Raw genomic sequence first — 56,034 nt, 5'->3', positions numbered from 1 at the left:
CGTTGCCCTCGATGAAGGCGACGGCCCGGCGGAGGGTGTCGGAGGCCGTGTCCCGGCGGCCGGCCGGCGGGGGCCCTGCGGGGGCGGGGCGAGGGCGGTGTTGGGGAAGACGCAGAGCGCGGTCGCCGCCAGCAGCCGGGCCGCTTCGGCCGCCACCCGGGGGGACACGGGCAGGTCCTGGGCCAGCAGGGTGCGGTGCGCGAACTCCGCCGTACGCCGCCAGAGCGTCGCGTGCGCCGCGTCGCACGGGAGCAGGCCGGTGAAGCGGACCGGCCGGTCGTCCCCCGGGTGCGCGCGGCGGGCCGCCGTGCGGACGGTGTCCCAGGGGATGGCGACCGTCCGCAGTTCGAGGTCCTCGGTACGGGCGGTGCGCGGACGGCCGTAGCGGCCGTCCAGGAAGGTCTGGCCGGCGGTGAGCGGGTACTCTTCGCGGCCGACCCTCAGGGTCAGGCGGCCCGACCGCACGGTGGCGACGACCAGCAGGGCCGGTGGCCCCGACACGAGGCGGAGCCGGCCCGGGAGCACCAGCTCCCCGCCGGCGAGGCCGTGCGCTTCGGTGTGGGTGAGCCGGTAGGGCCGGCCGGCCGGGTCGAGGACGGTCAGGGTGGTCCGGGAGCCGTAGGCCTGCTCCAGGAAGGCGCGGGCCGCCTCGGGGTCGGCCGACACGTGGCGGCGGCGTCCCGGAGCGGGGGCGGCGGGCATCCGGTCTCCCTCCCCTCGGTGTTTTCCCGTCGCCCACCCCACCAGACGCGGCCGCCGCGGTCGCCGACCGACACCCCTCCCCGTGGGGGTGCCGGCCGGCGGGTTCAGGTCGTGAGCCGGCTGTTCACGCCGTCGCGGCCGTCGGCTTCGTCCTCGTCGAACCAGTAGTCCCCGGCCGCGAGGTAGCGGAACTGGTGCACCCGCCGGGCCTTCAGCTCCACGGTGACGGCGCGGCTGCCGTCGGGGCGGGGGGTGCGCGGCCGTGCGCGGCGCGCCCTCCGGCCCGGGTGGGCTCCACCAGGTCTACCGCGTGCCGGGGCGAGGGGTGCGGACCCGGAGACACGCCGGGGCCGCGGGGGTTTCGCTCAGCGGATGTTCGGCGCCCGGGAGCCGGGCCCCGCCGGGGAACAGCCGCGGAGCGAAGTACGTCTCCCGCTCACCCGGATGGCCTCCGGCGGGGCCCGAGGTCCGCCTTCAGGGGCGTTCGACGGCTTCCGTGACGGTGAAGGGGGTTCCCGACCAGTCGTTCAGCGTCACCCGGCGGTCCGCCAGACAGGTCCCCACCGGGCCGGCGACTGCGCCGCCCGCCCGGACCGCCCGGTCCGCCGCCGCGTCGAGGTCGGGGACGGCGAAGTGGACCTCCCAGCGCGGGCGTGCCCGGGGGTCGGGGGCGGATTCGACGGCTCCGGCGTCGATCCTGGCCACGGTGCGGTGGTGGTGTCTGACCACGACGTGGTCCTGTTCGTAGGCGACGTCCAGGGCGCCGGGCCGTTCCTCGGCCCAGTCGAGGACCTCGCCGTAGAAGACGGCCGCGGCGAAGGCGTCGCGGGCCTTGAGCTCGACCCGGACGGGGCCGTCGCGGTCCGGCCACCGCTCGGGGCCGACCTCGCCCTCCCAGAAGCCGAAGACCGCGCCGTCGCGGTCCGCCGCGAGGGCGGCCCGGCCGGTCGCGAACGCCAGCGGGCCCACGGCCGTGGTCGCTCCGCGCTCGCGGATGCGGGCGGCCGTCACGTCGGCGTCCGCGACGGCGAAGTACGGGGTCCAGGCCATGGGGACGCCCAGGCGCGGCACCACGGCGGCGATGCCTGCCACCGGCACCTCGTCGGCGCACGCCACCCGGAACTCCTCCCCGAGCCGGCTGCGGCGGAACCGCCAGCCCAGGACCTCGCCGTAGAAGTCCTCGGCCGCGTCGAGGTCGTGGGTGGCCAGGCTCACGCAGACCGGCGCCCCGGACACCTCACCACTGGACCTGGCCATCGCGCCACCTCTCATCGGGTCCGTCGTCCTGCGCCCCCGAACTCCAGCCTTCACCGTCGGCGGGGAATCGGCGCGTCGCGCGCCGGCGGGCCCGGCCCGGGTAGGGCCCCCGGCCCGGGCCGGGGGTCAGGCAGGCCCGCCGTCCCGGAGGGATTCCAGCGCGCGGCCGAGCGTGGGGTGGGCGGGGAGGAGGCCGGCGACCCCGCTGATCTCCAGGAGCCGGAGCAGTTGCCCGGTGGGGGCCGCCAGGACCAGGCGCAGGCCGGACGCGGCGGCCTCCCTGCGCAGTCCGAGCAGGGCGTTGAGGAGGGTGGAGTCGCAGAAGGCGAGTCCCTCGCAGTCGACGACCACGGCCGTGGTGGCGAGGGCGGTGGCCCGGGCGAACGCCTCGGCCACCGCGCGGTGGTCGTCGAGGTCGATCTCACCGGTCAGCCGGCACACCGCGATCCCGCCGGGCGGGTCGGGGCGGTCGAGCGTGACGGGTGCGGGTGCCGGGTCGGGCATGCGGGGCCTTCCGGTGGGGTCCGGGGCGGCGGACGGAGACGGCCGCTGCTGCCAGGGTCCGGCAAGGGGAGCGGGCTGCGCCGCCCCGTGGACGAAGTCCCCGGTCCGCGAAACGAAGCCGCGCGGCCGCGCCCGTCCGTCCCCGGCGGCCCGCGAGGGGGGCAGGCATGGACGGGCGGACCGGGGGCAGGCGCGCATCCGAACGCGACGACCCCACGAGCGGAAGGAAGCGGAGCCATGGGACACGGCGGCGATGTGGTGGCGGAACTGACCGCGGACCACGACGAGGTCAAGGAGTACTTCCGGAGGCTGGGCCGGACCACCGCGGCGGAGGAACGGCGGAACATCGCCGACCTCCTGACGATCGAACTGGTACGCCATTCGGTCGCCGAGGAGCAGTACCTCTACCCGGCGGTGCGCGAGCACCTCCAGGACGGCGACGTCATCGCCGACAAGGAGATCGCCGACCACGGCCGGGCGGAGCGCCTGATGAAGCAGCTCCAGGAGGAGGACGCGGCCGGGACCCGGTTCACGTCCGTGCTGCGCGAGCTGGAGGCGGACGTCCTGGCCCACATCCACGACGAGGAGCAGAACCTCTTCCCCGCCCTGCGCCACGCCTGCGGCAAGGAGGTGCTCGACGAGCTGGGCGACAAGACGCGCCGGGCCAAGAAGACGGCCCCGACCCGCCCGCACCCGGGCAGTCCGTCCACCCCGCCGGCCAACAAGCTGCTGGCGCCGGGACTCGGTCTGGTCGACCGGGCCCGCGACCTGCTGACGGGGCGCGGCAAGGACGACGCGGCCGCCTGAGGGAAGGCCGCGCCACGGAAGGCCGCGCCGGCTGAGGGGTGTCCGGCCGGGCACCCCCTCAGCCGGCGGGCACCCTCAGCCGGCGGGCTCCTCCCGCGACAGCAGACGCAGGACCGCGGCCTCCGCCCTGCCGTGCGTGGCCGGGTGGCCGTACGCGACGTCCTTCCCCAGCCCCTCGAGGGCGGGTCCGATGGTGATGCCCTCCTCGTAGAGCTCGAAGAGGCGGGGGTTGATGTACGAGGCGCGGCAGACGGCGGGCGTGTTCCCCAGGTAGTCGCTGACCTCGCGCACCGCCCGGGACATGGCCCGGGCGCGGCGGGCCCTGGAGTCGCCTGCGGTCCCGGCGGAGACGGCGAGGGCGACGGCGGCGAGGACGGTGGCGTGCCAGGTGCGGAAGTCCTTGGCCGTGACGTCGGTCCCGGAGCGGCTGCGGAGGTAGTCGTTGAGGTCCTCGGCGTGCACGTCGTGCCAGCGCCGCCCCTCCCAGTACACGAACAGCTGGTGCCCGTCCTCCCTGCGGCGCAGGAGGGCGCGGACGACCTGGTAGGCGGCCGGGTCGACGAGGGCGCGCGTCTGGTCCTGGCCGGACTTGCCCGGGTAGCTGAAGCAGACCTCGCCCCGGCGGCACCGGGCGTGTTCGCGCAGCAGGGTGGTCAGTCCGTAGGCTCCGTGGTCCTTGCGGTATCCGGCGCCGCCGACGCGGAAGAAGCCCAGGTCGAGGAGGCGGGCGGTGCAGGCCAGGACCCGGTCGCGGGCCAGTCCGCGGCGGGCGAGGTCGTGGGTGATGCCCTCGCGCAGCCTGGGGAGCCGGGCGGCGACGTCCAGGACGTGCGCGTGTTTGGCGGCTTCCTGCTCTTCCCGGAACCGCGGATGGTAGAGGTACTGGCGGCGGCCCGCGTCGTCCGTCCCCATGGCCTGGATGTGGCCGGCGGGCGAGGGGCAGATCCATACGTCGCGCCAGGCCGGCGGGATCACCAGGGCCCGGATGCGCGCCCGCTCGGCGCCGTCGGTGAGGGGCCGTCCGGCGGGGTCCAGGTAGCGGAATCCCCGGCCGTGGCGGATCCGGGTGCAGCCGGGGCGGTCGGGCCGGCTGGTGCGCAGCCGCATGACCCTCCTCGGTGCTCGGTGCGGGCGGGGTCAGCCGTCGGTGTCGTCGGGGTGGGCGTCGGTGTCGAGGGTCCACGAGGTGCCGGGGCAGCCGGGTGGCAGCGGCGGGAAGCGGTGCGTCTTCACGTCGGTGCTCCAGTGGTGCCCGCCGCCGCAGTCGCAGGTGTAGATCCCGCTGGCGGGCACGATCCGGCCCGGGTGGAACCATTCCTTGGTGCTGGTCATGCGGGGCGCCTACCCGGGCGGACCGTTCTCATCCCCGGGCCGGGGTGATCGGCCGGGTCAGGGGGCTGGAGTCGAGGGCCCGCAGGAGTTCGGGCGGGCCCCGGTAGATCGTGACGGGTCCGGCCGCGGTGAGTTCGGCTTCCGAGATGCCGCCGGTGAGGAGGCCGATGCAGGGGACTCCCGCGCGGGCGGCGGCCTCGACGTCCCAGACGGTGTCGCCGACGAAGACGGCTTCCTCCGGTGCCGCGTCGCCGAGGGCGAGCGCCTGGTGGACCAGGTCGGGGGCGGGCTTGGAGCGGTCGACGTCGTCGGCGGAGGTGGCGGCGGAGATGACGTCGTCCGCGCCGAGCGCCGAGCGGATGGCCTCGACCTCGTCGGAGGAGGCGGAACTCGCCAGGACGATGCGCAGTCCCCGGGCGGCGATGGCGCGCAGCAGGTCGGCGGCCCGGTCCAGGACGGGGAGGGAGTCGAACCAGGCGGCGTAGAGGGCGTGGTGGGCGTCGCGCAGCCGCTGGTCGTCGCGGTGTCCGCGGGAGGCGCCCAGCAGATGGTCGAGGATCCGGTCGCCGCCCATGCCGATGGCCCGGTGGATGCGGGCCATCGGGACGTCGTGGCCGTTCTGGTGCAGGGCCTGCCACCAGGTCAGGGCGTGCAGGTAGTTGGTGTCGACGAGGGTGCCGTCGAGGTCGAAGAGGGCCGCCCGGGGGCGGTGGCCGTTGCGGGTGGTCATGGTGCGGGCCGGTCCTTCCCGTCGTGCGCGCGTGACCGCACCGCCGCCGGGGCGGGGGTCCGCGGCGCGCGTCCCTGGGCCCGCGCGCCTGCCCCGGACCCCGCCGGGCAAACGGCGGGGCGGTGGCGGACGGCCGCGTTTCGGGGGTACGGGCCGGGGCAGGCGCAGCCGGAGACCGGCGGGCCGGCGCGTTCCGGGCGCCCCGCAGGGGCCTCGGGCCCGGACCGCGGCGGCAGCGAGCAGGAGGGAACGAGACGATGAAGGTGGCCGACTACGTGTTGCAGCGCCTGCGGGAGTGGGACGTCGAGCACGTCTTCGCCTATCCCGGCGACGGGATCAACGGGCTCCTCGCCGCCTGGGGGCGGGCGAAGGAGGCTCCCCGGTTCATCCAGGCCCGGCACGAGGAGATGGCCGCCTTCGAAGCCGTCGGCTACGCGAAGTTCTCCGGCCGGACCGGGGTCTGCGCGGCGACGTCCGGGCCCGGGGCGATCCATCTGCTCAACGGGCTGTACGACGCGAAGCTCGACCACGTCCCGGTGGTCGCGATCGTCGGGCAGACCGACCGCAGCGCGATGGGCGGCTCCTACCAGCAGGAGGTGGACCTGCTGTCCCTCTACAAGGACGTGGCCTCCGAGTTCTGCCAGATGGTCACGGTCCCCGAGCAGCTGCCCAACGTACTGGACCGGGCGCTGCGCATCGCCGCGACCCGGCGCACCGTGACCGCCGTGATCATCCCCGCCGACGTGCAGGACCTGGAGCACGAGCCGCCCGCTCACGCGTTCAAGCAGGTCCCCTCCAGCCTGGGCGTGGGGCACTACGCCCCCGTTCCCGCCGACGAGGAACTGCACCGGGCGGCGCGGATCCTCAACTCCGGTGAGCGGCCGGCGATCCTCGTCGGGCAGGGCGCCCGCCAGGCCCGCGCCGAGGTCGAGCAGGTCGCCGAGGTCCTCGGCGCGGGGGTCGCCAAGGCCCTGCTGGGCAAGGACGCGCTGCCCGACACCCTGCCGTACGTGACCGGGTCGATCGGGCTGCTGGGCACGCGGCCCTCGTACGAGATGATGCGGGACTGCGACACCCTGCTGGTGGTCGGGTCCAGCTTCCCCTACACGCAGTTCCTGCCGGAGTTCGGGCAGGCCCGCGCCGTGCAGATCGACATCGAGCCGACCATGGTCGGGCTGCGCTACCCGTTCGAGCTGAACCTCGTGGGTGACGCCGCCGAGACGCTGCGCCGGCTGATCCCGCTGCTGGAGCGGCACCGCGACGGTGCCTGGCGCGACGGCATCGAGGCCGGTGCGGAGCGCTGGTGGGAGGTCATGGAGCGGCGGGCCGGCGTGGCGGCCGATCCCGTCAACCCCGAGTACGTGGCCCACACGCTGGACGGGCTGCTGCCGGACAACGCGATCATCACCGCGGACTCCGGTTCGGCGGCCAACTGGTACGCCCGGCACCTGCGGATGCGCGACGGCATGCGCGGTTCGCTCTCCGGCACCCTCGCGACGATGGGCCCCGGGGTGCCCTACCTGATCGGTGCCAAGTTCGCCCACCCCGACCGGCCCGGCATCGCCCTCGTCGGCGACGGCGCCATGCAGATGAACGGGATGGCGGAGCTGATCACCGCCGCGAAGTACTACCCCGAGTGGCCGGATCCGCGGCTGGTGGTGGCGGTGCTGAACAACCGGGACCTCAACCAGGTCACCTGGGAGATGCGCGCCATGCAGGGCGCCCCGCAGTTCGAGGCCTCGCAGGCCGTGCCCGACATCCGCTACGCCGATGTGGCCGCCCTCTTCGGCCTCGGCGGGGTGCGGGTGGAGCGGCCCGAGGACGTGGTACCCGCCTGGCGCCAGGCGCTGGCCGCGGACCGGCCGTTCGTCATCGACTTCCGCACGGACCCGGCGGTGCCGCCGATCCCGCCGCACGCCACCTGGGACCAGATCAAGTCCTCCGCCTCGGCGGTGCTGCACGGGGACAGCGACCGCGGCAACGTGGTGCGCCAGGGGCTGAAGGCGAAGGTGCAGGACTTCCTGCCCGGCGGGGCGGGCTGATGCCGGCCTCCACCTCCCCGGTGGACCTGGCCGGTCTGGAACGCGCGCTGCGGGCCGAGGTGGACGCGGAGGTCCGCTTCGACGCGGGCAGCCGCGGCGCGTACTCCACCGACGGGTCGAACTACCGGCAGATCCCCCTGGGGGTGGTCGTCCCCCGTTCGGTGGAGGCGGGCGCGCGGGCGGTGGGGGTCTGCGCGCGGTTCTCCGCTCCCGTCCTGTCCCGGGGCGGCGGGACCAGCCTGGGCGGCCAGTGCACGAACGCGGCGGTGGTCCTCGACTGGACCAAGTACTGCGACCGCCTGGTCTCCGTGGATCCGGCGGCCCGCGTCTGTGTGGTCGAGCCGGGTATCGCCCTGGACGAGCTCAACCGGCGGCTGGAGCCGTACGGCCTGAAGTTCGGGCCGAAACCGGCCACCCACAGCCACTGCACGCTCGGCGGGATGATCGGCAACAACAGCTGCGGGGCCTCCGCCCAGGCGTACGGCAAGACCGTCGACAACGTGCGCCGCCTGGAGGTCCTCACCTACGCCGGGGACCGTTTCTGGGCCGGTCCCACGGGCCCGGAGGAGTACGAGCGGATCCTCGCGCAGGGCGGCGCCCGCGCCCGGATCCACCGGGGGCTGAAGGACATCGCCACACGCCACCTCGCCGAGATCCGGCGCGGCTACCCGAAGATCCCCCGGCGGGTCTCGGGGTACAACCTGGACTCCCTGCTCCCGGAGAACGGCTTCGACGTGGCCCGGGCGCTGGTGGGCAGCGAGGGCACGCTGGTGACCGTCCTGCGGGCCGAACTCACCCTGGTCGAGGTCCCGGCGGCGGAGGCGCTGCTCGTCCTCGGCTTCGAGGACGTGTACGCCGCCGCGGACGCCGTCCCGGCCGTGCTGGAGCACAGCCGGCCGGCGCAACTGGAGGCCCTCGACGGCCGGATGGCGCAGCTGATGCGTGAGGAGCGGGTGCACCTGCACTCCCTGGAGCTGCTGCCCGAGGGAGACGCATGGCTCCTCGTGCAGTTCACCGGCGCCGGAAAGGAGGAGGCGGACGGGCAGGCGTACGCACTGCTGCGCGCCCTCGGCCTCGGCGAGGACGACGCTTCGGTGGCGTTCTCCGACGACCCGCCCCGCGAGCAGGAGTTCCTCAAGGCGCGGGAGGCGGGGCTCGGGGTGACGGCGCGGCCGCCCGACGGCTCGGAGACCTGGGAGGGCTGGGAGGACTCCGCCGTCGCCCCGGACCGGCTGGGTGACTACCTGCGCGACCTGGAGCGGCTGTACGAGCGGTACGGCTACCAGCAGGCCTCCCTGTACGGGCACTTCGGGCAGGGCTGCGTGCACACCCGGATCCCCTTCGGGCTGCGCGACGCCAAGGGGGTGAAGGCGTTCCGGGCGTTCCTGGAGGAGGCGGCCGACCTGGTGTCCTCGTACGGCGGGTCGCTGTCGGGCGAGCACGGTGACGGGCAGGCCCGGGGCGAACTGCTGCCCCGGATGTTCGGTACGGCCCTCATGGAGGCGATGGGCGAGGTCAAGGCCCTCTTCGACCCGGGGAACCGGATGAACCCCGGCAAGGTGGTCGACCCGGACCCGGTCGACTCCCACCTGCGCCTGGGGCCCGCCTGGCGGCCGCGCCCGCAGCGGGGGACCTTCTTCGCGTACTCCGGGGACGGGCACGATTTCACGCGGGCCGTGCAGCGCTGCGTGGGCGTCGGCAACTGCCGTACGCACGAGGGCGGGGTGATGTGCCCCTCGTACCGGGCCACCCTGGAGGAGGAGCACTCCACCCGGGGCCGGGCGCGGCTGCTGTTCGAGATGCTGGACGGGCACGGTGACTCGCCCGTACGCGACGGATGGCGCTCCCCCGAGGTGCGCGACGCCCTCGACCTGTGCCTGTCCTGCAAGGGGTGTGCGTCCGACTGCCCGGTGGGGGTGGACATGGCCACGTACAAGGCCGAGTTCCTCGCCCACCACTACCGGTGGCGGCCGCGGCCGCCCGCGCACTACTCGCTGGGCTGGCTGCCGCTGTGGGCGCGTCTGGCGCGCACGGGCCCGGGCCTGGCCAACGCCGCGCTGCGGGCGCCGGTGCTGGGGCGGCTGGGGAAGCTGGCGGCGGGCGTGGATCCGCGGCGGGCCGCGCCGCCGTTCGCCGCCGTGTCCTTCCAGGAGGCCTGGCGGCGCTCGCCCCGGCCCGCGCCCCGGCCGGACGACCCGCGCACGGTGCTGCTGTGGCCGGACACCTTCACCAACCACTTCCATCCGCACATCGCCCGCGCCGCCGTGCGGGTCCTGCAGGACGCCGGTTTCCGTGTGGCGGTGCCGACGGCTCCGGTGTGCTGCGGCCTGACCTGGATCTCCACCGGGCAGCTCGGCACGGCCCGCCGGGTGCTGGAGCGCACGACGCGCAGGCTGCGCCCCTGGCTGGAGGCGGGCACGCCGGTCGTCGCCCTGGAGCCGTCCTGCGCGGCCGCGTTGCGCTCCGACGCGCCCGAGCTCCTCGCCGGGGACGAGGAGGTCCGGCGGCTGGCCGCGCAGACGCGGACGTTCGCCGAGCACCTCGTCCACCACGCCCCCGGGGCCTGGCGGGCGCCCCGGGCGCCCCGGGCGGCGACCGTGCAGCCGCACTGTCACCAGTACGCCGTGCTGGGCACCGGCCCGGACCGGGAGCTGATGCGCCGCGCCGGGCTGGACGCGGACGTCCTGGACGCGGGCTGCTGCGGCCTGGCCGGGAACTTCGGCTTCGAGCGCGGGCATTACGAGCTGTCGATGGCCATCGCCGAACAGGGCGTCCTGCCCGCCGTCCGCGCCACCCCCGCCGACTCCTTCGTACTGGCGGACGGCTTCAGCTGCCGGACCCAGATCGAGCAGGCCGGGACCGGGCGCCGGGCCCTGCACCTGGCGGAGGCCCTGGCCCTCGCCCTGGACGGCCCGCCGCCCGGCGGCCCTCCGGAACGGGCGGCGCCCAGGGCCGTGCCCGGGGGCGCGCGGGGGCGCCGTACGGCGGGTGCCGGACGGGCGCACCGCCGCGCACCCCGCGCGACCACGCGCACGCCGTTGTGACCGCCGCCATGGCGGCCTAGCGTGCGGAACGCGGGCCGGGCGGGGAAATCGCCGACTTCCCCGCCCGGCCCGCGTCATGTCGTGTTGCTCAGGGGTGCACGGCGCCGTGCCGCTCAGCGGGGCGGCCCGGCGCTCCTGCGGCGGCGCAGGGCCGTCAGGGCCGCGCCGGCCGCCACTCCCGCGCCGGCCCACAGCAGGCGCGGGCGGCGGGCCGCCCAGGCCTCGGGGGAACGCGGGTGGGAGCGGTCGTCGAAGGTGCCGTGCGTGCCGAAGTCCCGGCCGTCTTCGCCGTCGAGGGGGCGCCACAGGTTGTGCGGGCGCGCCCCGGGGTCCGGCTCGGCGGTCTGCTGGGCGGAGAACCCGGTGCGGGCGAGGTAGCGGTCCAGCAGTCCCGGCACGATCCGGTTGGCGATCACGGTGGCCAGGGCCCGGCCGCCCACGCAGTAGACGCGGCGCCCGGGGTGGCCGGCCGCGTGGACGATGGCGCGTGCGGCCACTTCGGGCTGGTAGATCGGCGGTACCGGCTGGGGGCGGTGCGGCAGCCGCGACAGGCCCCAGGCGAACTGCGGGGTGTTGACGGCGGGCAGCTGGACCACCGTCACCTTCACCCGGCTGCCCCGGTGCATCAGCTCGGTCCGCACGGCGGAGGTGAAGCCCTGGACCGCGTGCTTGGCGCCGCAGTACGCCGACTGGAGCGGGATGGCGCGTTCGGCGAGGACCGATCCGACCTGGACGATCGTGCCCGAGTCCCGGGGCAGCATCCGGTCCAGCGCGGCCCTGGTGCCGTGGACGTAGCCGAGGTAGGTGACCTCGGTGACGCGCCGGAACTCCTCGGGGCGGATCTCCTCGAACGGCGCGAAGACGGTGGTGAAGGCCACGTTCACCCAGACGTCGACGGGCCCGAAGACGGCTTCCACCCGGTCGGCGGCCGCGGCGACCTGCGCGGCGTCCGAGACGTCGGCGGGCAGCACGAGCGGGGTGCCGCCGGCCGCGGCCACCTCGCTGGCCACCGCTTCGAGTCCGGCGCGCCCGCGGGCTATCAGCGCCACCCGGTCGCCGCGCGCGGCGAACTCCCGGGCCGTGGCGCGGCCGACGCCGGCGCTGGCCCCGGTGACGACCACCGTCCGGTGCGGGCGGCGGGGGCGCTCACCGCCGGCCGTGTCCTTGGCCGCGTGCTTCCCGTACGGGCGCACTAGCGCGCCCCGGTCATGGCGTCGCCGAGCCTTCGCAGCAGCGGACGGTGCGGGCCCTCCGGCGCGCGCTCGCGCGCCTCGGCCATCCGTGCGCCGATGCCCTGCAGCTCCTTGCGGCCGACGGCCCGGCGGACTTCGGGGAACCAGTCGCCCTCCTCGGCCGCCATGTGCCGTTCGACGGCGTCCATCAGCACGCCGGCCTTGGCGTCGTAGGCCTCGTCCCCGGGGTCCATGCCGGCCAGTTCGCCCGCGAGGACGTCCGCGACGTGGTGTTCCTCGTGGAAGCCGAGCACGGCGGGTCCGGTCTGCGGCAGCAGCCTGCGGACCTGGGGGTACATGACCTCGTCCTCGATGTACGTGTGGACGCTCAGCAGGTGCAGCAGCCGCCCGACCGCCTCCGCCTTCGCGGCCGGGTCGGCGGCCGCGTGACGCGTCCCGGCCGGGGACGCGGCGCCGCCGTCGCCTGCGGCGCGGTAGGCGCGGATGAGCTTCCTGATCTGCCGGTGGTCCTCCCGGAGCATCACGATCGCGTCGGTGGACATGCTGGGCTCCCGTCCGCTCGTCGTCCCTGTGGTCGCGGGGGCCCGGCGGGCCGGACGGCGCCGACGGGCCCGATGCGGTGCGCCTGCCCGCCACGGCGGGGGCCATGCCCGGGCCGGGTGCTCTCACTTCTCGTCCGTGTGCCGCTCCCGCGCCCACAGCGGCAGCACGAACCAGCACAGCAGGTACCAGGCCACGACCCCGCCGACCAGGCACGGGACGAGGATGCCGCCGGTCGCCACCCGCAGGACGAGCAGGAGCGCGGAGGTGAGCGTGGCGAGCAGGAGCACCAGCCCGGCGAAGGTCAGCCGTGACGCCCAGACCACCGCCTCGGGTTTGATGCGGCGCCCGGAGACGATGCGGTGGAAGGAGACCGGGCCGATGAGCGCGCCCGCGGCCAGTGAGCCGGCGACCACCGTGGCGATGTAGATCGCCCGGTCGGTCTGCGACAGCCCCTGGAAGTGCTGGGTGAAGGCGACCGTGAGCAGGAAGCCGAAGAGGATCTGTACGCCCGTCTGGGCGACCCTGATCTCCTGCATCAGCTCCTGCCACCGCCGGTCGGCCCGCTCCTCGGCGCTCTCGTGCCGGCCCGGGTCGGCCCGGCGGTTCCCGCCGTCCGGGCGCGCGGAAGCGTCCCGCTCGTCCATTCCCGCCGTTCCTCCCGTGCGGCCTGAAGTGGTCCGCCCGCGTCTACCCGCGCGCCGCGCCCGCACACCCCCGGGGGAGGAGGACTGCGGGAACCGCGCCGGGGTAGGCGCGGGGCGTCCACGGCGAGGAGGCTCCCGACATGCGTGCGCGGAAGGACCGCGGGGACACCCCGGTCGAGCGGATCGAGGCCGGCGCGTACACCGTGCCGACCGACGCCCCCGAGGGGGACGGCACCCTGGCCTGGGACTCCACGACCGCGGTGGTCGTGGAGGTCTGGGGCGGCGGGCTGCGGGGCCTCGGCTGGACCTACGCCCCGGCGGCGGCCGCGGGGGTGGTCCGGGAGCTGCTGGCGGACGTGGTGGCGGGCCGCGACGCCTTGGGGGTGCCCGGGGTGCACGAGGCGATGTGCCGGGCGGTGCGCAACGCGGGACGGCCCGGGATCGCCTCGTGCGCGATCTCGGCGGTGGACGTCGCCCTGTGGGACCTGAAGGCCCGCCTGCTGGGGCTGCCGCTGGCGGACCTGCTCGGGACGGCCTGCCCGGAGGTGCCGGTGTACGGGAGCGGCGGGTTCACCACCGCGCCGGACACCCAGCTGAGGGCGCGGGTGGAGAGCTGGGTCCACGGGCTGCACATCCCGCGCGTGAAGATCAAGATCGGGCAGGACCGGGGCCGCGCCGTGGGCCGTGACCTGTCCCGCGTGGCGCTGGCCCGGGAGGTGGCCGGGCCCGGTGCCGAGCTGTACGTGGACGCCAACGGCGCCTACGCGCGGGGGCAGGCGCTGCGGGTGGGCCGCGAGCTCGCCGCGTACGGGGTGGTCTGGTTCGAGGAGCCGGTGTCCTCGGACGACCTGCCCGGGCTGCGGCTGCTGCGCGACCGGCTGGACTGCGACGTGGCGGCCGGCGAGTACGGCTACGACCTGCCGTACTTCGCCCGGATGACGCGGGCCGGGGCCGTGGACTGCCTCCAGGCCGACGCCACCCGCTGCGGCGGGATCACCGAGTGGCTGCGGGTGGCCGGGCTCGCCCGGGCGCAGGGGCTGGAGCTGTCGGCGCACTGCGCCCCGCACGTCCACGCCCATCCGGCGGCCGCCGTGCCGAACGTCCGGCACATCGAGTGGTTCGACGACCACGCCCGGCTGGAGCCGCTGCTCTTCGAGGGCGAGGGCCTGCTCGACCCGTCCGGGGGGACCGTGCGGCCGGGGGCCTCGGGGGCTCCCGGGCTGGGGCTGGCGCTGCGCGCGAGCGCGGTGGAGGAGTACCGGGTCGCCTGAGGCGAGGGGCGTAGGGCGGCCCCGTCCGGGTAGCCGCCCGTACAGCGAGAGGGGGTGAGCCCCACGGACCGCCGACCTGCCCGGCCCCGCGCCGGGAACCGCCACGTCCCCCGGCCGCTGCGGGACTACGTGCTGCTGGCCGACGGGGAGCGCGGCGCGCTCACCGGGCCGGAGGGGGACGTGGTGTGGCTGTGCGTGCCCGGCTGGGACGGTCCGGCGGTGTTCTCGGAACTGATCGGGGGCGCGGGCGCGTTCACGGTGTGCCCGCAGGAGTCCTGGAAGGTCTCGGGCGGTGCGTACGACGAGGGCTCGCTGATCTGGACCGCCCGCTGGACGCTGCCGGACGCCGTGGTGGAGTGCCGGGAGGCCCTGGCCGCCCCGGCCGAGCCGCACCGGGTGGTGGTGCTGCGCCGGCTCCGCGGGGTGACGGGCGCCGCGCGGATCTCGGTACGGCTGGCGGTGCGCGGGGAGTACGGCGGCGCGCCCGCGCCGGTGCTCCGGCGGGTCGGCGAGGGGCTGTGGGAGGGGGAGCGGGGCTCCCTGCGGGTGCGGCTGCGGGGGGTCCGCGCGGCGCGGACCGGGCCGGACGGGGAGCTGACCGCGCACGTGGACGTCCCCGGGGGCGGGGTGTGCGACCTGGTGCTGGAGATCGGGGACCGGCCGCTGGGCGAGCCGGCCGGCGCGGAGGCGGCGTGGCGGCGCACGGAGGCGTTCTGGGCGGCCGCCGTACCCTCCTGCGCCGGCCTGACGGCCGCCCGGGACGTCCGCCAGGCGTACGCCGTCCTCACCGGCCTCACCAGCCCGCGCACCGGTGCGATGGTGGCGGCGGCGACCACCTCCCTGCCCGAGCACACGGGCTCCGACCGGGACTACGACTACCGCTACGCCTGGCTGCGCGACCAGTGCTACGCGGGCCAGGCGGTGGCCGCGCACCGTCCGCACCCCCTGCTGGACGCCGCGGTGCACGTGGTCACGGAGCGGGTGCTCGCGGACGGGCCCGGCCTGCGGCCCGTGTACCGGACCGACGGCTCACCGGTTCCGCCCGAGCGGCGGCTGCCCCTGTGCGGCTACCCGGGTGCGGCGGACCGGATCGGCAACCGCGCCGGTTCCCAGTTCCAGCTCGACACCTTCGGGGAGGCGCTGGAGCTCCTCGCGGCGGCGGCCCGGCACGAGCGGCTGTCCGACGACGGGGTGAGGGCGGCGGCGGTGGCCGCGAAGGCCCTGGAGGAGTGCTGGGAGGAGCCGGACGCCGGACTGTGGGAGCTGGAGACGGCCTGGTGGACCCATTCGCGCCTGGTCGCGGTCACCGGGCTGCGCGCGGCGGCGCGGGAGATCGGCGGGGCGGCGGCGGGCCGCTGGTCCGACCTCGCGGACACGATCCTGCGCGTCACGCGGCGGCGCTGCCTGCACCCTTCGGGCCGCTGGCAGCGCTCCGCCTCGGACCCCGGCCCCGACGCGGCCCTGCTGCGCCCCCTGGCCTCGGCGTACTGGCCGGGCGCGGGTTCCGTCGCCTCGGCCACCCGGGAGGCGGTGGCGCGGGAGCTGGCGGTGGACGGGTTCGTGTACCGGTTCCGGCAGGGGGACGGCCCCCTGGGCGAGGCCGAGGGCGCCTTCCTGCTGGGCGGGTTCCTGATGGCCTCGGCCTGCCTGGCGCAGGGCATGCCGGTGGCGGCGGGACGCTGGTTCGAGCGCACCCGCACGGCGGTGGGCCAGGCCGGGCTCTTCGCCGAGGAGTACGACGTCAGGGGCCGCCGGCTGCGCGGCAACCTGCCCCAGGCGTTCGTGCACGCGCTGCTGCTGGAGAGCGCGGTACGGCTGGACGCCGCGACGGCGGGCTGAGCGGGCACACCCCCGGCCCGATGGCCGGATCTGACAGAACCTGGTCATTGCGGCCATCGGCCGGGGGCGAAATGATCGGCGCATGCCCCCACCGCACAGGATCCTCATCGTCGCCTTCCCCGGCTGCGAACTGCTCGACGTCACGGGCCCCGCCGAGGTGTTCTCGGTCGCCGCGCGCGTCGCCGGCCCGGGCCGGCCCGGCTATGAGGTGCGGGTCGCGACGCCCGGCGGAGGGCCGGCCGTCACCTCCGGCGGCATCCGCCTGATGGCCGACCTGGCGCTGGAGGAGGCGGACGGAGCCGTGGGCACGCTGCTCGTGTCGGGCGCGGTCGAGGTGGCCGGGAGCGGTGCCGAGCCGGTGCTGGACGAGGCGGTCGTCGAGTGGCTGCGCGGGGCGGCGCCCCGGGCGGGGCGCGTGGGCTCGGTGTGCGCGGGCGCCCACCTGCTGGCCGCGGCGGGGCTGCTCGACGGGCACGCCGCGACGACCCACTGGCTGACGGCCGCCCGGCTGGCCGCCGACCATCCGCGCGTCGACGTCGACCCGGACCCGATCTTCATCCGGTCCGGCCGGGTGTGGACCTGCGCGGGGATCACCTCGGGCCTGGACATGGCGCTGGCGATGGTCGCGCAGGACCACGGCCGCGAACTCGCCCTCACCACGGCCCGGATGATGGTCATGTACGTCAAACGCCCGGGCGGGCAGAGCCAGTTCAGCGTGCCCCTCGCGGTCCCGGACGCCGACGGCGACGACGACCGGATCGACGGGCTACGGCGGTGGATCGGCGAGCACCTCACCGAGGACCTGTCGGCCCAGGCTCTGGCCGCACGGCTGCACCTCAGCGTCCGCCACTTCTCACGGCTCTTCCGCCGGCGCACCGCCACCACACCGGCCGCGTACGTGGAGTCCGCCCGTCTGGAGGAGGCCCGCAGGCTCCTCCAGGAGGGCGACCACGGCCTGCCGGAGGTCGCCGCCCTCAGCGGCCTCGGCTCCGTGGAGAGCCTCCACCGGGCCTTCCGGCGCCGCCTGGGCACCACCCCCGCCGCATACCGGCGCCGCTTCCGCTGACCCCCACGCCCTCACCCGAAAGGACCCACGTGTCCCGCACCACCACGATCATCCCCATCCCCGTCCTGGGCCGGCACGGGATCAACGCCTACCTGCTGCTGGGCCGCCGGCCCGTGGTCGTCGACGCCGGCACGCCCGGCAGCGGCCGCAGGATCCACGACGCGATCGCGGCGCACGGGGTCGACCCGGCCGACCTTTCGCTGATCGTCCTGACCCACGGCCACATCGACCACTTCGGCTCCGCCGCCGAGCTGCGGCGGCTGACCGGCGCCCCGATCGCGGGCCACGTGGCCGACCTCGGACCGTTCCGCACCGGCCGGGTCCGCACCCCGTACCTGCCCACCGGCCCGATGGGCCGCCTCATGGCCCGCAACGCCAAACTGCACGAGCGGGCCGAGCCGTTCGAACCCGACCTGCTCGTACGCGGCGAGACGGACCTGGCCGGCCACGGCGTCGCGGCGCGCATCATGCCCACGCCCGGGCACACCGCCGGATCAGTCTCGGTCCTCACCGAACAGGGCGACCTCGTCGCGGGCGACCTGATCGCCAACTCCTTCATGGGCCTCATCCCGGGCAAGCCGGCCAACCCGCCCTTCCACGACGACCCCCTGGGCAACCTCGCCAGCCTGAACCGGATGCTCGACCTGGGCCCCACCCGGCTCCACGTCGGACACGGCAGCCCGCTGGAGCCCGAACGGGTCCGCCGCTGGGCCGCCCGGGAGCGGCGACGGCTCTCCCGCCTCCACACCGCCGGCCGGCTCCGCACCCGCCCGGCGGACGGCTGACGCCCCCTCATATGACACCTCGGCGGCCGCCGTCCGGTAGCGGCCTCAGAGGGTGTGGCGGACGCGGAAGCGGGCCGGGTCCGCCGGGTCCCGGTCCGCGACCTGGAGCGGGGCCCACGTCCACTGCCGGACGCCGATGCCCGGTACACGGGAGAACCGGATCCGCCCCCGCGTGCCCTCGACGCTGACGTGCGGCCAGGCCGCGGCCGTGCGCGCCCGGTCGTCCGTACCGTGGGAGCGCAGCACCTCGGCGAGGACGGCGACCGTGTCGTATCCCTCGAAGGCGACGAAGGAGGGCGCCTCGCCGAGCCGTTCGCGCAGGGCGGCTTCGACCCGTGCGCCGAGCGGGCCGAGTCGTGCGGGCAGGTAGCGCAGGAAGGGGACCCCGGCGCCGTCCCCGCCCAGCAGCGTCGCCCATTCGGCGAACTCGGGCTGCCCGGCGGGCGCGCCGATCATGACGTCGGCGAGGCGGGGGTCGCGGCGGACGGCCCGGACCAGCGGGACCGCCGGTTCGGGGTGGCCGGCCAGGAGCAGGAGCGCGGTGGCGCGGTGGGCGAGGAGTTCCCCGCACACGGCTTCCGGGGTGAGCGTGCGCAGGTCCAGTTCGACGAGGGTGGCGCCCCGGGGTGCGAGGTGGTCGCGCAGGATGCGGGTCCCGGAGGCCCAGTAGACGCTCGGGTCGGCCGCGACGGCGATACGGGTGTGGCCCGCGCCGAGGAGGAAGTCCGCATAGGCGCGCCAGCCCCGGGACTGCGCCGGGGCCAGGCGCGCGACCCATTCCGTCGGCCCTTCGGTGAGCTCGTCGAGGACCGCCGACGAGCAGAGGAACGGCAGGCCCACGGCGTCGGCCCGGGCCGCGGCGGCACGGGCGACCACGCTGTGGTACTCCCCCGCCAGGGCGGCCGCCCCCAGCTCCGCCAGTTCGTCCACCGCCGCCTCGGCGCGCGCCGGGTCGGCCGCGGTGTCCCGTACCGCCAGTTCGAGCGGACGCCCGGCGATCCCGCCGGCGCCGTTGACCTCGTCGGCGGCCAGCCGCAGGCCGGCGAGCAGGTGCCGGCCCGCCTCGGTCCAGCCGGGCCGGGTCAGCGGGACGAGGGCGCCGATCAGGACGGATGCCCCGCCGGCCGGCGGCGTTCCGGGCGTCGACGGCGGCGTGTTCATGCGGTGGCCTCTCCCATGCCGGCCATTGCACACAGCGCGGCCGCCGCCGGGCAACCGGATTTCCGCCGGACGGACGCCGGCCGGCACCGGACCGGTCGGCGCCGGGCCGGCCAGCACCGTGGCGCACCGGTTCGGGCGGGCCGTGGCGGTACCGGGCTACCGTGCCGTCATGGACCTCTTCTCACGCTCCTGGACGGCCCTGCTGGCGGCGGTCGCCGGGCTCCCCGACGAGGACTTCGAAAAGCCGTCCGGCTGCGCCGGCTGGCTCGTGCGGGACCTGGTGTGCCACCTGGTCATCGACGCCCAGGACGTCCTGATCACCCTGGTCACGCCGGCCGCGGCCGAACCGACCGTGGACGCGACCACCTACTGGAAGCTCGTCGACCCGCCGACGGGCGAGGACCCGCTCGACGCGCTCGTCCCCCGGCTGGCGGCGGCCTACGGCGAGCCGCGTTGGCTCAAGTTCCACCTCGACGACGTCGGTTCGGCCGCCGGCCGGGCGGCCGCGCTCGCCGACCCGGGGAGCCGCGTCGGCACTCAGGGCGAGGTGCTGACCGTCGCCGACTACCTGTCGGCCTACGTCATGGAATGGACCCTGCACCACCTCGACCTGATCGCGCACCTGCCGTCCGCCCCTCCCCCGCCCGCCGAGACCCTCGCGGCGGCCCGGACGGCCCTGGAGCGGATCGCCGGCGCCCCCTTCCCCGCCTCGCTGCCCGACCGGGACGCGCTCCTGGTCGGCACCGGCCGCCGCGCGCCGGACGCCGAGGAACGGGCGGCCCTGGGCGGCCTCGCGGCGAGGCTCCCCCTGGTGCTCGGCTGAGGAGGGCGCGATCGACGTGAAGGCGACGGCCCCGGCCCCCGTTCCGGAGGGGAGCGCCTCCTAAGCCGTGGGCGAGAGGGGGCCTTCAGGGGCGCACTCCTCGGCTCCCTGGCGGGTGTCGATCTCGGTGCGTCGCATGAACCTCTCCCACCCGTCGGTGGCGCGGGCGCGCAGGGCGCGGCCCGGGGCTCCGGGGTCGGGCTCCTGGGCGTCGAAGGCCCGGCCGCTGGCGCCGGGCTTCCTTCGGGGCAGTGCGGGGGTGCTGGACATGCGTGTCGCTCCTCTCCGACGGGGACGCAACGGGCCGGCGGCCGGGCGGTGACCGTGGCCGGTGACCCCGTTGCGGGGGAGCACTTCCGGAACGGGTGGCCGGATCCGGGGTGCGGTGACCACCTTCGCTGCCGGACCGCCGATCAATCAATGCCCGCGTCCGGCCTGATTCGGCGTCACGGCCGTGCCCGGCCCCGCCCCGTGGCGGTGAGCCCGTAATCGGCCAGCTCGATGTCCCCGGCCTTGGCGAACTGCGCCGCGAGCAGGGGGCGCATCGGCCAGCGGGTCATCGAGCGCATCGAGAGGTCACGCAGCCGGATGCCGAGCCGGCCCGACGGCGCGTACCCGGCGGCTCCGCCGGGCGGCAGTTCCTGGGCCCGGGTCACGTACGGGCGCATGACCTCGTCGTAGCGCGGGAAGGCCACGGTGTGGTCCCCGCCGGCCGCCGCGAGTTCCCCGGCCAGGACGTAGGCGCCGACCAGGGCCAGGCTGGTGCCGAGGCCGGTCAGCGGGGTGGCGCAGTACCCGGCGTCGCCGAGCAGCGCGACGCGGCCGCGCGTCCAGCCGTCGAGGCGGACCTGGCCCATGGAGTCGAGGAAGAAGTCCGGGGCGGTGCGCATCGCCCGCAGCAGGCGCGGGGCCTCCCAGCCGACGCCGGCGAAGCGCCGGGCGACGAGCTCCCGCCCGGCGTCGGGGTCGCGGCGGTCGTACGCGAGCGGGGGCGAGCGGAAGCTGAAGCCGGCCTTGATCTCGCCGGGGAGCCGGCCGGGCCGCGCGGAGGCGACCAGTCCGCCGGGGGCGTTGTGCATCAGGTACCAGCCGTCGAGGTCCAGCCCGTGGTCGACGGCGGTGAACCAGGCCGTGTAGAGGCCGAGCGGGCGGACGAGGTCGTGTTCGGGGCCGAAGGCCAGCGCGCGCACGGCGGAGTGCGGGCCGTCCGCGCCGACGACGAGCGCGAACCGGCGGGGCGCCGCCTTCTCGAAGGTGACGGTGACCCCGTCCCCTCCGGCGGCCTGTGCGATGCCGGTGACGGTGTCGTCGAAGAGGTACTCGGTGTCCGGCAGGGTGGCCTCGTACAGCAGCCGGGCGAGGTCGCCGCGCAGGATCTCGATCTCGGAGACGATCCCCTCGCCGCCGAAGGCGTCGGCGGGCACCCGGGCCGTGGTCCGGCCGGAGGAGTCGACGAGGGCGAGACCGCGCTGGTCCACGCTCAGCTCCCTGGCCCGGCCCATCAGGTCCATCCGTTCGATCACGGTACGGCCGGCGCCGCGCAGGTCGACGGTCTGGCCGCCCGGCCGGGGCTGCGGCGCGCGCTCCACGACGGTGACCGCGAAGCCCGCCCTGCGTAGCCAGTACGCCAGCGCGGGCCCTGCGATGCCGGCGCCGCTGATGAGTATCTCCTGATTCGCCATAGGGGGAATGTACGCCGTACGCCAGCTGATACACAACCGTCTAAGTGCCGCCAGTTCAGGCTTCCTTGCCCAAGGCCGCACTAGTGCAGCACCCTACCGTGAGGCTCTCCCCCACCGGCTCGCCCTGTCCTGCGGCTAGGATGACCGGCATCCAGGTGCACTAGTGCGGAGGGGGTGGGCGGTGGGCGAGCGGGCGGTACCGCGCTACAGCCGGATCGTCGCGGAGCTGCGGCAGCGGATCGAGGCGGGCGAACTGGCGCCGGGCGACCGCGTGCCGTCCACCCGCGAGATCACCCGGCAGTGGGGCGTCGCCATGGCGACCGCGAGCAAGGTGCTCGCCGAGCTGCGCCAGGAGGGCCTCGTCAAGGCCGTGCCGGGCGTCGGGACCGTGGTCGCCGCGCCCAGCCGCCCGGCGCGCGCCGCCGCCCGGCCCGCCGGGGCCGCCGCCCGCCCCCAGGGCCCGTCCGACGGGACGGCCCCGCTGGCGCTCGGGCGGATCGTCGCCACCGCCGTCGCGGTCGCCGACGCGGAGGGGCTGGCCGCCGTGTCGATGCGCCGGGTCGCCGCCGACCTGGGGGTGGCGCCCATGTCGCTGTACCGGCACGTCGCCGACAAGGACGACCTGCTGACGCGGATGATGGACGGGGTCATGGCGCGCCATCCGCTGCCGGCCGAGCCTCCGCCGGGCTGGCGGGAGGCCGTCGAACTGGCGGCGCACCGGCTCTGGGAGCTGTTCCGCCGCCACCCGTGGCTCGCGCCCGCCCTGTCGATGACCCGCCCGCAGATCATCGCCTCGGCACTGCCGTACAGCGAGTGGATGCTGGCCACCCTCGTGAAGCACGGCCTCGACGAGCAGTCGGCCTTCACCGCGCACCTCACGCTGCTCAACTACGCCCGGGGGGTCGCCGTCAACCTGGAGGCGGAGCGGGAGGCGGAGGCCCACAGCGGCCTGGACAGCGAGGAGTGGATGGACCATCAGGAGCCGCGGTTGCACGAGGTCCTGGACACCGGCCGGTTCCCGGCGCTCGCCCGCCTGGCGACGGCCGGCTACGACTTCGACCTGGACGCCCTCTTCGAATTCGGCCTGCAACGCCTCCTGGACGGCCTCGCCGCACTGCTCGACCCTGCCCCGGCCCCCGGCGGCTGAACGGGGGGCTCGCAAGCACCCCGCCCCCGTGGGACCGGACGGGGGACACGGCGGCGGCGCTGAACGGCGGGCCCCGGCGGGGCGGTGAGGATCGGGGCATGGGCTTCGTGGTGCCGGTCGTCTTCGCGCTGTTCGCGGCGTTCAGCAACGCGCTCGCGACGGTGCTCCAGCGGCGGGCCTCCCTGACCGTGCCGCGGAGCGAGGGCTTCCGGTTCGGGCTGGTCCTCGACCTGCTGCGGCGGCCCCTGTGGCTCGGGGGGATCCTGGCGGTGATCGCGGCCGGGGCCGGGCAGGCCGCGGCGCTGGCCACGGGCGCGCTGTCGCTCGTCCAGCCCCTGTTCGTGCTGGAGCTGCCGCTGGCGCTGCTGATCGCCTCGCTGGTGACGCGGACCCGGCTCCCGGGAGCGGTGTGGCTCGCGGTGGCGATGGTGGTGGCGGGTCTCGGGGTGCTCCTGGTGGCCGCCTCGCCCACGGGGAACCGTACGCACGTCCCGCTCGACCGGTGGGCACTGGCCCTGCCCGCGTGCGCGGGCGCGGTGGCCGTCCTGGCCGCTGCCGGGCTGCGGCGCCCGCCCGGGCGGATGCGGGCCGGCTGCCTGGGCGCGGCCACCGCCGTCTGCTACGCGCTCACCGCGGCCCTGATGAAGTCGGCCGTGCACACCCTGGGCGCGGGCGGGATCGGGGCGTTCCTGACGGTCTGGGAGACGTACGCCTTCGGCGCGAGCGGCATCTGCGCCGTCCTCCTGCTGGAGCACGCCATGCAGGGCGGCCCCCTGGTCGCCTCCCAGCCGGCCCTGACCCTGGGCGACGCCGGGGTCAGCGTCGCCCTGGGGGTCCTGCTGTACGAGGAGCACCTGCGCGCCCACTGGTGGCTCCTGCCCCAGTCGCTGGGCCTGGCCGTGATCTGCGCCGGCGTCCTGTCCCTGGCCCGTTCCGGCGCGGGGACGGAGGCGGGTGCCACCTGAGGCCGTTCACAGCGCGACGAAGATGACCGCCGCCGCCCTCCCGTTCCGTACGAGGGCGTTCCACCGGCTCTCCGCCGCCACCGGGGGCTGCGGGGGCGGCACATGGGCCGGGGCGGGGGCCGTGGGGAGGGAGGTGCTGCCGGAGCCGGGCAGGCGGGAGGCCGCGAACACGCCGGGGGACACGCGCACGGCTCCCGCTTCCATGGCGGCGGCGAGGAGGGAGACACGGTGGATCTGGCTCATGACGGGCTCCTTGGAACACAAGGCGGGGTGCGGGGTGCCGGGGCTGTTCCGGCGGTCCCGGGGAGGAAGCGCCCTGGCCGGCGGCTCCTGCGGGTATCCCATTGAGCCGTGCGGGGCGGGGTCGGGTCACGTCCCTGGGGTTCGGGGCTTGACGGCCGTCCGGGTGACGTGCGGGGGGTGGCGGGCCGTGCCACGCTGGGCGCAGGTGCCGGGCTTCCCGGCCGGGGCCGCGGCGAACGGAGTGTGCCGTGGGACATCCGATGCGCGGTGGGGGGCTGTGGCGGCGTGCGGGGGCCGGGCTGGCCGCGCTGCTGCTGGTGGCGTCCGGGTCGGGTGCCGTCGCCCGCGCCGGTCAGGCTCCCGCGCCCGCGCCTCCTCCGCCGCCGCCTTCTCCGTCCGGTGCAGGGGACCTCGCCCGGCTCGACCCGCGGATCTCGGAGATCATGCGCAAGCCGGAGTACCGGCACGCCCAGTGGGGACTGCTGCAGACCGGGCCCGGGGACGGGCGGGTGGTGCACTCGATGTTCCCGGGGCAGTTCTTCATCCCGGGTTCCACGGCCAAGCTGTTCTCGGTCTCCGGCACCTGGCGGACCCTGGGTACGGACCACCGGTTCGTGACCCCCGTCTATGCCGTCGGCGAGGTCGAGGGGGGCACGCTGACGGGGGACCTCGACCTCGTCGCGCAGGGCGACCTCACCCTCGGCGGGCGGACCCGGCCCGACGGGACCGTCGCCTACACCGACCTGGACCACACCTACGCGAACGACTTCCCCGGCGCCACCCTCACCCCGGAGAACCCCCTCGCCGGGATCGACGAACTGGCCCGGCAGGTGCGCGCGTCGGGGATCACCCGCGTGGACGGGGACGTGGTCGTGGACGATCGGCTGTTCGCCGCCGACCCGGTGCTCGACCCCACGCCGACCCCGCTGATCGTCAACGACAACCTGATCGACCTGCTGACCACCCCCGGGGACCGGCCCGGCGGCGCCGCCCGGCTGGACTGGCGGCCGCGGGTGGCCCCGTACCGGGTGACGTCGACGGTGAGGACCGTGGCGGCCGGAGGGCCGACGGCGGTCACCGTCACGGCCGACGAGGGCGGCACCCGCATCCGGCTGTCCGGCACCATCGCCGCCGGCGCCAGGCCCCTGCTGCGGACCTCCCCCGTCACGGACCCGGCCGCCTTCGGCCGGACCGCCCTCATCGAGGCGCTCGGCCGGGCCGGAGTACGGGTCGGCGCCGCCGCGACGGGCGCCGACCCCGTCGGCCGGCTGCCCCGCGACTACCGGGGGCGGCAGGGCGTGGCCGCGTACACCTCACCCCCGTACGCGCAGTACGCGAAGCTGATCCTCAAGGTCAGCCACAATCTGGGGGCCAACCTGGGCATCTGCCTGATGGCCGTGACCGCCGGCAGCGGCCAGTGCGCGGACGGCTTCCCCGTGCTGGCGCGCTTCCTCGACCGGGCGGGCGTCGACCGCGCCCAGGTCGAGCTCATGGACGGGCGCGGCGGGAACCCCAACGACCGGGCCACCCCGCAGGCGCTGGTGGAGATGCTGGCGTACTGGCAGCGCGGCCCGGACGCCCGGCTCTTCCGCGAGGCCCTGCCGGTCCTGGGCGTCGACGGGCTGCTGGCCGAGAACTGCCGCGACTGCCCGGCGCGCGGGAAGGTGTTCGCGAAGACCGGCGCGGCGGTGGGCGGGGACGAGCTGAACGGCCGGCTCGCCGTCGGGGCCATCACGATCGCCGGCTACCTGGAACGGGGCGGGGGCCGCTTCGACACGTTCTACGCGGGCGTGAACGGGGCGTCCACGCCGACCACCGACCCCGCCGGGGTCATCTCCATCGCCGACGACCTCGCCCGCGTCGCCGCCTACCTCCAGGAAGCCCCCGGGGAGCGGTGAGGCGGCTCAGGCGCTCACCCGGGCGAAGAAGGCTGCGAGGTTCCCGGCGGTCCGCTCGGCCCTCTCCTCCATGGTGAGGGTCTCGTGGAGCCGGGCGTACGGGCCGGCCTCCTTGATGCCCCGTACGTACAGCGAGCAGGCGAGGTCGTCGCATATGTACACGCCGACCGAGTTGCCCTGCTGCCCGGCCTTGCCCGCCTTCGCCGCGACCATCAGGGAGACGCCCCCGTCATGGGTGGTCAGGCAGATCGTGCACATGCTGCGCCGCATCTGCACCGCGCCCGCGGAGGGGCGGCGCAGGACGAGGGCCCGGGCCCGGCCGTCGGCCTCGGTCACCAGGTAGGCGCGGCCCGGGGACTGGGGGTCACGCCAGCCGAGGTAGTCGAGGTCGTCCCAGGGGCGGTCGGCCAGGTCGCGCGGGACGGACAGGCGCTTGGCCTCGCCCTTGGTGCAGTTGACGAAGGCCGCGCGGATCTCTTGCTCGGTCAGTGGCTTCATGGGGAGCACGCTAATTTGCCTAAAAGTTTTAGGCAAACGCATAATCCCTTCAGGCAAGGGGGCGGCGGACGACGAGGGACTGCGAGGGAAGAGGCGTGGGACGCATCGGGTTGACCACGGACCGCCTGGTGCGGGCCGGGGCGGAGCTGGCCGACGAGGTCGGCTTCGGGCAGGTGACCGTCTCGGCGCTCGCCCGGCGGTTCGGCGTCAAGGTCGCGAGCCTGTACTCGCACGTCCGCGACTCCCGGGACCTGAAGGCGCGGATCGCCCGGCTGGCCCTGGAGGAGCTCGCCGACCGGGGTGCCTCGGCGCTGGCCGGGCGCGCGGGCCGGGACGCCCTGACCGCACTGGCGAACGTCTACCGCGACTACGCCCGCGAGCACCCCGGCCGCTACGACGCCTCCCGGTTCCGGCTCACCCCCGAGGAGGCGGCCTCCAGCGCGGGCCCCCGGCACGCGGAGATGATGCGGGCGGTCCTGCGCGGCTACGACCTGGCCGGCCCGGACCAGACCCACGCCGTCCGCCTCCTGGGCAGCGTCTTCCATGGCTACGTCAGCCTGGAGCTGGCCGGAGGCTTCAGCCACAGCGCCCCCGACTCACAGGAGAGCTGGTCATGGACCCTCGACGCCCTCGACACCCTGCTGCGCGGACGGACGGCGGTATGACCTCCCGCGCCGCCGCTCCCCTCACGACGCCCGTGACCGCGGACCTGCTGCGCGGGGCCCTCGACACCGAGGCCACCGGGCGCGGCCTGCTGCCGCACCGGCTGCCGGCCCGGGCCCGGGCGCAGAACACCGACGGGCAGCTGGCCATGGCCGAGTCCCAGCCCTCGGGCGTACGGCTGGTCTTCCGCAGCGCGGCGACCGTCGTCGAGCTGGACACCGTGCCCGTCAAGCGGGACTACGCGGGCGCGCCGCCCCGCCCGGACGGCGTCTACGAGCTCTTCGTCGACGCCCGGCCCGCGGGCCGGGCGAGCGCGGAGGGCGGGGACACCCTGACCCTCGACCCGGCCACCGGCCGCGCCGAGCGCCGGACCGGACCGCCGGCCACCCTGCGCTTCACGGGTCTGCCCGGCCGGACGAAGGAGGTGGAGATCTGGCTGCCGCACGACGAGACGACCGAGCTCGTCGCCCTGCGCACCGACGCCCCCGTCCACCCCGCACCGGCCGGCGACCGCAGGGTGTGGGCGCACCACGGCAGTTCCATCAGCCAGGGCTCCGGCGCCGCGCACCCGACGGGCACCTGGCCGGCCCTCGCCGCCTCCCTCGGCGGGGTGGAGCTGGTCAACATGGGCCTGGGCGGCAGCGCGCTGCTCGACCCGTTCACGGCGCGCGCCCTGCGCGACACCCCGGCCGACCTGATCAGCGTCAAGGTGGGCATCAACCTGGTCAACACCGACCTGATGCGGCTGCGCGCCTTCGGACCCGCCGTCCACGGCTTCCTCGACACGATCCGCGAGGGGCACCCGGACACCCCGCTGCTGGTCGTCTCCCCCCTCCTGTGCCCCATCCACGAGGACACCCCCGGCCCGACGGCCTTCGACACGGCCGCGCTCAGCGAGGGGAGGCTGCGCTTCCGCGCCACGGGAGACCCGGCCGAGCGCGCCGCCGGAAAGCTGACGCTCCGCGTCATCCGTGAGGAACTGGCGCGGATCGCGGGGCAGCGGGCGGCCGGCGACCCGCACCTGTACCACCTCGACGGCCGCGCGCTCTACGGCGAGGCCGACGCCGCCGAACTCCCCCTGCCCGACGCCCTGCACCCGGACGCCGCCACCCACCGGCGCATCGGCGAGCGCTTCGCCCGGCTGGTCTTCGGCCCGGACGGCTTCTTCGGGGAGGGGAACGCTCAGCGCCGGCAGGTGTAGTGGGTGAGGCGGGAGCGGGCCTCCTTCTCGGAGATCCCGAGTCCGGTGCCGATGGACTCCCAGGACAGGTCGTCGGCCTCGGCGATGTAGGCGGCGTCGCGGGCGACGCTCCGGGTGACGCGCTCCAGTGCGGCCACGGCCTTGAGCGCGGCCACCGGCGCCTGCCCGGCCAGGTTGTTCAGCTGGTCCTCCACGCGTTCCAGGAGGTCGGCCAGCTCGGAGGGGAGCGGGACGGTGCGGGCCTCGACCTCGTCGAGGTGGCGTTCCCAGTCGCCGCGGGGCCCCTCGATGACCGGCTCGTACAGGCCCGCGGAGTCGTCGTCGCGCCCGATCGGGTAGTGCGCGGCGCCGCGCCAGCCGCACGCGCACGCGGCGCGCGCGGCGGCGGCCCGGGGGCGGTCCGGGCCGCCGCCGTAGGCCCACCACTCCCGCGTCTCGCGGAGCCCGGACCCGCTGCCCGGGTCCAGACGGACCGGGCCGGGCTCGGTCCCGTCCGCCAGGAGTGCGCCGGCCCAGCCCTCGTGCGAGGCCCCGAACTCCTCCGCCGTCCACCCCATACCCACTCCCCGTCAGCCGTCCCCTGCGGCCGTCCCGCCGGGGCGGCGGCCGTTTGCTCTCGCCCCACAATGCCCACATCCGGGACGGGCCAAGCGGCGCGTGGCGGACGGTTCGCGGCGCGCGGGGGCGCACCGCGAACCGTGCGCCCCGGTCAGCGCGTGCGCGGTACGTGCTGGGTGACGCAGTGGACCCCGCCGCCGCCCCAGGCCAGGATCCGGGCGGGCGTGCCGACGACCTGACGGCCGGGGAAGAGCGGCCGGAGCCGGTCGAGGGCCGGGCCGTCCGCCGCCTCCCCGGACAGCGGGACGATCACCTGGGAGGCGGTCAGGTAGTAGTTGGTGTAGCTGAAGGTCTCGACCAGGAGGCCGTTCTGGCGGAAGTGCGGCTGCTGTTCCATCTCCACCAGTTCGAAGCGGCGTCCGCAGGCGTCGGTGGCCGCTTCCAGGACCGCCTTGTTCGCGGCCATCCGGGCGTGGTTGGGGCTGCCGGTGTCGGGCTGGGTGTGCAGGAGGATGCGGGCCGGGCCGAGGTAGGCGGCGACGAGGTCGACGTGGCCGTTGGTGATGACGTCGCCGGCGAGCCCGTACGGGAGCCAGATGAGCTTGGTCGCCCCGTAGGCGGCGAGCAGGGTGGCCTCGATCTGCTCGCGGGTCATGCCGGGGTTGCGGTTGGGGTTGAGCAGGCACTCCTCCGTGGTGACGAGGGTGCCCTGGCCGTCGGTGATGACCGACCCGCCCTCCAGGACCATCGGGACGTCACGGCGCGGTACGCCGAGCCGCTCGCAGACCCCGACGGGCAGCAGGTCGTCCTTGTCGTAGGGGTACTTGCCGCCCCAGCCGTTGAAGCCGAAGTCGAGTCCGATGCGGCGGGTCTTCGCGGCGTTGAGCGCGAAGACGGGGCCGGTGTCGCGCGTCCAGCAGTCGTTGACGGGGTATTCGACGACGGTGACCGCGGGGCCGCACAGGGCTCGCGCCTCGTCGGTGTGCCCCGGCTCGGCGAACATCAGGACCGGTTCGCAGGCCCCGATGGCCCGGGCGATGCCGGCGATCTCGCCCTGCACGTCGGGCAGCAGGGAGCCCCAGCCGTCCGTACGGTCCCAGGGCCAGGACATGACGCAACAGGAGTGGTCCTCCCATTCGGCGGGCGCCGTGTACTTCTCGGCGGAGGCCGCGGAGGTTCCGGCCGTTTCGGCGGCGAGGGCGCGGCCGGCGAGCAGGGTCGCGGCCGTGGCGGACAGGGCGGCGGCGCCGAAGCCCCGCCGGGTCATGGATGGCAGGTGCATGACATATCTCCTGAAGGGGTGGGTGGATGGAGACGGGCGGACGGACGGGGCCGGCCTGGGCGGGCCGGGCCGGCCCCCGGGGGGAAGGGTCAGGCCCCGGAGGGACGCGGCGACGCCGGCTCCAGGGCCCGGAGCTTCTCCTGGGGGCGCCGGACCAGCAGGTAGAGCAGGCCGGCCGAGATGACCGCGCCGGTGCCCAGCAGGCCGGCCCAGACCTGGTACCAGGGGGCGCCGGGCGGGGCCAGGATCGCCCGCGGCCAGCAGACGTTGGCCACCTCGAAGCCGGTCCAGAGCACGGCGAGCACGTTGAGGAAGGTGCCCCTGCGGCCCAGCCGGATGTGCCCCGACGGCACCCAGGTGCCGCGCAGCCGGGCGATGAGCGCGGCGAGGGAGACCAGGAAGAACGGCAGGAACGTGGCGGCGGTGCCGAAGGCGATCAGGCTGCCGATGGCGGTGGCGTTCAGGCCCAGCAGCAGGGCGCAGCAGCTGACCGCGGTGGAGGCCACGAGGCCGCCGATGGGGGCCTGGCGGCGGTTGACCTTGCGCACGTGGCGGGAGAGGGGGAAGACCCCGTCGCGGGCGAGGGAGTAGACGCCGCGGGCGGCGCCGCCCTGGGAGGCCATGGCGCAGGCGAGGAACCCGACCAGGACGACGAGGACGAAGGGCTTGTCGGACCAGGAGCCGAAGGAGGTGACCACGGCGGTGGTCACCGGGTCGAGGTCCTGGCCGGCGACGACGGCGGCCGGGTCGGGGTGGGCGAGGGCCACCGCCATGGCGTTGAGGATCACCACGGTGCCGACGCTCAGCAGCGCCCACCACATGGCGCGCGGCACCTGCCGGCCGGCGTCCTTGGTCTCCTCGGCGGTGGAGACACAGGCGTCGAACCCGATGAAGCCCCAGCCGGCGACGGCGAGGACCGCGAGGAAGGCCATCACGGTGGAACCGCCCGACAGCCCCTCGGCGCCGAGGGTCTCGGTGAAGAGGGAGAAACCGTGCTTGCGGAAGAAGAGCAGCAGGCTGAAGCCGACCAGGACCGAGGCCACCGCCTCGGCGGCGATGCCCAGGGAGACGAAGAGGCTGAGGATCCTGATGCCGAAGGCGTTGACCGCCGTACAGGCCAGCAGGATGGCCGCGGCCACCGCCACCATCACGGCGGGGGTGGGCGTGATCCCGAAGAGGGCGAAGACCCAGGGTGCGGCCAGATAGGAGACGGTCGTGTTGCCGAACATGACGGCGAACTGCCACACCCAGCCGCTCATCCAGCCGAAGGAGGGCCCGAGCAGGCGGCGCCCCCACTGGTAGGGGCCGCCGGCGAGGGGCCACTGGGAGGCCAGTTCGGAGTAGACGTTGACGACCAGGCACTGGCCGATCAGGACGACGGGCAGCGCCCACACCCAGGCGGGGCCGGCGATGGTCGTGCCGACCATGGATACCGCGTACAGCGCGACGACGGGCGAGACCACGGCGAATCCCATGGCGATGTTCCCCAGGACACCGAGGCTGCGGCGCAGCTCCTGCCGGTAGCCGAGGTCGCTCAGCCGGGCGGCGTCGCCGTCCGCGTCCTGAGGGGTGACGGTGGCGGGTCTGCCGCCGGTGGAGGGTTGTGACACGTGGCACCTCGGAGGGGCGGGGGGAGCCGTCCGGCGTCCCCGGCGTACTCCCCGAACTAAATCTAACCTTGTTAGGTAACGGGGTTGCGGGGACGTTAACGCGCCTCCGACCTCTTGGGAAGACCTGCCGGCGGGTAACCTTTCGCCGAAAGAGGGGGAGTGCCACCGTGGGCCGACCGAGCCAGCCGCTGCTGAGCCGCGCGATCATCGCGCGCGCCGCACTGGAACTGCTCAACGAACAGGGCCCGGACGCGCTGAAGATGCGCGCGCTCGCCGACCGGCTCGGGGTGCGGGGCGCCTCGCTCTACCACCACGTCGCGTCGAAGGACGACCTGCTGGACGCGGCGTCGGAGCTGCTCAACGACGAGATCGACCTCGGCCCGCTCCAGGACCCCCAGTGGCGCCGGGGAGTCGCCGAGTACGCCCGGGGCTACCGCCGGGTGTACCTCCGCCACCCGCACATGATCGCCCTGGTGGCCCGCCGCCGGGTCGAGGCCGACCGGGCGCTGCGCGGCTACGACGCCCTGCTGGGCACCCTGGTCCGGGCGGGCTGCACACCCGCCGGGGCGGCCGAGGCGGCGGCGGCCCTCGACTACCTGGTCCTCGGCTCCGCTCTGGAGACGTTCACGGCGGGCTTCACCCGCACCCCGGACGACTACCGCCCGCGCTACCCGGCCCTGGCCGACTCCCTCGCCGGGGCGGACACCCTCCCCGGCGGCCTCGCCGCCCTGGACGACCGCGGCTTCGAACTGGGCCTGCGCCTCCTCCTGGACGGCCTGGCCGCGGGGCCGGCGGCAACCGCCTAGTCGGGCCGTACCGTGCGGGGGCCGGCGCACTCGGCGCCGTGGGCGCGGACCCGGTCGCGCAGCGCGCGGTCCGCGGTGACCACCGTGCAGGGGCGGCCGGCGCACGCGGCGGCGAGCTGCACGATGAGGTCGTCCCCGCTGCCGGACGCGGACTCGACCCGCACCCCGGGCACGGACTCGACGCCCCGGGCCGCCCCCTCGACGACGAGGATGACCTCCTCGCCGCCCTCCCGCCCCGCGAGCCGGTCCCGCAGCCGCTCCGCGGCGCCCTTCCGGTCCCGCCACCACCCGTCGGGCACGGACCCGACGACGTTGGCGGCGTCGACGATCAGCACCGGGCGCACACTCATGCCGCGATCCTCCCACACCCCGTCAGCTGGTTCCGGCGGCCCCGGCACGGTACGAAGTCCCCTGTGAAACATCAGACCCACAGCCCGACCGTCCGCGTGTTCATCGCCCTCGCCCCGCCCGACGACGCCAAGCAGGAGCTGGAGCGGGAGCTCGCGGCCGCCTACGCGGCGTACCCGCGCATGCGGTGGAACCGGATCGAGGACTGGCACATCACGCTGGCCTTCCTCGGCGAGCTCCCGGTCGCGACCGTGCCCCGCCTCCACGGGCCGCTCGCCGCGCTCGCCGCGATACGCCGGCCCCTGCGGCTGGCGCTGCGCGGCGGGGGCCACTTCGACGAGCGGGTGCTGTGGACCGGGATCGACGGGGAGGTCGAGGAACTGCACCGGCTCGCCTCCGAGGTCCGCTCCCTCGTCACCGGGTGCGGCATCCCCTACGAGGGCCGGCCGCTGCGCCCCCATCTGACGCTCGCCCGCTCCCGCCGCAGCGACACCGCGAGCGTCACGGAGGCCGCCGCCGGGCTCGGGACGTTCTCCGGCCGCTCCTGGCACACCGGGCGGCTGCACCTGGTCGGCAGCAACATCGGGCGCGGCCCCGGCCCGATCCACTACCGCGACATCGAGTCGTGGGCGTTCGGGGGCGGGAACTGAGCACCTGACCGGGAAACTCGTGTGCGATCCACCCGCCCGCGTGATACTCACTACCTCCACGGGGGCGGAGACCGCTGCCCCCTGCCGGAAAACGTGCACGGCGAGGGGTGGGTCATGGCATTGCTCCGGGGGGCGGGGCCGGCGCTGAAGCGGTGGGCGGGCAGGTCCGGCCCGCGGCTGGCGAAGGACTTCGGCGATCCGGCGGTGACCCGGGTCCGTGAGGCCGCACGGGCGGCGGACTGGGCCCGCGTCCGCGAGGAGCTGGCGGCCCACCCGGAGAGCGCGGACCGCACCTGGAAGCTGTGGGCCGTCGGCGAGACCGCCGGCGTCGAGCGGTGGATCCGGGAGGCCGTCGAGACGGACCCGGACCCGGCGCTCGCGCTGCTGGTCGCCGGGGTCCGCCACGTCTGCTGGGGCTGGGAGGCCCGGACGGGGGCGTGGGCGGCGGACGTCTCGCCCGAGCGGTTCGAGGCGTTCCACGAGCGGCTGCGCCAGGCCGAGGTGTGGCTGAACCGGGCGGCGGAACGGGAACCCTCGTGGGTCTCCCCCTGGTACGCCCTCCAGGTCAGCGGACGCGGGCTCCGGGTCGGGCCCGCCGAGGCGCGGCGCCGGTTCGAGGCGGCCGTGCGCCTGGACCCGTACCATCTGCGGGCCCATCAGCAGCAGTTGCAGCAGGTCTGCGAGAAGTGGGGCGGCTCCCACGAGGAGATGCACGCCTTCGCCCGGCGGTCGATGCTGCGCGCGCCCGAGGGCAGTCCGCTCGGACAGCTCGTCGCGATCGGGCACATCGAGCACTGGCTCTCCCTCGGCGGCGGGCCGGGCCGGGAGTACATGCGCCGGTCGTGGACCACCGCGTCCCTGGGGGAGGCCGCCGAACGGTCCGTCCTGCACCCGGACGCCGAGCGGGGGGCGGGCTGGCTCCAGGGGTGCAACACCTTCGCCCTGGCCTTCTCGCTCGCCGGTGACAAGTGGGCGGCCCGCCGTTTCTTCGAGCTGACGCGGGGCGCCGTCACCGAGTTCCCCTGGTACTACGTCCAGGCCCGCGGCCCGGTCTCGGCCTACCGCGCGCACCGCGCGCTCGTCAGCTTCTGAGCGGCCCGGGACGGCGGGGGGCGCGCGGGCCGCGCAGCGGCAGGGTCCGGCTGAAGACCAGGTTCGTGGTCGTGCTCCCGAACTGCGCGAGCACATCAACGACTTCCTCCAGGTGTCCCATCGAGGTGGCCGCCACGCGCAGGACGTAGCAGTCGTCCCCGGTGGTGCGCAGGCACTCCAGGATCTCCGGGCGCTCGGCGAGCAGCCGGTGCAGCGGCTCGTGCCGGGTGCCCGGGTACTTCAGCCGGACCACGGCGAGCACGCCGTGCCCGGTGCGCTCCAGGTCTATCTCGGCCCGGTAGCCGGTGATCACCCGCAGCGCCTCCAGCCGGCGGACCCGCTCCGTGGTCGCCGAGGGGCTGAGGCTGACGCGCCGCGCCAGTTCGGTGAAGGGGATCCGGCCGTCGCGCTGGACCTCTTCCAGGATCGCCCAGTCCGTCGGATCAAGACTCTCGGTCATCGGCCCAGATTACCGGGCGATCCCCGGCTGAACGCCCTTTGGACCGGCGGGAATCCCTTCTGGGAGCCGGTGCCGGCTGGCTAGGCTCGGCGGCGTGAAGATCGGAGTCAACGTCCTCAATTTCGGCCCGGGCACCGACCCGGGAGTGCTGCGCGGCTGGGCCCACACGGTGGAGGGCCTGGGGTATGACCTGCTGATGGTCTCGGACCACGTGGCCGTCACGCCCGATGTCGCCGCACGCTATCCGGCGCCCTTCTACGAGCCGTTCACCACCCTGTCCTGGCTGGCCGGTGTCACCACCCGGGTGCGGCTCGGGACGACGGTGCTCATCGCCCCGTACCGGCACCCGCTGCTGACGGCCCGGATGGCGGCCAACCTGAACGAGCTCAGCGGCGGCCGGCTGGTCCTCGGCGTGGGGGTCGGCTGGGCGCGGCAGGAGTTCGCCGCGCTGGGGGTCCCGTTCGAACGGCGCGGCCGGCTCACGGACGAGCACCTGCGGGACGTCCGGGCGGCCTGGGCGGACACCGCCGACTACGGCCGGCGCCGGATCCCGGTGTGGGTCGGCGGCAACAGCGCGGCGGGGATGCGGCGGGCCGTGCGGTTCGGCGACGCCTGGCATCCGCTGCGCGTGACCCTGCCGTGGCTGCGCGCGGCGGCGGGCCGGCTGAAGGAGTACGCGGACGAACAGGGCGTCCCCGTACCGGCGCTGGCCCCCCGGATCGCGTTGCGGATCACGGACCGGCCGGTCGAAGGACCCGAACGCGGCGCCGGCGAGGGGACGATCGAGCAGGTCCTGGACGACCTGCGCGAACTGCGCCTGCTGGGCGCCGGGTCCGTCGTCCTCGACCCGTACGGCGGCGACCCGGCCGAGACGCACCGCCCGCAGGCCGCCTGGCGGGCGCTGGCCGCCGTGGCCGCACACCTCGGCCTCGCGCAGGCCCCCGGAAAGGAGCAGCCGTGACCGTCACCCCCGAGGACCACGCCCTCCTGCGCCGGGCCATCGCCCTCGCGGCCGAGGCCCGGGCGGCGGGCGACCCGCCGTTCGGGTCGCTGCTGGCGGCCCCCGACGGAACGGTGCTGGCGGAGGAGCGCAACACCACCCTCACCGGCCGTGACATCACCGCACACCCCGAGCTGAAGCTGGCGCGGTGGGCGGCGCGGGAGCTGGAGCCGGCCGCGGCGGCCGCCGCCACGATGTACACCAGCTGCGAACCGTGCGGGATGTGCGAGCCGGTCATCCGGCTGGCGGGCCTGCGACGGGTGGTGTTCGCCCTGTCCGGCGCCCAGCTCCTGGACATCCGGCCCCCGTCCGGCCGCCCGCCGGTACCCCAGGACGGCCCGGCGCTGCCCGACGAGGTGGGGCCGGTGGTGCGGGGGTACTACCACTGACGGCGCGGGTCCGTCGCGGGCCGGCGGGCGCGGGGGTGCTCAGTAGTCCAGGGCCTCGCGCAGGCCGGGACCGGCGGACTCGCGGAGGTCGTCACGGGCGCGACGCCGCCCGGTCGGCCGTGTGTCGGTCACGGGGCCCGGTGGCGTGGTGCGGCACGGTGGGCTGCGGTGGGCGGCCGTCCGGGTCGGCGGCCCCGGACCGGGCGTGAGGGGTTCGGATGAGCGACGACGGCACCTTCCCGAGCAGTCGGCGGGCCCTCCTGCTGGCCGCCGGATCGGCTTCGGTCGCCGCGCTGACCGCCGGCTGCGGCCGCCCCGCCGCCACGCCGGCGAGCGGGGCCACGCCCGGTTGCGTGCTGGCCGTGAAGGCGGGCGCGGGGCCCAACTACGCCGGTCCGGGGCGGACCCGGTCGGACGTCACCGACGGGCGGGAGGGCGTGCCGCTGCGGCTGGAACTGACGGTGGTGCGGGCCGCGGACGGGTGCCGGCCGCTGGCGGGTGCCGCCGTGGACATCTGGCAGGCGGACGCCGCCGGGGTGTACTCGGAGGGGCGGGAGACCTATCTGCGCGGAGTGCAGGTGACCGACGGGGCCGGGCGGTGCGTGTTCCGGACCATCGTGCCGGGCTGGTACGCGGGCCTGGCGCCGCACATCCACTTCAAGGTGCGGCCCGGCGCGGGTACCGAGACGACCTCGCAGTTCTTCCTGCCCGAGGACTTCCTGCGGGAGGTCTACGCCCGGCAGCCGTACGCCAAGCGCAAGGCGCCGCGCAGCCCCAACGCGCACGACGACCGGTACCGGGCGGCGGCCGGGACGATGACGCTGGCGCCGGTGGCCGAGGGCGGCGGGTACCGCGCCGCCTACACCGTGGGCATCGCCTGAGCGGCGGACCCGCGCCGCGGCGCCAAGCTGCGCTTTTGAAGTTTCAACCTTCAGGTGGACCAGGGGAGTTGGCCGGATCCCGAGATGACCGGACCCGTCCGGCCATGTCATGATCGACCCTCACGTTACTTCTCGGTAACGCGTTCAATTCCCCCCATTTACCGAATGGTTCTTCCTACGTGCGCACGTTCGCCCGACGCCTCCTGCTTCCCGGCCTGACCACCCTGGCGCTCGCCACCGCCGCCTGCTCCGCTCCGGCACACACCGGCTCCGCCACCCCGGGGGCCGCCCCCGGCGCCCCCGCCGCAGGAGGCGACCAGCGCCTCGAAGTGGCCGCCGCCCCGCAGGGACCGGCCGACCCCTCGCCGCTGGCCCGCACCTCCACCGGTGAGGGCCGGCCGGAGAAGTCCTCGCTGCGGGTCGCCTCCTTCGACAAGAACACCCAGCGGGCCGTTATAGCCGCGGCCCCCAAACCCCCCAAGGACAGCCGCAACCCCTCCTCGGACGACTCCCCCGCCCCCGCCAAGCCGGTCGCGGTGGGCGACGTCATCGCCAGCGCCCCGGCGCCCGGCGCCCCCGACGGCCTCCTCGCGAAGGTCACGGAGGTCGTCGGGAAGACCGACCGCGGCACCGAGGTGAAGACCGCCCCCACGACGCTGTCCGCCGCTCTGGGCGAGGCCAAGGCCGACGGCAAGGTCAAGGTCGACCCCTCCTCCATGATCGTCGAACCCCTGATGAAGGGCGTCACCTTCTCCTGGGCCAAGGGCGAGGGCGCCAGCTTCGGGCCCCAGGGCGCGAAGCTGCCGCTGGGCAACCTGCGGCTCGACGTGAACGCCGCCATCGACACCGCCAAGGACGCCCCGGCCTCGGCCGGCGCCTCGGTGTCCGGGTTCGTCCAGCTCGCCCCCCAGGTCGAGTTCTCCTACACCGGCACGAAGATCGGCTCCGCCCCGAGCGCGGCCTTCCTCGGCATGAGCGGCGACTGGTCCTCCCAGTGGGCCCTCAAGGGCCGCGCGGCCGCGAGCACCGGCTCGCCCCGGCGCATCCCGTTCGCCAAGCTGCACAGCACCCCCGTCATCCAGGTCGGCCCGGTCCCGGTCGTCGTCAACCTCGACCTGACCACCTACATCCAGGTGGAGGCCGACGGCCAGGTCACCCTCGACGTCGAGCAGGACGTGAAGGGCGACTTCCGCGTCGGCGGCAGCTACGCCACGGGCAAGGGCTGGACCCCGGTCAGCACCTCGGCCGTGCACAGCTCTCCGGTGAAGGCCACCGTCGCCGCCGCCGGACGGGTCAAGGGCGCCCTGGGCGCCGAGGCCTCCGTCGGCCTGTACGGGGCCGTCGGCGTCGGCGCCGACTTCGCCCCCTACCTGCGCGGCGAGGCCGACGCCAAGGCGTCCGCGTCCAGCGACGGCAAGACCTCCGTCAGCGGCGCCTGGGCCCTGTACGGCGGCTTCGACCTGAACGGGCAGCTACACCTCCAGCTCTCCCTGTTCGGCACCCCCGTCCTGGAACGCCGCATCCCGCTGGGCTCCCTGCACCGCGAGTGGCCGCTCGCCGCCGGCGGCGCCGGGCGCTGACGCCCGCCCGCCCGTCAGCGGGCGAGGGGGCCTCCGGGCTCCCTCGCCCGCCGCGGGTACGGGGCGCGCGGGAGCATCGCGGTGAACTCCGCCGACGGTTCCACACCGAGCTCGGTACGGGCCAGGTGGCGGAAGGCACGGTACTGGCGGACGGCCTCCACCGTGTTGTGCTCGGCCAGGTGCACCGCGACGGCCGCCCGGTGCGCGCTCTCGCGCAGCGGATCGATGCCCACGCAGGTCAGGGCGGCGTCGAGGGCCAGGGCGTGGTGGCCGCGCCGGACCAGGCGGGCGCTGAGCGCCTCAAGGCCGTGCAGCCGCAGCTGGCGCAGCCGTTCGCGCTCGAAGACCACCCACTCCTCGCCCCAGCCGGGCAGCAGGTCCCCGGCGAACAGCAGGCCCAGCTCGGGCCCGGCGGGCACCCCCGCGTCGTCCGCGTGCACCACGTCCAGCGCCGCACGGACGAAGGCCCGCACGTCCACGGTCACCTCCGCGCGCAGCGAGAGCGTCTCGCCGCTGCTGTCGACCAGCGGATGGCTGCCGCGCCGCAGCCGCCACAGGGCGGTGCGCAGACTGCCGTGCGCGTGCTCCTCGGTGACGTCGGGCCACAGGGTCCCGGCGAGCACGCTGCGGCTGACGGACCGGTTGAGCCCCAGGAAGGCCAGCAGCCGCCGGCCGGACGCCTCCACACCGACCGCGCCGCCCGCACCCTCGAACCGGAACGTGCCGAGCAGGCTCAGCGCGGGAGCCGGCAGCGACAGGGCGTACGGCAACCCCTCCCCCCTCTCCTCGTCCGCGCGGCGGGCGCGCCGGGCCGCCCCGCCTACCGCTGAGGCTCTCCACGCGGCGCCCGGGCCAATGCGACACGCCGACGGGGATCACCTGAACGGAGCAGGGACGGCCGCAGTCACCGGCCCCGCACCGTGCTCAGGATCCACTCCTGGATGGTCCGGGCCAGCTCCGCGTCCCGGGCCGTCCAGCGGACGACGTCGGCCTCCCCGTAGAAGGCGGACGCCTGCCGCCAGGCCGACCAGGCCCGCTCCCCCTTGGAGGAGTTCGCGGAGGCGTCCATGAGGACCAGGTTGTCCCGGCGGACGGCCAGCGCGCCCCGCTCCGCGGCGGTCAGCCGGTCGAACCCCTCCATCCGCGCGATCCGTTTCAGCGAGACGACGTGGTCCACGGCCACCCCCTGCGGCCGCGTGCGCAGCGCGCCGACCTGGTCGGCGGTGGCCGAGGCGACGACCTCGGTGCGCTCCCGGGAGGCGCCGAAGACCTGCCGCATCCGGGTCGTGGGATCGACCCGGGCGCGCTCGGCGGCCGCCTCGGCCTTCCACAGCGCGCGCTCCGCCTCGCTGATGCGGCCGGGGCGGTGCGGCCGGGAGACGCCGGAGCGGTCGGTGCGGAACTGGTCCTCCAGTCCGGCCTCCCGCCGGGTGCCGTAGAGCTCGTCGTTGATCTCGAAGATCCGCTCCGTGTCCCGGGTCGCGGCCGGTTCCCGGCGCAGGGCCGCCCGTTCGGCGGTCAGCCCGGCGTGCTCCTCGCGCAGCCGGGCGAGTTCCCCGCCGGCCTCGGCGAGGGCCTTCTCGGCCTGCCGCTGCTCCGCGGTCGGCGGGCGCCAGGCCGACATCTCCTCCACGAGCGCCTCGAACGCGCCCTCGCCGCCCGCCCGTTCGGCGGCGAGCCGGTCCACGAACCGCAACGCCGTCTCCGGGTCCATGGCACGCCGCTCGGCGACCGCGACGACCGTCCTGATCCGCTCGAAGGCGGTGGTCAGCTCGGCCCGCTGAGCACCCGTCAGCCGGGTGACGTCGCCCATGAGTTCCAGCAGCCGTGCGTCCTTACGCCAGGCGGTGAGGCTCTTCACCCCGCCTTTGACCAGGTGGTAGTTGGCCCGGTACCAGGCCGGGTCGAGCAGGCCCAGCATGCCCGGCCGGCTCATGGCCAGGCCCGCCGCCTGCCGGAAGCCGTGCTCGGCCGCCGCCGCCGCTTCGAGGGCCGCCCTGACCTCCGGCCCCAGGCCCTCCACCGTCCGGATCCGGGCGACGAGGGTCTCGTAACGTGCGGCCGCCCGCGCGGCGTCGGGAGCGGCGGCGAACTCGCGCAGCGGGCCTTCCAGCGCGGACAGGCCCCCGGCGGACGCCTTGAGCAGGGTGGCGGTGGTGACCCCGAGGTCGAGCGCCGCCGCCCCCACCGCGATCCCGACCCAGAACAGTGACGGCTCGTCCTCCAGGAAGCCGAGCCGGTACTCCAGGGCCTGCCGCCGGTACTCCCCCACCGCCTCGATCGCCTGCTGCGCGCCGAGTGCGGTGTTCGCGACGAGGGCGGCCGCGGCGAGCCAGCCGCCCCCGGGCACGAGGGCCGCGAGAACCAGGGCGAGGATCCCGAGGACCACGGCCGAGAAGAGATGGGCCTCGTGGACGGCCTCGACGTGGTCGCGGACGATCCAGCCGTAGACCGTGCCCTCGTCGACCCCCTGGCCGCGCAGGGCCGCCGCCACCAGGTCGGGCAGGCTGAAGACCCGCTCCGGGTCGTACGTGAACTCCGCGCGGGCCTTGGCGGTGTCGGCCGACCGGTCCCCGGCGACGCCGAGGAGGTAGGCGCGTGCCCCGGGGGCGTCGAGCCGGGCGAGCTTCTCGCGGCTGGTGGCGCGGCCGAGCCTCTCGGGGTCCACGAGCGGGTTCCCGCCGGAGCCGCGTACCACGGCGCGGTCCGCCGCGTCCCGCAGCGAGGCGGCCTCGGCCTCGTACGGCAGGGCCCGCTGGGCGGCGCGCAGGGCCCCGCCCAGGGTTTCCGGGTCGCCGCCCGCGCGTACGGTCCGTGCCAGGTCCCGCCGCTCGTCCGCCCGCGCGTACAGCTCGCGGGCGCCGGTCGCGGCGATGCCGGCGGTCAGCGCTTCGGCGCGGCCGGGGGCGGTCAGGTCCTTCCGCGCCTCGTACAGCATGTGGTCGTAGCGGGCGAGGACGTCGAGGGCGAGGGCGACGGCCCCGTCCCGGAAGCGCAGCCGGTAGGTCTCGATCGCGGTCCGGAAGGCCTGCTCGTCGGCGAAGCCGTGCCGGTGGAGGGAGTCCCGGAACCGTGCGTCGGCCTCGGTCAGTTCGGTCAGCCGGTGCGGTCCGAGGCCGGCCTCGGAGAGGGAGACCTCCGTCATCAGGTTCCAGCGCCGCCTCCACAGCAGGTACAGGTCCTCGCAGCCGAAGAGGGTGGCCGCCGCCGCGTCCGTGCGCAGCCGCTCGTTCTCGCGGGCGCGCTCGCCGGCCAGGAACCGTTCGACGGAGTCTTCGAGTTCGGTCCAGCTGGTCGTGCCGGCGTCGGTCCGGGCGAGGTAGTCCCGCAGCCGGGGCCGTGAGAGGGCGCCGAGTTTGCGGCCCAGGCGCAGCACGGTCTCGTAGTCCTCGGGCGCCACGGGCCGTCCGCCGGTGGCGGCCCCGCCGCCGAAGAGGATGTTTTTGACCTCGGCCGGCAGGGCCTCGATCTCCCGGCGCCGTACGTGTGCGAGGAGGGCGTCGGCGCGTGCGCCGCGCAGCCGGCCGCGCAGGGCGGCGTCCTGGGCCCCGGTGCCGAGCCTCGTGCCGGGGGCGACGCCGCTCCCGGTCCGGAAGCGGGCGTCGGCCTCCGCCTCGACCTCGGTCCGCTCCGCCTCGGGGAGGGCCGCCAGGGTCTCGTCGGCGACGTCGTGCACGCGCAGCCACAGGAAGCCGCGCCGGACGTCGGCGGCGGTGGCCGACCGCCCGCCGGGCCGGTCGAAGTGCCACCAGGGCAGGCGCCGGTCCACCTCCGCCTCGCTGTCGGTCCGGTAGTACTGGTGGAGGAACGCGCGCATCAGCTCGGCGGGTTCCATCTCGGCGGTCACGACGAGCTTGAAGGGCTCGCCCTTCCGGGGCCGGGGGCGGGCCGGCGCCGGGGTGTCCGCGGGCTTGAGGTGGAGGGTGCCGCGGCCCGCGCCGCGCGCCTGCTGGGCCACGTGGGCCAGTTCGTGGGCCAGCAGCCGCCGGCCGTCCGGCGACCGGGGCCGGGCGCCCTCGCCCAGGACGACGTGCGGCCCGAGGGTGTAGGCGCGGGCGCCGAGGGCGGCGGCGGAGCGGTCGGCGGCCGGCCCGGTGTGCAGCCGGATCCGGGTCAGGTCCCAGCCCAGGCGGGGCTCCAGCTCCGCCCGCGTCGCGGTGTCCAGGGGAACCCCCGGGGATCCGGTGGGGGGCGGCGGGCCGTCGAGCCGGGGCAGCGGGCGTACGGCGCCGGGGCGGGCGGCCGGGAGCCGGTCGGCGAAGCGGTCGGCCTCGGCCTCCAGCCACGGGTCGGCGGAGACCGCCGCCCAGGGGGCCGGGTCCGTCCGCCGGGTCCGGGGCGGGGTGGCGCGGACGAGGTCCGGCGCGGCCTCGTGGGCCGGTCCGGACGGGCCGGTGCTCATGGGAAGAGGGGGCTGAAGGCCGGTACGAGGGGCACCGGGTCGCCCTGGGCGGGGACGTAGGCCAGCGGGACGTAGTGGTAGGCGGTGCCGTGGGGGGCGAGGGCGGCGGGGCCCTCGTCGGTCTGCGGCCACAGGACGTCGCCGGGCAGGGTGCGGGCGGGGACGAGCCAGTGGTCCCCGCGCCGGAACCGCCCGGCCGCTTCCCGCCCGGCCGGCTGCGGCGGGTCGGTGAAGCGGACCTCGACCCCGTCCTCCAGGGGGATCCAGGTGTCGAGGACGACGGGCAGGGCCTGGGCACCGGCGGCCGGGCGGTGGTCCCAGCGCCGCAGGTACGGGTGGAGTCCGGGGTCGCCGCTCACCGGCGGCGGCGGGGTGCGGCGGCCCGGGGCGGGCGCGTTGGGGTCGGCGTCGAGGGTGACCGTGCGGGCGGCCCGGTCGACGGCGGTGACGCGGTGGACGCCCTGGGGCGGTGCGGTCGGAACGTCGTCGGCGGCGCGCACCGCGTTGGCGTCGTCGACGAGTTCGACCCGGTCGCCGACGTCGAGGCCGAGACGGCCGTCGCGGCCCCACTCCTCCAGGGTGACGACCGGTCCGGCCACGGCGGCGACGGGGAAGGCCACGGACGCGTTCTCCCGCGACCACACGAAGGTGGCGACGGGCGGCCCCTCGGCCGTGGCCCGCGCGGCGGCGCCCCGGCGGCGGGAGGACGGTACCGTCCGGCGGGCGGCGGGCGCGGCGCCCGGCGGCGGGGCGCCGGTGCCGGAGGTGTGGATCTGGACCCGGTAGAGCTGGTTCTCCGGCCCCCGGAAGCGGGCCGCCGGGGAGAGCGCGCACGGGTCCGGCGGGCCCGGCAGGGGTGGCCCGACCCGGGCCGCCAGGAGCCCGGCGGGCCGGTGCAGCGCGTCCAGCCACTCCCCCAGCCGGGCGGCCGCGCCCCCGCCGCCGGGGTCCTCGTCGCCGAAGGGGTGGAGGGCGACCTGCCAGACGACCTTGGCCCGGGCGGCGGTGTCGGGGCCGGCGCCGCCGAGGGCGACCTCCCGGATGGCCGGGTCCTGGATGGCGGTGATCTCCCGCTCCCAGACCCGTAGATAGGCGACGAAGGGGCCGGAGGCGGGGACGGGGGCCCGCTCCTCGTCGACGAAGCCCTCGGGCTGGGTCAGGTAGGTGGTCGGCGCCCCGTTCTCGACCAGCAGGCCGTCCGCGTAGAGCCGTCCGGCGCCGACGGCGAGGTCCCGGGCGGGGTCGCCGGGGATCCGGGTGACGGTGAACCCGGGCGCGGCCCGCGGGCTCGCGGCGGGGCCGAGGACGTCGGCGACGACGGTGCGCAGGTAGTGCAGCAGGACGGCGGCCTGCTCGTTGGCGTCCGCGTCGAGGGTCACCCGGCCCTGCTGGTGGATGAGTCGGGAGTAGTGCTTCGACGCGTCGAAGGTGACGCGCGAGATGTCCACGGCCATGGGTTCTCCTCGGTGGCGGTGCGGGGCCCGGCGGGATGCGGGGGTCAGGTGGCGAACAGGAGCCCGCTCGAGGTGCCGGCGGGGGTGTACTCGGCCAGCCGGGCACGCAGCGCGTCCTCGCGCTGGGGCTGGAACAGGTCGTGGAACGCGCCGGGTTCGGAGCCGTCGGCGGCGCCGCGCCGCAGCTCCTCGGCGCAGTCGGCGGCGAGCTGGACGTAGCCGGGGCTCCCGTACGCGGTGCTGGTGAAGCGGGGTGTGACCCGCTCGGGGTCGCCGGAGTGCGCGGGCTCGCAGTGGAAGGGGGGCGGGGTGCGGGAGCCGGGCGGCAGGTAGCTGAAGCGGATCAGGCCCCGGTCGCGGATCTCGGCGTGGACGGGGCCGTCGAGGATGCTGTCCTCGACGAGCCCGGTCTCGTGCACCCGTACGGCGCCGATGACGGTCGTGCGGCGCGCGGACAGCCGTGCGTACGCGCATCCGCCGTCGGGTCCGGAGAGGGCGGGCAGGCAGCGGGCGGTCGCGTCGAGGACCGAGTCGGACAGGAAGATCCGGTTGGGGGTGGTGCGGGGCTCGTCGGCGGTGACGGTGACGGCGCCGGTGATGCTGTGCTCGACGTCCAGGCAGGCGGGGGTGCGGGTGAGTTCGAGGCTGGGCCGGCCGGGGTGGTCGCGGGGGCACTCCTCGTCGAGGGACCAGCCCGGGACGAGGGTGCAGTGGCTGAGGGCGACCCGGCCGACGGGGCCCTCGACGTGGACGCCCCGGCCGGTGACCAGCAGGCCGGACAGGCGCAGCGAGGGCAGCGGGCCGCCGCCCTCGCCGGTCCCGGTGATCCGCAGGGAGTCGGGGCGGTGCGCGTACCGGTTGAGCAGCCGCAGCACGGGGCGGCCGCCGGGCGCGGCGCGGACGGTGAGCCGGTCGCCGAGGTCGAGGGGGATCTCGATCCGCTCCTGGAGGACGACGGGGCCGACGAGTTCGACGATCCCCTCGGGGCGCGGCCGGCCGGGGCGGGCCGTACCGCGCCAGGCGGCGACGGCGTCCATGAGCCGCCCGAAGCGTTCGCCGGGGCCGACCCGGTAGCGCTCGGGGGGCGGGCCCCCGGCGGGGTCCTGCCCGGGGCGGGGGTATTCGCCGCCGCCCATCGGTGCCGGGAAGGCGTGGTGGTAGCTGACCCGTACCCCGCCGTCGGGGGCGGAGCGGGGCGGGAAGGCGATCCGGCCCAGCACCGGGTCGACGGCGACCTGTCCGGGGCGGGGCGTGCCGCTCCAGCCGGAGAGGTCGGCGCAGACGACCGCCGACAGCGGTACGGGCTCGCGGCCGTCGTCCGTCCAGACGCACAGGCTCTTGCCGGGCCCGTAGTAGTGGGCGGTGTCCTCCTCGAAGGCCCGGCGGCGGATGAAGGCGGGCAGGTTCGTCTCGTCCGCGATGTGCGCGGGCGAGGGCTCGCGGACCGGCCGGTTCACCAGCGGGGTGTCGTTGCCGAGGACGCTGAAGGTGTAGTGGCCCCGGTCGCGGTCGCGGCAGTACGCGGGGGCGCGGGTGACGGAGTAGGCGCCGAGCCGCCACACGAACAGGCCGACGGAGGCGACGCCGGCCCGGCCGCCGGGCGGGTGGGCGGAGTCGACGCGGCGTACGTCGGCGGTGTGCGCGAGCCGGTCGAACGGGCCGTCGGCCAGGTCGAGTTCCCCGCCCCTTCGCAGGTCCGCCAGCCGTCCCGGCCCCGGCCGGGCGGCGGGGCCGGCCGGGTGGCCGGAGAGCAGCCGGACCGGCTGGTCGAAGGCCAGCAGCCGGCGGAACTCCACCGCCCGGGCGGGCCAGTCGGCCACGTCCCGGGCCAGGTCCTCCAGTACGGCGAGGGTGCCCTTGCGCCGCCGGTCGGCGAGCGTGCGGGCGACGTCGCGGCGCGGGGCCGTGACGTCGGCCGGGCACCGGGCGGGGGCGTCCTCCCGGCCGGGCGGCGTCTCGTAGCCGACCAGGGCGCCGAGGTAGGGCAGCAGCCAGGGCCGGCAGGTCTCCACGAACCAGTCGGCGTAGCTCTGCTCGATCGACGCGCGGACCAGGGCCCGCTGTTCCTCGGCGACGCCGAGGAGGGCCTGGAGGGGCAGGCCCCGTTCGGCGTCGCGGCGGCGGTGGAGGGCGGGCAGCAGCTCGTACAGGGTCGGCCCGGGCTCGTCGGTCATGGGATCCTCCGCAGGATCAGCGTCTCGGGCAGGTCGGGGGACATCACGGCGAGCTGGGCGGGGCGGATGCCCCGGGAGACGGTGAGCCGCTGCCCGGGGCGCAGGCGTACCGAGCGCAGGGCGGGGTTGAGGGCGACCAGCTGCTCCACGGTGAGGGCGTGGCGCAGGGCGATGGAGCTGAGGGTGTCGCGGGCGCCGGTCGGGTCGTGTCCGACGGTGTGGTGGGTGTGCCCGGCTCGGGCGGGGAACGCCTCGACGGTGTCGGCCGCGCCGTCGAGGGCGGCGACGAGGCCGGCGAGGGCGAGGGGGCCGGCGTTCGCGGGGATGCCCGTGAACAGGTCGACGTCCAGGCGGTCCACGCCGGGGACGGCGTGGACGGCGGCGAGCACCCGGCTGAGGTGGGCGGGCTGGGCGAGGTCGCGGGCGGCGAAGCCGAGGACGCCGAGCACGGCGGACCGTACGGCCGGCTCCACGGTGGCGTAGTCGTGGTCCGGGAGCACCTTGAGCCCGGCGGACAGGACCAGCAGGACGAGTTCGCGGACGTCGACGCGGACGGGCAGGTCCGGGTCCCCGAGTGCGGTGAGCGCGGCGGTCAGGGCGCTCAGCAGCGGGTCCGAGGGGTCGGCGGGCGCGTCCCCGGCGGCGGCGACGGTGACGTGGACGAGCTCCCGGCGGCCGTCGAACAGCCGGGCCGCGACGGCCCGTCCGATGCCGGCGCGGGCCCGGGAGAAGTCGGCGTAGTCGCGTACGGACAGCAGCCGGTCGAGGGCGCGGGTGCGCAGCGGGATCACGGTGCGGGTGTCCCGGGGGGCGTCGGCGTCGGTGCCGCCGGTGGCGGGCAGCGGGTTGGTGACGGCGTTGACGCCGAGGGGGCGGGAGGCGAGCTGGGTGATCCGGCCGGGAGGCAGGTTGCCGGAGGTCCCGGCGCCGGTGCGGTAGACGGCGGTGACGTTCTCCACGCCGGTGGCGGGGCGGGAGCCGTGCACGCCGTCACCGAAGACGACGCGGGCCGACGGGGCGTCCCCGGTGAGGAGGTGGCCGTGGTCGAGGGGGCCGAGCACGGAGAGGTCCTCGACGGGGTGCCAGGCGACCGCGTCGACGCGGACGGTGAGGGCGGGCCGGGCCCCGCCCGGGGTGTCGTCGGGCAGATGGGTCAGGGGGGCCTCGGGGGTGGTCTGGCGCAGCGGGAACGACTGTCCGGGGCGGGCGGCGTCGCCGCTGCCGAGCACCTCGGTGCGGGTCTCGCCCTGGGTGGCGGGGACGACGTTGCCGTGGACGGTGACGGTCTCGCGCCGGTAGGTGTAGGCCAGCGGGGTGGCCAGGACCAGTGTGGGGTGGACGGAGTCGCCGCCCGTGTCCGCGTCGACGCCCTGGCGGACGGCGGCGACCATGGCGGGTTCGCTGCCCCGGACGCCGGTGGTGCCGGGGATGTCGGTGCGTTCGCCGGAGACGGCCAGGAGGCGGCCGGGGCGCAGCCCGGAGTGGACCCGGTCGAGTTCGAGGGTGGCGCCGCCGACGTCGTCGGTGAGGGGTTCGTCGGCGAGCGCGAGGTCCTCGCCGCCGGCCCAGACGGTGATCTCCTCGTACGGGACGCTCTGCCCGGCCGGTACCTCGTCGTGCCAGGGGGCGTCGAGGGTGACCCGGGTGACGGGCACGGTCACGCGCGGGCCGCCGGCCGGGACGGTGACGGGCAGCCGCAGCTGGGCGGCGGCGGTGATCCGCGCCCGGCGGGGGCCGTTCGGGGAGCCGGCCCGCTCGGCGACCAGCCAGGTGCCGGGGAGCAGCGCGTCGTGGGCGCCTTCGAGGTAGAGGTCGGGGGCGGCCTCCCCGGCGGTGCGGGTGCCGGCGGCGGGCGGGGCGACGGGGCGGGCCTTGACGCGCAGCACCTGTACGGCGGAGGCCGGGCGGGGCGGGGCGATGGCCTGGGTGGCCCAGGCCCGGTGGATGCCGTCGGCGAGGTGCGGGTCGGCGGCGGCGAGCAGCGCGGGCAGGGCGTCGGAGGCGGGGTCCCACAGGTCGCCGGGGCCGGTGGTGAGGTCGCGGGCGGAGGCCGGGGGGCGCGAGGGCGGGCGGCGCAGGGCGGGGAGCACGGCGGCGGTGGCGACGAGGGCGGTGGCCCGGTCGCAGCGGGTGTCCTCGTCCGGGGTGCGCTCGGAGCGGGGGCAGGCGAGGGCGCGGGCGAGGGCGCGCAGGTACTCCACCTCGGGGAGGCTGCGGCGCTCCGCGCCGGCGACGGCGAGGACGGCCGCGCGCAGGGCGCGGCGGGCGGCGGCGACGGGTCCGGCGAGCCAGCGGTCGAGGCCGGCGCCGGGGCGCGCACCGGTGAAGGCCACGCCCTCGGCGACCAGCCGCGAGGCGTCGGCCAGCGCCGTGTAACCCCCGGGGCCGGCCGCGCCGGTCGCGGCGCCGGTCCCCGCCCCGGGGGACGTGCCGCCGCCGTCCGGCGGGCCGTCGGGGTCGGGCGGTGCCCCGTCGAGGCGGGCCGCGGCTGCCGTCAGGGCTTCGCGCAGGGGGGCCGCCGACGGCAGCCCGGGGGCCGTGCAGAGGACGTGGGCGAGGGTCTCCCGGGCGGTGGCGGTGGCCGTGGTGACGGGGTCGGTGACGGTGGGCGGGACGAGTTCGACGGCGGTGCGCGCGGCGGCGAAGTCCGGTACGGCGCGGGCGACGGCGCGGACCGCCGGCTCCCGGGCCGTGCCGAAGTGGAACAGCAGCCGGTCCCCCGGTTTCAGGGCGAGGGCGGCGCCGGTGAGGGTGAGCCGCTCCAGGCCGGCGGCGGTGGCCGGGTCGAGCCGGGGCGGGGCCGTGCGCCGTACGTCGAGGGTGTTCCACTCCGCGTCGGCGGTGAGGTCCTCGGTGGTCTCGAAGGTCTGCGGCGTCCGGCCCTGCGGGGGCACGCTCCTGGCCTGCGACCCGGCCGGGACCAGGGTCCGGGCGCCCGGGTCGAGGGTGTAGGCGAGGTGGGCGCCGGCGCCGAGCGCGGGCCGGGGCCGGTGGCCGACGAGGCGGCCGAGCCAGGCCAGTGACGCGGGCTCGGTGGCGGTGGGGAGGTAGCCCTCCTGGGCGTGGCGTTCGGTGTAAAAGGTCAGGACGTCGGCGACGACGGCCCAGCAGTCGAGGAGGGCGACGGCCGGGTCGTCGCCCTCGCGGGTGCGCAGGGCGTCCAGCGCGGGCCGGCTCGCGAGGCGTTCGAGCATCGCGGCCAGGAACGCGCCGTGGGTCCCGGTGCGGTAGGCGAGCGCGGGCAGCCCCGGGGGGTTGTGGACGTCCGCCGGGGTGGGGAGCGCGGCCCCCCGGCAGCCGCAGCCGCAGCCACAGCCCGGGTCCACGGGGCCGCCGTCCGGGTACGCGGTCATCGGCCGCCTCCGATCCGCAGTTCGAGTACGCCGTTCTCGGGCCGGGCCGGGTCGGCGTCCAGCCGGGGGACCTCGTCCGGCCGCAGGAGCAGGACCCCTTCGCGCAGGGCGTCCCCGGAGGGCTCGAAGAGCCGCTCCAGGGCGGTGACGCGCACCGAGCGGACGCCGGGGAGGCCCGCGACGGCGGCGGTGACCGCGCTGACCCGCACCGGGGTGGCGAAGGTCAGGGCGTCGGGGTGGAACAGGCCCCGGGGGCCGAGCAGCCGGGCCACGGCGGCGCGGACGTGCCCGGCGACGGCCCCCGGTTCGGCCTCGACGCACAGCGCGAGCCGCAGCGGGACCGTGCGGGCCGGGCCGACCCGCACCTCGTGCCCGATGCGGCGCACCGGGTGGAGCCGGTCGCGGACCTCGTCGAGCAGCCGGCCGGGGGCCTGCGGTGTGCCGAGGGCGTCGACCGCGACCCGGGCCTCGTACCAGGAGCCCGTCCAGCGCAGCCGTGCCCCCGCCCGCTGCACGCCGGGGACCTCGCCGGCCAGGGCGGCGTAGTCCTCGGCGGTGACGGCGCGCAGGAGGCGGCGGGTGGCCTCGTACGGGGCGCGGGCCCGCACCCGGGCGAGCGGCTCGGGGTCGGTGCCGCCGGTGGCGGGCAGCGGGTTGCGGGCCCGTACGGACACGCCCTGGATCCCCTGGAGTTCGACCTCGGTGACGGCCTCGGCGCCGACGTTGCCGGCGGTGCCGTTGCCGAGGCGGTAGCGAAGTTCGAGGGTGGCGCCGGGGGCGGGGAGGGCGCCGGCGCGGCCGTCGCCGAAGCGGAGGTGGAGCAGGCCGTCGTCGTCGGCCTCGGCGACGAACGCGCGGTCGGCCGGGCCGCTGTCGAGGAGGTCGCGCCGGGGCAGCCAGAGCGCGCCCTCCTCGCCGGGGGCGGTGGCGCGTACGGCGGGCAGGGCCAGGCGGGGGTCGGGGGTGAGGGCGTGGGCGGCCGGGCCGTGCAGGGCGGCCCGGGCCGGGTCCAGGGCCCGGGCCTCGGCCGCGCCCCAGCTCTGGGCGATCTCCCAGCCCTCCTCGTCGGGGTCCAGGACGTATCCGCACCGTGCGCGGCGGGCCAGCCGGGCCAGCCGGGCGCGTTTGCGGGCGAGCAGTCCGGCGAAGCCGTCGGTGAGGGTGCGCAGCGCGGTGACGGGGTCGGCGGCCAGGGGCAGGCGGCGCAGGACGGCTTCGCCGAACAGGGTGCGCAGCCAGGCGAGGGCCTCCGCGTCGGGCGGTGTGCCGGCGAGGGCGGCGTGCAGCAGGGCGGCCAGGCGTGCTTCGGCGCGCGCGGCGACGCCGTCGAGCCGCGCGGCCTGGCCTCGTGCGAGGTCCTCGGGGGCGGGGAACGGGGGGCTCCAGGTGGCCGGCCGGGCGGGGCGGCCCGCGCCGGGGACGGTGGGGGTGGTGCGGAGCGGCAGCGGCGGGTAGGCGGGCAGGTCCGCGGTCCCGCCGGGTTCGGGGCAGCCGGAGGCGGGCGGGCAGGGGCAGCCGGGGGTGCCCGGCGGGGGCGCGGGCCAGGTGAACCGGTCCGGTTCGCCGCCGCCCCAGGTGGGGCTGGTGCCGTGTTCGGCGAGGACCGCGTTGCCCCGGGCCACGGCGACGTCGAGGGGCGCGCAGTGCGGCCCGCCGACGGCCGTGACGCACAGCGGGAAGGCGAGGGCGTCGGCCTCGTCCCACTCCACCTCGACCAGGTCCTGGCCGTAGAGGGCGTCGCGGGTGCGCCGCAGCGAGGTGAGCCGTACGGCCTGCCGGTGGGTGCGGTCGGCGTCGGCGGGGCGCCCGGTGGCCGCTCCGAGGACCTCCTCCAGGACGAGGACGTCGCCGGGGCGCAGGGCGAGCCGGGCGGCTCCGGGGCCGTCGCGCAGCGCCGCCCGGGTGGTGCCCGCGGGCAGGACGAGGTCCGGGGCGCCCCAGTGCCACAGTCCGATCCGGGCGTGTGCCGGGCGGACGGTGACGTCCTGGGCGGTGACGGGCTCGAAGTGCTCCTCGCCGGCCCGGAAGCGGAAGGTGCCGGCGGGGAGGGTGACGGGGGTGTCGGAGTCCAGGCAGACGAAGGTCCGGGCGGCGCAGCCCTCGTGCATGGGGTAGTCGACGAGGCGGACGTGGCGGCGGACGGAGGTGCGCAGCCGGGCCGTGTCGAGGTAGGCCTCGGCGGCCACGGCGTCCTGCTGCCAGCTCAGTTCGTCGCCCGCGTAGGCGAGGAGTTCGACGAGGGTCACCATCAGGTCGGCGGCGTGCCGTTCGTCCCAGCGCGGCAGGGTGAGGGTGAGGCGTTCGAGCAGGGCGCGGCGCAGGGAGGCGTAGTCCTTGGCGAGGTAGTCGATGACGGGTTCGGGGAAGGCGGGGGGCGGGCAGGGCTCGGGGACGCCGTCGAGGAGCGCCGGGCAGTCCTGGCCGAAGGTGAACTCGGCGTGGGCGAAGGGCGGGTCGAAGCCGTCGGGGGGTTCGGTGCCGGGCCGGCCGCGGGGGTCGGTGCGGACGAGGTCGAGGCGGTAGCGGGAGACGTCGCCGGGCGGGTCGACCTCCAGCACGATCCGGCCGGCCCGGTCGGGGTCGGCGCCGGGGTCGGTGGTGACGGTCAGGACGCGGGGGTCGCGGGCCGGGACCGGGCCGCGGATGCGGAAGTTGGCGGGGCCGAGGCCCTCGGGGGCGGGGCCGAAGAGGGTGAGGATGAGCCTGCGGCGGCCCGGGTCCACGCTGATGCCGTCGATGCCGTTGAGCCCGGCCGCGCGGGCGTCGCGGGCGCGGGCGTCGAGGGTCCGCTCGGTGTTCACCGGGTGCCTCCGTCCTCGAAGGTGTCCTCGCGGGTCCGGCCGGTGGCCAGGACCGTGTAGACGATCCGGATCCGCAGCACGGCCTCCTCCGCCGTGACGTCGAGGGACCGGACGGCGATGAGGTCGCCGAGCCAGCGGTGCAGGGCGCCCTCGACGGTGGCCTGGAGGGCCGCCGCGAGCCCGGGGCCGTTCGGTTCGAAGACGAGGCCGAGGAGTCCGCAGCCGAAGTCGGGCCGGTTCACCCGCTCGCCGGGGCGGGTGAAGAGGACCTGCTCGATCATGTCGCGGACGTGGTCCGCGGGGTCGGTCAGGGCCGTGCGGCCGGTGGGCGCGATGTGGAAGGGGAAGTCGACGTGGAGGGGGGACCCGGGGGGCAGGGGGGTGCCGGTGGGGGGCGGGAGTCCGGTGTCCACGGCGCTCACCCCGCCGTCACGCGCGGCTGGCAGGCGTGGACGAGCGGGGTGGTGGGCGGCGGCCCGGCGCACACCCCGTCGCCGGGCACCGGCCCGGCGGGCGGCAGGGACTGAACCAGGACGGGCTGCCCGCCGGCCAGGACCCGGGGCGCGGTCCCCGTCCAGACGGCCTTCGTGCAGGGCGGTGAGCCGCTGACGCCGGGGCAGCCGACGGGGAGCAGCTGGTCGAGGACGGTGGCGATCGGGGCGCCGAGGGCCAGGGCCCGGGTCTGGAACGGGACGTCCTGGACCGGCGCGAGGTGTCCGCAGGTGACGGCGGTGGCGGTGGTGACGACGAGGGAGGGCATCGCGCTCACCCCGGCAGGACGGTGAGGGCGCCGTTGCCGAGGTCGATCCCGGCGGGGGTCACCTTGATGACGGGTCCGGCGGCGGAGGCGCCGATCTCGACGCCGCCCTCGTACAGGCGGATGTAGGGCCCGCCGGGGCTCTTGAGCTGCAACAGGATGCCTCCGGTGGGGCCGCTGAGGTCGGAGATGACGAGGGTGCTCTGGCCGGGCGTGCCGATGACCACCTGCGGGGTGCCGTCGGGGGCGGCGTGGGCGGCGGGCGGAACCTCGGCGGCGCCGCCGCGCCAGAAGCCGGTCCACACGGCCCGGTCGGGGTCGCCGTCGACGAACTGCACCCACACGCCGGAGTCGGGCAGGGGGACGACGTACATCCCGCTGGCGGGTCCGGCGAGGGGGCTGGCCGGTTCGGCCCAGATGCAGGGGTCGTCGCCGAGCACGTCGGCGACGCGGACCAGCAGCCGGCCGGCGCGCAGCGGGTCGACGGCGGTGACGACCACCCCCTGGTAGAGGCCGTGGAACTTCTTCGCGTCCGTGGTCACGGGATCACCACCGGGGTCTGGGAGACGAGTCCGTCGCGGGTGAGGGAGAAGGTCTGCGCGTACTCCCCGCGCCGGATGTCGTGGGTGACGCTGGAGACGTAGTACAGGCCGTCGTGGGCGGGGCCGGCGCCGCGTACGCCGACGAGGCGGCGGGCGCGCAGCACGTGCCCGTAGCGCAGGACGTCGAGCTTGCCGGTGGCGCGGACGGCGTCGGCGGCCGTGGAGGTGCGGGAGAGGCCGAGGAGGAGGGCTTCGGCGACCGAGCGGCCGCCGGTGTCCGGGAGCGGCTCCTGTTTGAGGGTGACGGCGGGACGGGCGGCCAGCGGCGGGTGCAGGAGGCTCAGGTCGGGCACCGGCAGCTCGACGTGGAGTTTGGTGCGGGGTTCGGTGAGGCCCACGGTGTACTGGGTGCGGGAGAGGCCGTCGTAGGTGAAGGACAGCGACTCGGCGGTGGACGCGGCTCCGGCGCCGAGGGTGAGCGCGGGCTGGACCAGGCCGGCCCGTACCTCCGGGCCCCAGTAGGCGGTGCTCGCGCCGGGCAGCGGCCCGGGCTCCAGGAAGAAGACGTGACCGACCTCGGAGGCCAGGGCCTTGAGGTAGGCGAGGTCGGTGGAGGCCTGGACCGGGATGTGCCGGACCGGGTCGGGCAGGTCGGTCATGACCGGGGGCACGGCGAGCGGGACGATCCCGTAGCGGGCGTACTTGGCGCAGACGGCGGCGGCGCGGACCTGGTGGGGCATGCCGGGGAAGCAGGCGCGTTCGTGCCGCAGGTCCATGAGGACCGTCAGGTCCTCGCCGGTGAGGGTGAGGGTGGAGGCGCCGGGGTCGGCGCTCGGCGCCAGCTCCTGCTGGGTGACGATGCCGTCGCTCAGCACCGTCGGGGAGCCGTCGACGACCGCCGCCACCACGACGCGCACGCCAGGGTCGAGGAGGCCGGCCGGGAGCAGTGCGCGCCGGATCACCGAGCGGGCGCTGACGGCGAAGGTCAGCTGGAAGCCGCTCGCCTGCTGCGAGGAGCTGGTGACGCGGACCGACCGGAGGGCGTCGGTGAGTCCGGCGGGCACCGGTACGGGCAGCAGCGGGCCCATCAGGAGCATCAGCCGCAGGGTGCTAGCCACCGGGCACCCCTCCGGCGTCGGGCACGCCCGGGCCCGTCGGCAGGCCCGCGGGCAGGGTGATCCGCAGCCGGCGGCCGGGGCGGGCGGTGAGGGTGCGCGGGTCGAGGTCGCGGTGCGCGTCGGCGATCCGCCAGGCCTGCTCGGGATCGCCGAGCTCGCGGGCGGCGATCAGGTCGAGGCGCTCGCCGGGGGCGACGGTGTGGAGGGCGAGGGTGGTGAGGGCGGCGGGGTCGGGCGGGAAGCGGCGGCGGACGTAGCCGGCCGTGCGGCCGTCGGGCAGGGTGTGGGTCGCGGTCGGTACGTCGTGGTAGCGGCTGGTGGCGGTGAACACGGCCACTCCTTCACAGGCCGGTCAGGCCGAGGTCGGACGGGGTGCGGGTGACGCGGTCGGCGAACCGTTCGCGGGCGCGGTGGTGCTGGAGGTAGAGCAGGCCGCCCGGGTGGCGGAAGCCCAGGTCGTCGACGGTCAGGACGCGGGCGCCCACGGAGACCTTGGCCCGGATCGGGGCGAGGGAGGTGTCGAAGGCCTCCTCGGTGACGCTGAACTCCGTGAGGCGTACGGGCAGGACGCGGCTGCGGCCCAGGACGAGCACCGTCAGGGGGGCCTCGACGGGGGCCACCTCGATCAGGCCCAGGGCGGCCATCCGGTCCTCCTCGACGAGCTGGGCGACGGTCGGGTGGAGGCCGCTTTCGAGGGCGCAGAGGACGGGCAGCAGCCCGCTCTCGGCCTCGGCCGG

51 protein-coding genes (2 of these 51 cut by a window edge) are annotated in these 56,034 nt (G+C 76.3%); 20 read left to right on the top strand and 31 right to left on the bottom strand.

From position 1 onward, the window contains the following. The 3 genes from ABT403_RS02010 to ABT403_RS02000 form a co-directional block, all read right to left on the bottom strand. Positions 1-247: the 5' portion of a helix-turn-helix transcriptional regulator gene (locus ABT403_RS02010; RefSeq protein WP_344167044.1), read on the bottom strand. It extends 287 nt beyond the left edge of the window; the window shows 247 of its 534 coding nt (coding positions 1-247); the start codon lies at positions 245-247; its stop codon lies off the left edge, out of view. A 929-nt stretch (positions 248-1,176) separates the two neighbouring features. Continuing rightward, the gene (locus ABT403_RS02005; protein WP_344167046.1) at positions 1,177-1,959 is read right to left on the bottom strand and encodes a VOC family protein; all 783 of its coding nucleotides are present in this window, start codon (positions 1,957-1,959) and stop codon (positions 1,177-1,179) included. 126 nt (positions 1,960-2,085) lie between these two features. Further along, positions 2,086-2,463, bottom strand: a complete 378-nt coding sequence (locus tag ABT403_RS02000) for an STAS domain-containing protein (RefSeq protein ID WP_344167048.1) — start codon at positions 2,461-2,463, stop codon at positions 2,086-2,088. 237 nt (positions 2,464-2,700) lie between these two features. Here ABT403_RS02000 and ABT403_RS01995 point away from each other — a divergent pair, with 237 nt between their 5' ends. After that, entirely contained in the window at positions 2,701-3,270 is a 570-nt protein-coding gene (locus tag ABT403_RS01995) for a hemerythrin domain-containing protein (RefSeq protein WP_344167050.1), read from the top strand. A gap of 75 nt (positions 3,271-3,345) precedes the next feature. On the opposite strand, the gene ABT403_RS01990 is transcribed toward ABT403_RS01995, so the two are convergent. The 3 genes from ABT403_RS01990 to ABT403_RS01980 are packed head-to-tail and all read right to left on the bottom strand — an operon-like array spanning position 3,346 to position 5,332. Further along, positions 3,346-4,377, bottom strand: coding sequence for a DNA topoisomerase IB (locus ABT403_RS01990; RefSeq protein ID WP_344167052.1), 1,032 nt, complete (start codon positions 4,375-4,377; stop codon positions 3,346-3,348). A gap of 30 nt (positions 4,378-4,407) precedes the next feature. After that, a complete protein-coding gene (locus ABT403_RS01985) occupies positions 4,408-4,602 on the bottom strand; it encodes a hypothetical protein (RefSeq protein WP_344167054.1) in 195 nt (64 codons plus the stop codon). 28 nt (positions 4,603-4,630) lie between these two features. After that, complete coding sequence (locus ABT403_RS01980) at positions 4,631-5,332, bottom strand: HAD family hydrolase (RefSeq protein ID WP_344167056.1); 702 nt, start codon at positions 5,330-5,332, stop codon at positions 4,631-4,633. A gap of 257 nt (positions 5,333-5,589) precedes the next feature. Between ABT403_RS01980 and ABT403_RS01975 the strand changes: the two genes are divergently transcribed. Continuing rightward, complete coding sequence (locus tag ABT403_RS01975) at positions 5,590-7,374, top strand: thiamine pyrophosphate-requiring protein (protein ID WP_344167058.1); 1,785 nt, start codon at positions 5,590-5,592, stop codon at positions 7,372-7,374. Then, positions 7,374-10,418, top strand: a complete 3,045-nt coding sequence (locus ABT403_RS01970; RefSeq protein WP_344167060.1) for an FAD-binding and (Fe-S)-binding domain-containing protein — start codon at positions 7,374-7,376, stop codon at positions 10,416-10,418. The genes ABT403_RS01975 and ABT403_RS01970 overlap by 1 nt, the downstream gene beginning before the upstream one ends. Positions 10,419-10,531: 113 nt before the next feature. On the opposite strand, the gene ABT403_RS01965 is transcribed toward ABT403_RS01970, so the two are convergent. From ABT403_RS01965 to ABT403_RS01955, 3 genes are all read right to left on the bottom strand, one after another. Then, positions 10,532-11,539: an SDR family oxidoreductase gene (locus tag ABT403_RS01965; protein ID WP_344168383.1), complete on the bottom strand. Its 1,008-nt coding sequence runs from the start codon at positions 11,537-11,539 to the stop codon at positions 10,532-10,534. Between the two features lie 71 nt (positions 11,540-11,610). Next, entirely contained in the window at positions 11,611-12,153 is a 543-nt protein-coding gene (locus ABT403_RS01960; RefSeq protein ID WP_344167062.1) for a hemerythrin domain-containing protein, read from the bottom strand. Positions 12,154-12,276: 123 nt separating this feature from the next. Next, the gene (locus ABT403_RS01955; RefSeq protein ID WP_344167064.1) at positions 12,277-12,798 is read right to left on the bottom strand and encodes a DUF6328 family protein; all 522 of its coding nucleotides are present in this window, start codon (positions 12,796-12,798) and stop codon (positions 12,277-12,279) included. A 140-nt stretch (positions 12,799-12,938) separates the two neighbouring features. Here ABT403_RS01955 and ABT403_RS01950 point away from each other — a divergent pair, with 140 nt between their 5' ends. From ABT403_RS01950 to ABT403_RS01935, 4 genes are all read left to right on the top strand, one after another. Beyond that, positions 12,939-14,069 (top strand): enolase C-terminal domain-like protein, encoded by a 1,131-nt coding sequence (locus tag ABT403_RS01950; RefSeq protein WP_344167066.1) that lies wholly within the window; start codon positions 12,939-12,941, stop codon positions 14,067-14,069. Positions 14,070-14,123: 54 nt separating this feature from the next. Then, complete coding sequence (locus ABT403_RS01945) at positions 14,124-15,908, top strand: glycoside hydrolase family 15 protein (protein ID WP_344167068.1); 1,785 nt, start codon at positions 14,124-14,126, stop codon at positions 15,906-15,908. A gap of 82 nt (positions 15,909-15,990) precedes the next feature. Next, the gene (locus ABT403_RS01940) at positions 15,991-16,974 is read left to right on the top strand and encodes a GlxA family transcriptional regulator (protein WP_344167070.1); all 984 of its coding nucleotides are present in this window, start codon (positions 15,991-15,993) and stop codon (positions 16,972-16,974) included. 29 nt (positions 16,975-17,003) lie between these two features. Beyond that, positions 17,004-17,759: an MBL fold metallo-hydrolase gene (locus ABT403_RS01935; RefSeq protein ID WP_344167072.1), complete on the top strand. Its 756-nt coding sequence runs from the start codon at positions 17,004-17,006 to the stop codon at positions 17,757-17,759. Positions 17,760-17,804: 45 nt separating this feature from the next. Here the strand turns inward: ABT403_RS01935 and ABT403_RS01930 are convergent, their stop codons facing one another. Continuing rightward, positions 17,805-18,920, bottom strand: coding sequence for an ABC transporter substrate-binding protein (locus ABT403_RS01930; protein WP_344167074.1), 1,116 nt, complete (start codon positions 18,918-18,920; stop codon positions 17,805-17,807). Positions 18,921-19,089: 169 nt separating this feature from the next. Between ABT403_RS01930 and ABT403_RS01925 the strand changes: the two genes are divergently transcribed. Continuing rightward, positions 19,090-19,743 (top strand): maleylpyruvate isomerase N-terminal domain-containing protein, encoded by a 654-nt coding sequence (locus tag ABT403_RS01925; RefSeq protein ID WP_344167076.1) that lies wholly within the window; start codon positions 19,090-19,092, stop codon positions 19,741-19,743. Between the two features lie 60 nt (positions 19,744-19,803). On the opposite strand, the gene ABT403_RS01920 is transcribed toward ABT403_RS01925, so the two are convergent. After that, positions 19,804-20,013 carry a hypothetical protein gene (locus tag ABT403_RS01920; protein WP_344167078.1) on the bottom strand — a complete coding sequence of 70 codons (210 nt, stop codon included), beginning with the start codon at positions 20,011-20,013 and terminating at the stop codon, positions 19,804-19,806. A 176-nt stretch (positions 20,014-20,189) separates the two neighbouring features. Then, positions 20,190-21,425 carry an FAD-dependent monooxygenase gene (locus ABT403_RS01915; RefSeq protein WP_344167080.1) on the bottom strand — a complete coding sequence of 412 codons (1,236 nt, stop codon included), beginning with the start codon at positions 21,423-21,425 and terminating at the stop codon, positions 20,190-20,192. Between the two features lie 181 nt (positions 21,426-21,606). On the opposite strand from ABT403_RS01915, the gene ABT403_RS01910 reads away from it, so the two are divergent. Together ABT403_RS01910 and ABT403_RS01905 are read left to right on the top strand one after the other, a co-directional pair. Next, a complete protein-coding gene (locus ABT403_RS01910; protein WP_344167082.1) occupies positions 21,607-22,572 on the top strand; it encodes a TetR/AcrR family transcriptional regulator C-terminal domain-containing protein in 966 nt (321 codons plus the stop codon). Positions 22,573-22,670: 98 nt separating this feature from the next. Then, positions 22,671-23,537: a DMT family transporter gene (locus ABT403_RS01905; RefSeq protein WP_344167084.1), complete on the top strand. Its 867-nt coding sequence runs from the start codon at positions 22,671-22,673 to the stop codon at positions 23,535-23,537. 6 nt (positions 23,538-23,543) lie between these two features. Here the strand turns inward: ABT403_RS01905 and ABT403_RS01900 are convergent, their stop codons facing one another. Continuing rightward, the gene (locus tag ABT403_RS01900; protein ID WP_344167086.1) at positions 23,544-23,780 is read right to left on the bottom strand and encodes a hypothetical protein; all 237 of its coding nucleotides are present in this window, start codon (positions 23,778-23,780) and stop codon (positions 23,544-23,546) included. A 248-nt stretch (positions 23,781-24,028) separates the two neighbouring features. On the opposite strand from ABT403_RS01900, the gene dacB reads away from it, so the two are divergent. Further along, a complete protein-coding gene (gene dacB, locus ABT403_RS01895) occupies positions 24,029-25,678 on the top strand; it encodes a D-alanyl-D-alanine carboxypeptidase/D-alanyl-D-alanine endopeptidase (RefSeq protein ID WP_344167088.1) in 1,650 nt (549 codons plus the stop codon). 6 nt (positions 25,679-25,684) lie between these two features. Here dacB and ABT403_RS01890 read toward each other — a convergent pair whose 3' ends face one another. Further along, on the bottom strand, positions 25,685-26,176 hold the full coding sequence (locus ABT403_RS01890; protein ID WP_344167090.1) for an FBP domain-containing protein: 492 nt from the start codon (positions 26,174-26,176) through the stop codon (positions 25,685-25,687). A gap of 95 nt (positions 26,177-26,271) precedes the next feature. On the opposite strand from ABT403_RS01890, the gene ABT403_RS01885 reads away from it, so the two are divergent. Continuing rightward, positions 26,272-26,841, top strand: a complete 570-nt coding sequence (locus ABT403_RS01885) for a TetR/AcrR family transcriptional regulator (RefSeq protein ID WP_344167092.1) — start codon at positions 26,272-26,274, stop codon at positions 26,839-26,841. Continuing rightward, on the top strand, positions 26,838-28,040 hold the full coding sequence (locus tag ABT403_RS01880) for a GDSL-type esterase/lipase family protein (RefSeq protein WP_344167094.1): 1,203 nt from the start codon (positions 26,838-26,840) through the stop codon (positions 28,038-28,040). Before ABT403_RS01885 ends, ABT403_RS01880 begins: the two co-directional genes overlap by 4 nt. Here ABT403_RS01880 and ABT403_RS01875 read toward each other — a convergent pair. The 3 genes from ABT403_RS01875 to ABT403_RS01865 all read right to left on the bottom strand — a co-directional run bounded on the left by ABT403_RS01875 (position 28,022) and on the right by ABT403_RS01865 (position 31,490). After that, on the bottom strand, positions 28,022-28,597 hold the full coding sequence (locus ABT403_RS01875; protein ID WP_344167096.1) for a hypothetical protein: 576 nt from the start codon (positions 28,595-28,597) through the stop codon (positions 28,022-28,024). The genes ABT403_RS01880 and ABT403_RS01875 overlap by 19 nt on opposite strands. Positions 28,598-28,749: 152 nt before the next feature. Next, a complete protein-coding gene (locus ABT403_RS01870; RefSeq protein WP_344167098.1) occupies positions 28,750-29,880 on the bottom strand; it encodes an agmatine deiminase family protein in 1,131 nt (376 codons plus the stop codon). An 89-nt stretch (positions 29,881-29,969) separates the two neighbouring features. Then, positions 29,970-31,490, bottom strand: a complete 1,521-nt coding sequence (locus ABT403_RS01865; protein ID WP_344167100.1) for an APC family permease — start codon at positions 31,488-31,490, stop codon at positions 29,970-29,972. Positions 31,491-31,657: 167 nt separating this feature from the next. Here ABT403_RS01865 and ABT403_RS01860 point away from each other — a divergent pair, with 167 nt between their 5' ends. Next, positions 31,658-32,296, top strand: a complete 639-nt coding sequence (locus tag ABT403_RS01860; RefSeq protein ID WP_344167102.1) for a TetR/AcrR family transcriptional regulator — start codon at positions 31,658-31,660, stop codon at positions 32,294-32,296. Here the strand turns inward: ABT403_RS01860 and ABT403_RS01855 are convergent. Then, positions 32,293-32,646: a PIN domain-containing protein gene (locus ABT403_RS01855; protein ID WP_344167104.1), complete on the bottom strand. Its 354-nt coding sequence runs from the start codon at positions 32,644-32,646 to the stop codon at positions 32,293-32,295. The two genes, ABT403_RS01860 and ABT403_RS01855, sit on opposite strands and share 4 nt — an antisense overlap. A gap of 63 nt (positions 32,647-32,709) precedes the next feature. On the opposite strand from ABT403_RS01855, the gene thpR reads away from it, so the two are divergent. Beyond that, complete coding sequence (thpR, locus tag ABT403_RS01850) at positions 32,710-33,294, top strand: RNA 2',3'-cyclic phosphodiesterase (RefSeq protein WP_344167106.1); 585 nt, start codon at positions 32,710-32,712, stop codon at positions 33,292-33,294. 114 nt (positions 33,295-33,408) lie between these two features. Beyond that, on the top strand, positions 33,409-34,386 hold the full coding sequence (locus ABT403_RS01845) for a tetratricopeptide repeat protein (RefSeq protein WP_344167108.1): 978 nt from the start codon (positions 33,409-33,411) through the stop codon (positions 34,384-34,386). On the opposite strand, the gene ABT403_RS01840 is transcribed toward ABT403_RS01845, so the two are convergent. Then, a complete protein-coding gene (locus tag ABT403_RS01840) occupies positions 34,376-34,846 on the bottom strand; it encodes an Lrp/AsnC family transcriptional regulator (RefSeq protein ID WP_344167110.1) in 471 nt (156 codons plus the stop codon). The two genes, ABT403_RS01845 and ABT403_RS01840, sit on opposite strands and share 11 nt — an antisense overlap. Positions 34,847-34,940: 94 nt before the next feature. Here ABT403_RS01840 and ABT403_RS01835 point away from each other — a divergent pair, with 94 nt between their 5' ends. The 4 genes from ABT403_RS01835 (at position 34,941) to ABT403_RS01820 (ending at position 38,696) form a co-directional block, all read left to right on the top strand. Next, the gene (locus tag ABT403_RS01835) at positions 34,941-35,807 is read left to right on the top strand and encodes an LLM class flavin-dependent oxidoreductase (protein ID WP_344167112.1); all 867 of its coding nucleotides are present in this window, start codon (positions 34,941-34,943) and stop codon (positions 35,805-35,807) included. Then, on the top strand, positions 35,804-36,235 hold the full coding sequence (locus ABT403_RS01830; RefSeq protein ID WP_344167114.1) for a nucleoside deaminase: 432 nt from the start codon (positions 35,804-35,806) through the stop codon (positions 36,233-36,235). The genes ABT403_RS01835 and ABT403_RS01830 overlap by 4 nt, the downstream gene beginning before the upstream one ends. A 218-nt stretch (positions 36,236-36,453) precedes the next feature. Beyond that, entirely contained in the window at positions 36,454-37,116 is a 663-nt protein-coding gene (locus ABT403_RS01825; RefSeq protein WP_344167116.1) for a dioxygenase family protein, read from the top strand. A gap of 179 nt (positions 37,117-37,295) precedes the next feature. Continuing rightward, entirely contained in the window at positions 37,296-38,696 is a 1,401-nt protein-coding gene (locus ABT403_RS01820) for a hypothetical protein (RefSeq protein WP_344167118.1), read from the top strand. 14 nt (positions 38,697-38,710) lie between these two features. On the opposite strand, the gene ABT403_RS01815 is transcribed toward ABT403_RS01820, so the two are convergent. From ABT403_RS01815 to ABT403_RS01760, 12 genes are all read right to left on the bottom strand, one after another. Next, positions 38,711-39,466, bottom strand: coding sequence for an AfsR/SARP family transcriptional regulator (locus ABT403_RS01815; protein WP_344167120.1), 756 nt, complete (start codon positions 39,464-39,466; stop codon positions 38,711-38,713). Positions 39,467-39,600: 134 nt separating this feature from the next. Beyond that, on the bottom strand, positions 39,601-43,098 hold the full coding sequence (locus ABT403_RS01810) for an eCIS core domain-containing protein (RefSeq protein WP_344167122.1): 3,498 nt from the start codon (positions 43,096-43,098) through the stop codon (positions 39,601-39,603). After that, positions 43,095-44,552 carry a DUF6519 domain-containing protein gene (locus ABT403_RS01805; protein WP_344167124.1) on the bottom strand — a complete coding sequence of 486 codons (1,458 nt, stop codon included), beginning with the start codon at positions 44,550-44,552 and terminating at the stop codon, positions 43,095-43,097. The genes ABT403_RS01810 and ABT403_RS01805 overlap by 4 nt, the downstream gene beginning before the upstream one ends. A gap of 44 nt (positions 44,553-44,596) precedes the next feature. Beyond that, positions 44,597-46,726, bottom strand: coding sequence for a hypothetical protein (locus tag ABT403_RS01800; RefSeq protein WP_344167126.1), 2,130 nt, complete (start codon positions 46,724-46,726; stop codon positions 44,597-44,599). Next, entirely contained in the window at positions 46,723-50,079 is a 3,357-nt protein-coding gene (locus ABT403_RS01795; RefSeq protein ID WP_344167128.1) for a putative baseplate assembly protein, read from the bottom strand. The genes ABT403_RS01800 and ABT403_RS01795 overlap by 4 nt, the downstream gene beginning before the upstream one ends. Further along, complete coding sequence (locus ABT403_RS01790) at positions 50,076-52,880, bottom strand: putative baseplate assembly protein (protein ID WP_344167129.1); 2,805 nt, start codon at positions 52,878-52,880, stop codon at positions 50,076-50,078. Before ABT403_RS01790 ends, ABT403_RS01795 begins: the two co-directional genes overlap by 4 nt. Continuing rightward, the gene (locus ABT403_RS01785; RefSeq protein ID WP_344167130.1) at positions 52,877-53,293 is read right to left on the bottom strand and encodes a GPW/gp25 family protein; all 417 of its coding nucleotides are present in this window, start codon (positions 53,291-53,293) and stop codon (positions 52,877-52,879) included. The genes ABT403_RS01790 and ABT403_RS01785 overlap by 4 nt, the downstream gene beginning before the upstream one ends. 5 nt (positions 53,294-53,298) lie before the next feature. Further along, on the bottom strand, positions 53,299-53,649 hold the full coding sequence (locus ABT403_RS01780; protein ID WP_344167132.1) for a hypothetical protein: 351 nt from the start codon (positions 53,647-53,649) through the stop codon (positions 53,299-53,301). Further along, a complete protein-coding gene (locus ABT403_RS01775) occupies positions 53,646-54,179 on the bottom strand; it encodes a phage baseplate assembly protein V (RefSeq protein ID WP_344167134.1) in 534 nt (177 codons plus the stop codon). The genes ABT403_RS01780 and ABT403_RS01775 overlap by 4 nt, the downstream gene beginning before the upstream one ends. Further along, positions 54,176-55,297, bottom strand: coding sequence for a hypothetical protein (locus tag ABT403_RS01770; protein ID WP_344167136.1), 1,122 nt, complete (start codon positions 55,295-55,297; stop codon positions 54,176-54,178). Before ABT403_RS01770 ends, ABT403_RS01775 begins: the two co-directional genes overlap by 4 nt. Continuing rightward, positions 55,290-55,628, bottom strand: coding sequence for a LysM peptidoglycan-binding domain-containing protein (locus ABT403_RS01765; protein WP_344167138.1), 339 nt, complete (start codon positions 55,626-55,628; stop codon positions 55,290-55,292). Before ABT403_RS01765 ends, ABT403_RS01770 begins: the two co-directional genes overlap by 8 nt. Before the next feature lie 10 nt (positions 55,629-55,638). Continuing rightward, positions 55,639-56,034, bottom strand: partial view of a hypothetical protein gene (locus ABT403_RS01760; RefSeq protein WP_344167140.1) — the 3' portion only. It continues 258 nt past the right edge of the window; the window shows 396 of its 654 coding nt (coding positions 259-654); the start codon falls outside the window, past its right edge; the stop codon is at positions 55,639-55,641.

Origin of the sequence: Streptomyces sp. NPDC000075, from assembly GCF_040301925.1 — a bacterium.
GTDB classification, from domain to species: Bacteria; Actinomycetota; Actinomycetes; order Streptomycetales; family Streptomycetaceae; genus Streptomyces; species Streptomyces polychromogenes.
This window is presented reverse-complemented; position numbering and strand designations above follow the sequence as displayed.

What these genes read in the sequence shown, in the direction of transcription:
- ABT403_RS01800 (WP_344167126.1), bottom strand. Translation starts at nt 46,726, where the DNA reads ATGACCGACGAGCCCGGGCCGACCCTGTACGAGCTGCTGCCCGCCCTC.
- ABT403_RS01940 (WP_344167070.1), top strand. Translation starts at nt 15,991, where the DNA reads ATGCCCCCACCGCACAGGATCCTCATCGTCGCCTTCCCCGGCTGCGAA.
- ABT403_RS01955 (WP_344167064.1), bottom strand. Translation starts at nt 12,798, where the DNA reads ATGGACGAGCGGGACGCTTCCGCGCGCCCGGACGGCGGGAACCGCCGG.
- ABT403_RS01900 (WP_344167086.1), bottom strand. Translation starts at nt 23,780, where the DNA reads ATGAGCCAGATCCACCGTGTCTCCCTCCTCGCCGCCGCCATGGAAGCG.
- ABT403_RS01795 (WP_344167128.1), bottom strand. Translation starts at nt 50,079, where the DNA reads ATGACCGCGTACCCGGACGGCGGCCCCGTGGACCCGGGCTGTGGCTGC.
- ABT403_RS01915 (WP_344167080.1), bottom strand. Translation starts at nt 21,425, where the DNA reads ATGGCGAATCAGGAGATACTCATCAGCGGCGCCGGCATCGCAGGGCCC.
- ABT403_RS01805 (WP_344167124.1), bottom strand. Translation starts at nt 44,552, where the DNA reads ATGGCCGTGGACATCTCGCGCGTCACCTTCGACGCGTCGAAGCACTAC.
- ABT403_RS01975 (WP_344167058.1), top strand. Translation starts at nt 5,590, where the DNA reads ATGAAGGTGGCCGACTACGTGTTGCAGCGCCTGCGGGAGTGGGACGTC.
- ABT403_RS01840 (WP_344167110.1), bottom strand. Translation starts at nt 34,846, where the DNA reads ATGACCGAGAGTCTTGATCCGACGGACTGGGCGATCCTGGAAGAGGTC.
- ABT403_RS01875 (WP_344167096.1), bottom strand. Translation starts at nt 28,597, where the DNA reads ATGGGGTGGACGGCGGAGGAGTTCGGGGCCTCGCACGAGGGCTGGGCC.
- ABT403_RS01845 (WP_344167108.1), top strand. Translation starts at nt 33,409, where the DNA reads ATGGCATTGCTCCGGGGGGCGGGGCCGGCGCTGAAGCGGTGGGCGGGC.
- ABT403_RS01990 (WP_344167052.1), bottom strand. Translation starts at nt 4,377, where the DNA reads ATGCGGCTGCGCACCAGCCGGCCCGACCGCCCCGGCTGCACCCGGATC.
- ABT403_RS01930 (WP_344167074.1), bottom strand. Translation starts at nt 18,920, where the DNA reads ATGAACACGCCGCCGTCGACGCCCGGAACGCCGCCGGCCGGCGGGGCA.
- ABT403_RS02005 (WP_344167046.1), bottom strand. Translation starts at nt 1,959, where the DNA reads ATGGCCAGGTCCAGTGGTGAGGTGTCCGGGGCGCCGGTCTGCGTGAGC.
- ABT403_RS01985 (WP_344167054.1), bottom strand. Translation starts at nt 4,602, where the DNA reads ATGACCAGCACCAAGGAATGGTTCCACCCGGGCCGGATCGTGCCCGCC.
- ABT403_RS01855 (WP_344167104.1), bottom strand. Translation starts at nt 32,646, where the DNA reads ATGAGTGTGCGCCCGGTGCTGATCGTCGACGCCGCCAACGTCGTCGGG.
- ABT403_RS01920 (WP_344167078.1), bottom strand. Translation starts at nt 20,013, where the DNA reads ATGTCCAGCACCCCCGCACTGCCCCGAAGGAAGCCCGGCGCCAGCGGC.
- ABT403_RS01825 (WP_344167116.1), top strand. Translation starts at nt 36,454, where the DNA reads ATGAGCGACGACGGCACCTTCCCGAGCAGTCGGCGGGCCCTCCTGCTG.
- ABT403_RS01995 (WP_344167050.1), top strand. Translation starts at nt 2,701, where the DNA reads ATGGGACACGGCGGCGATGTGGTGGCGGAACTGACCGCGGACCACGAC.
- ABT403_RS01980 (WP_344167056.1), bottom strand. Translation starts at nt 5,332, where the DNA reads ATGACCACCCGCAACGGCCACCGCCCCCGGGCGGCCCTCTTCGACCTC.
- ABT403_RS02000 (WP_344167048.1), bottom strand. Translation starts at nt 2,463, where the DNA reads ATGCCCGACCCGGCACCCGCACCCGTCACGCTCGACCGCCCCGACCCG.
- ABT403_RS01810 (WP_344167122.1), bottom strand. Translation starts at nt 43,098, where the DNA reads ATGAGCACCGGCCCGTCCGGACCGGCCCACGAGGCCGCGCCGGACCTC.
- ABT403_RS01905 (WP_344167084.1), top strand. Translation starts at nt 22,671, where the DNA reads ATGGGCTTCGTGGTGCCGGTCGTCTTCGCGCTGTTCGCGGCGTTCAGC.
- ABT403_RS01950 (WP_344167066.1), top strand. Translation starts at nt 12,939, where the DNA reads ATGCGTGCGCGGAAGGACCGCGGGGACACCCCGGTCGAGCGGATCGAG.
- ABT403_RS01970 (WP_344167060.1), top strand. Translation starts at nt 7,374, where the DNA reads ATGCCGGCCTCCACCTCCCCGGTGGACCTGGCCGGTCTGGAACGCGCG.
- ABT403_RS01890 (WP_344167090.1), bottom strand. Translation starts at nt 26,176, where the DNA reads ATGAAGCCACTGACCGAGCAAGAGATCCGCGCGGCCTTCGTCAACTGC.
- ABT403_RS01870 (WP_344167098.1), bottom strand. Translation starts at nt 29,880, where the DNA reads ATGCACCTGCCATCCATGACCCGGCGGGGCTTCGGCGCCGCCGCCCTG.
- ABT403_RS01925 (WP_344167076.1), top strand. Translation starts at nt 19,090, where the DNA reads ATGGACCTCTTCTCACGCTCCTGGACGGCCCTGCTGGCGGCGGTCGCC.
- ABT403_RS01960 (WP_344167062.1), bottom strand. Translation starts at nt 12,153, where the DNA reads ATGTCCACCGACGCGATCGTGATGCTCCGGGAGGACCACCGGCAGATC.
- ABT403_RS01880 (WP_344167094.1), top strand. Translation starts at nt 26,838, where the DNA reads ATGACCTCCCGCGCCGCCGCTCCCCTCACGACGCCCGTGACCGCGGAC.